We start from the raw sequence: 44,709 nt of genomic DNA on the forward strand, positions 1-44,709 counted from the left end.
GAACCGGTGATGTCCCGGTAGCTGCCGTTGTAGAGGTACACGTTGCCCGGCTGCGTGGTGGTCTGGTTGCTGTACCGGACGATGCCGTAGTCGTTGCCCGGGAAGCTGGTGCCGGACCGGGCGCCGAGGTAGGCGGTCTGGGCGGAGTTCGAGTACCAACTGGACGAGATGTTCGTGCAGTGCCCGGCGGTGATGAAGTACTTCACGCCACTACTGCTGCGGACGTTGAAGCCGAGCGAGCAGCGACCGCCACCGCCGGCGTAGATGGCCTGACCGCCGGAGATGCGGGTGCTCAGCACACCGGCCTCGGCCTCGATGCGCACCGCGCCGCCGGTACGGGCGGCGGCGGCCTTGACCCGCTCCAGCTTCGCGCCGGTGACGGTGCTGTCGACGGAGACGACGACCTGGTTGGTGGCCGGGTCGGTCCACCACGCGGTGCCGGGGATCTTCGCCGTGCTCTCCAGCTCGGCGGTGGCGCGGTTCAGCTCGGCGGCGCCGCGCTCGACGATCTTCGGGGTGGCGCCGGCGGCGGCGACCTGGCGGGCGGCGAGGGCGTCGGTGACCGCGACGACCATCTTGCCGTTGGCACCGGCGTACGTGCCGGCGGCGCGGTCGCCGAGGCGCTCGGCGAGGGTGGCGGCGGCGTCCGGCGAGGCGGCGGGGGCGGCCTGGGCCGGGGCGCCGATGAGTCCACCGGCGACCAGGGTTCCGGCCGCCACGATCGTGGCGGCACGGCGGAACGTTGACCTCGTGGGTCGCATGTAACAACCTCCGGGAGAGGGGGCTACGGCCCGCGTCGGGGGTGACGGGGGCCAAGGGAACCCGGCCGAGCTGGGGGAACCCCGCCAGGTGAACTGAAGTATTCACATACTTAAGATCGTAGGCAAGCCCCTGTTTGCCCGAATTCACCCGACGGCCACGTGTAACCGGTAAGCAACATTGTGGACACAGAACGTGGTCTATACGCTCCGGTCACCGCGTATTCCGGTACCCGCGATCCGGAGGCAACCATGATCCTCGTCCGTCGCGCGCTGGCCACCCTCGCCGGCACCCTCGCCCTCGTCCTGCTCGCCGCCACCCCCGCCGTCGCCGACTCCGGCCCGCCACCGAACTCGATGGCGAGCCTCGGTGACTCCATCACCCGCGGCTTCAACGCCTGCGGGTGGTACGTCGACTGCACGTCGCGCTCGTTCAGCACCGGGGACTACTCCACGGTGAACAGTCACTACCTGCGCATCCGCACGGTCAACCCGACCATCAACGGCCGCAACTACAACGACGCCCGGTCCGGGGCGAAGTCCGCCGACATGTACGGCCAGGCCGGCACCGCGGTCAGCCAGGGCGTCGGCTACGTCACGATGCTGATCGGCGCGAACGACGCCTGCACCAGCTCGGAGTCGACGATGACCTCGGTGACCACCTTCCGGGCGAACATCGACTCCGCGCTCAACCGGCTCAGGGCCGGCGTGCCCAACGCGAAGGTCTTCGTCATCAGCATCCCGGACATCCAACGCCTCTGGTACGTAGGCCGGACCAGCTTCAGCGCCCGCTCCGCCTGGTCGACCTTCGGCATCTGCCAGTCCATGCTGGCCAACCCGACCTCCACCGCCCAGGTGGACGTCGATCGGCGCAACCGGGTCCGGCAGCGCGTGATCGACTTCAACACCCAGCTCGCGGCGGCCTGCGCGGCGTACGGCGCGAACTGCCTGTTCGACAACAACGCCGTCTTCGGCTATCCGTTCGCCCTGAACCAGCTCTCCGGCTGGGACTACTTCCACCCGAACACCGGCGGGCAGCAGGTGCTGGCGAGCGTGTCGTACGCCGCCGGCTTCCGCTGGTAGGCGATCCGGTGACCGGCGCGCGGAGCTCCGGCATCCGCGCGCCGCGTCCTCCGCGCCGGTTCGGCCGCGTCAGGCGGACCGACGGCGGGCGCCGGGACCGGGCCGGGGCACCACGTCGCGCGGGCCGGTGACCTCGTGCCCACGCTCGCAGCACAACTCGACGCGGACCGCACCGCCGCACTCGCGGTGGGCGACGGTGAGCGGGGAGCCCTCCGGGTCGGCAAGGTAGCGGTCGCCCCAGCCGAGCACGGCGACGAACACCGGCCACAGGTCGAGGCCCTTGCCGGTCAGCCGGTACTCGTGCCGGACCCGGCTGCCCGGCTCGCGGTACGGCTCGCGGCGCAGCACCCCCTGCTCGACGAGGGTGGCCAGCCGGTTGGTGAGCACCTGCCGGGGGATGCCGGTGCGCACCCGCATGTCGTCGAAGCGGCGTACGCCGTTGAAGACCTCGCGTAGCACCACCATGGTCCACTTCTCGCCGAGGACCTCCATCGCGCGGGCGATGGTGCAGTTCTCGATCGACCAGTCCAGTGCCGTGGGTCTCATACCCGCCAAGGCTAGGTCTGATTGACAGACTCAGCAACGCGGTGCAGGCTGAGTCCATGACGCAGACGCAGGACCCGGCGCGCAGCCGTACGTTCTCCTGGTCCGATCCGGGCATCAACGCGGCCCACCTCGGGCGACGCAGCGGCCTGGAGCTGCTGCGGGCGATGATCGCCGGCGAGCTGGCCGCACCGCCGATCATGCACCTGGTCGACATCGCCCGGATGGAGGCCGACGAGGGCCGGGTCGCGGTCGAGCTGATGCCGCAGGAGTTCCACTACAACCCGCTCGGCACCGTCCACGGTGGGGTCATCTCCACGCTGCTGGACACCGCCGCGGCCTGCGCGGTGCACACCACGCTGCCGGTCGGCGTCGGCTACACCTCGCTGGACCTGAACGTGAAGTTCCTCCGCCCGGTCACCGTGAACTCGGGCATCCTGCGCTGCGAGGGCACCGTGCTCCAGCGCGGTCGCCGCACCGCCCTGGCCGAGGCCCGCCTGACCGACACGAAGGACCGCCTGGTAGCCCACGCCACCTCGAGCTGCCTCCTCTTCCCCCTCGACTCCCCCGCCTAGCCCCGCCTCTCCCCGCCCCTCACCCTCTCCCGCGATCTTGCAATTTCGGTCGCTGGTTCGCACCTTGTGCGGCTTTCGCCGAGGCCGAAAGTGCAAGATCGCGGGACCGGGACCGGGACCGGGACCGGGACCGGGACCGGGACCGGGACCGGGACCGGGACCGGGACCGGGACCGGGACCGGGACCGGGGCGCGGGGATGAGCTGCCCCGGGTGCGGTTGTTGTCAGAGAGAGCCAGCGGCGGTCGCGCCCGGGGTACCCCGGTCAGCTTCGGGTGGCCAGGCGGGCGGCGCGGGCGTCGCGCTTCTCCTCGAAGCGCGCGGCGTGGCGCTCCAGGGCGTCGAGGTGCTCGGCGATCTCGTCCCGGGCGGCCTCGCCGTCGGCGTCGAGCCCGGTCACGCTGAACACGTCCCACTGTCGCAGCACCGGGACGACCACCTCGTCGCGGTGCTGCCGCAGGTCGTAGATGCCGGCCAGGGCGATCGCCACGGACTTGCGGGCGAAACCGTCGATGCCGGTGCCGGGCATCTGGAAGTCGGCGAGCACGTCGGCCACCGCGCGCATCGCCTGGCCGGGCGCCAGCTCGAACGCCGCACCAAGCAGGTTGCGGTAGAAGACCATGTGCAGGTTCTCGTCGGCCGCGACCCGCGCCAGCAGCGCCTCGCAGGCCGGATCGCCGGTCACCCGCCCGGTGTTGCGGTGCGAGATCCGGGTGGCCAGCTCCTGGAACGAGACGTACGCCAGGGAGTGCAGCACCTCGTCGCCGTGGACGTTGTGGTAGCCGGCCGACATGTGCGTCATCCGGGCCCGTTCCAGGGCGACCGGGTCCACCGCCCGGGTGACGGTCAGGTAGTCGCGGATGGCGGTGCCGTGCCGCCCCTCCTCGGCGGTCCACCGGTGCACCCAGGTCCCCCAGGCGCCGTCCCGGCCGAAGAGCGTCGCGATCTCGTGGTGGTACGAGGGCAGATTGTCCTCCGTGAGGAGGTTGACGATCAGGGCGGTGCGGGCCACCTCGGGGACCGTGCTGTCCTCCGGGGACCACGCCTGCCCGCCGAGCGGCCCGTCGAAGGTGCGTCCCTCGCTCCACGGCACGTACTCGTGCGGGAACCACTCCCTCGCCAGGGACAGGTGCCGGTCGAGGTTCTTCTCCACGACCGGCTCCAGCTCGGTCAGCAGGGCGGTCTGGCTCAGTGTGGTCACGACGATCTCCCTACGGTGGCGTAACTTACGCCACCGTAGGTCCGATCGGCCGTACGCGCCAGTAATGTCTCAGCTGACCAGAGGCTTCAGGTCCACCGCGGGCGGCATCCAGGTTCCGGCCGCCGCGGCCACCTGCTCGCCGGAGCGGATGTCCTTCACCTGGTCCCCCTCGGCAGCGGGGAACCAGACGTACGGGATCCCGCGCCGCTCGGCGTACCGGATCTGCTTGCCGAACTTGGCGGCGCTCGGCGACACCTCGGTCGGGACGCCCCGGGACCGCAGGGCCTCGGCGACGGCGTTGCTGGCCGCCCGCTCCTCCTCGTTGGTGACCGCGACCAGGACACAGGTCGGCACGTCCCGGGACACCGACAGCGCACCGGCGCCGAAGAGCAGCCCGAGCAGCCGGGTGACCCCGATCGAGATGCCCACACCCGGGAAGCGGACATTGCCGGAGCTGGCCAGGTTGTCGTACCGGCCGCCGGAACACACCGAGCCGAACCGCTCGTACCCGGCGAGCTGCGTCTCGTACACGGTGCCCGTGTAGTAGTCGAGGCCGCGGGCGATGCGCAGGTCGGCCACGCAGAGCCCCGGGGAGTGCGCCGCGGCGGTGTCGACCACCCGGACCAGCTCCTCGACGCCCTCGTCGAGCATCGGGTCGGTCACGCCGAGCGCCCGGACCGCGTCGGCGAAGGAGGCGTCCGGCGCGGAGATCTCGGCCAGGGCCAGGCACGCCTTCGCCTGCGCCTCGCTCGCCCCGGCCGTCTCGGCCAGCAGCTCGGCGACCTTCGCCGGGCCGACCCGGTCCAGCCGGTCCACCGCGCGCAGCGCCGCCGCCGGGTCGGTCAGGCCGATCCCCCGGTAGAAGCCCTCGCAGATCTTGCGGTTGTTGACCTGGATCGTCACCGGCGGGACCGGGAGCGAGCGCAGGGCGTCGCCGATCACCAGCGGCATCTCCGCCTCGTAGTGCGCCGGCAGGGTGTCCCGGTCGACGATGTCGATGTCGGCCTGGACGAACTCCCGGTAGCGGCCCTCCTGCGGCCGCTCACCCCGCCACACCTTCTGGATCTGGTAGCGGCGGAACGGGAACTGGAGCTTGCCGGCGTTCTCCAGCACGTACCGGGCGAACGGCACGGTCAGGTCGAAGTGCAGGCCGAGCGCGTCGTCACCGGCCGGGCCGTCCTCGTCGGCCTGCAACCGGCGGATCAGGTAGACCTCCTTGGAGGTCTCCCCCTTGCGCAGCAGCTGGTCCAGCGGCTCCACCGCGCGGGTCTCCAGCGGCGCGAAGCCGTACAGCTCGAAGGTGGCGCGGATCCGGTCGAGGACGTACTGCTCGATCATCCGCTGGGCGGGCGTCCACTCCGGGAAGCCGGAGATGGGCGTGGGCTTGCTCATGATGCTCCTTCGGCACCCGCGCGGACGGCGCGCGGGGAGGTCGTGGTGCGGCCGGTCCTACAGGCCGCGGGTGGGTGCCGCCGGTCGCGCGCCGCGGTCCGCCGCCACCTCGCGGAGGTACGGGTTGGTCGCGCGCTCGCGGCCGATGGTGGTCGCGGGGCCGTGGCCGGGCAGGACGACGGTGTCGTCGGCGAGCGGGAGGATCTTGTCCCGCAGGCTGGTCATCATCGTCGGGAGGCTGCCGCCCGGCAGGTCGGTGCGCCCGATGGAGCCGGCGAACAGGACGTCACCGGAGAGGCAGAGCTGGTCCGCCTCCCACGACGAGCCCGTGGCCGGCAGCCGGAACAGCACCGACCCGCCGGTATGGCCGGGGGCGTGGTCGACGGTGATCTCCAACCCGGCGAGGCTCAGGGTGGCGCCGTCGGCCAGCTCCGCCACGTCCTCGGGCTCGGTGTAGGGCAGCCGGCCGCCGAACAGCGCGGTGAGATCGGCGGACAGCCCCTTGGTCGGGTCGGCGAGCATCTCCCGGTCTCCCGGGTGCACGTACGCGGTGATGCCACGGGCGCCGCAGACCGGAGCGACCGAGAAGGTGTGGTCGAGGTGGCCGTGCGTCAGCAGCACGGCGGCGGGGTGCAGCCGGTGCTCGGCCAGGAGCGCGTCGAGCCGGTCGAGCACCCCGATGCCGGGGTCGACCACCACGCACTGCTCCCCCGGCGCAGCGGCGACCACGTAGCAGTTGGTGCCGAAGGCGTCCGCGGGAAAGCCGGCCACGAGCACGTCCGCTCCCCTTCCGTCGAGATGTCCGGTCCCGATCCGAGCCTATCGGGCGGCACGAACGGATTCGCCGGGCCCGCCGCACCCGGTGGCCGAGCCGACAGTGACACGTTCCGATAGCCGCAGCCCCGACCTCGTACACCACATCCACAGGCCGTGGCCGTACACTCTGGCGGGCGTGTGGCGTGGCGCACCTGCCACCGGCGCGGGCGCGCGGCGCCCGACCGCCACGGACCAGGGTAGAGGAAGGGGAGCACGGGTGGCTTCCAGCAGGGACCGGCAGCGCAAACTCGCGCGGGCCAAGCTCGACCGGCAGCTCGTCCGGCGAGCGGCCGCGGCCAGGCGCCGGCGGCAGATCCAGGCCGGGGTCGGCACGGCCGTCGTCCTGGCGCTCGTCGTGGCCGGTTCGGCGTGGGCGCTGGGCGCCTTCGACTCCGATCCGAAGGAGAACACCGCCGCCGAGGACGTCTGCCTCTGGACCCCGCAGGACGCCACGGCGAACACCAACCTCCGCGACGTCGGCACGCCGGCCACCAAGGGCCTGCCCACCGAGGGCACCCGGACGATGACCGTCGTCACCAACCAGGGCGCCCCGGTCACCGCCGAGCTGGACCTGGCGTCCGCGCCCTGCGCGGCGGCCAGCATCACGCACCTGGCCAGCAAGTCGTTCTACGACAACACCAAGTGCCACGAGATCACCACCGAGGGCGCCGTCCGCTGCGGCGACCCCAGCGGCACCGGTCTCGGCGGCCCGACCTACTCGCTCTACGACGAGAACGTGCCCGACCCGGCACCGTCGGCGAGTCCGGCGCCCGGCGCGCCCGCGACCTACCCGAAGGGCACGGTCGCCATGGTCTCCACGCCGCCGGGCGTCACCGGCAGCCAGTTCCTGATCTTCTTCAAGGACTTCACCACCGCCGACCCGAAGTACTCGATCATCGGACGGGTCACCGGCGGTCTGGCCACGGTCGAGAAGATCGGCGCCCTGCCGACCGTGGACAATGGGGCTGGAGCCAAGGTCAAGCCCAAGGACGACGACGTGGTCGTGCAGAGCCTGACCGTCACCGAGCCGGCCCTCGCCGAGGTGACTCCGACCCCGGCCCCGTCGGCGTCGGGCACCCCGGCGGCCAGCCCGAGCGCCGGCTGACCGGCCACCCACCGTGAGCGGCACCGACCGCGCCCGAAAGCCCAGGAGGATCCAGGCGTGACGTCCACCAGAGAGCGTCAGCGCGCGGCGGCCCGCGCCCGGCTCGAGAAGGAGATGGCCGAGCGGGCCGCCCGTGCCCAGCGGCGGCGGCGGACCCAGGCGGTCGTCGGGGCCGGTGCGGTCCTGCTGCTCGTGGTCGCCGGAACGGTCTGGCTGGTGTCCGCCCTCGGCGACGACGATCAGACCGACACCACGGCGACACCGCAGGGCGCCGCCCAGTGCGCGTTCACCGAGATCCCGGCCGACCAGCGGACCCCGCAGATCAAGGACGTCGGGCTGCCGGCGAACCAGCAGCCGAACACCGGCACCCAGACGCTGACGCTCGAGACCAACCTCGGGCCGATCACCGCCAAGGTCGACCGGTCCAAGGTGCCCTGCACCGCGGCCAGCTTCAACCACCTGGCGGAGAAGAACTTCTTCGACAACAGCAAGTGCCACCGGCTCGTCACCGAGGGCATCAAGGTGCTCCAGTGCGGTGACCCGAGCGCGACCGGCAAGGGCTGGCGGGAGACCGACGGCACCGGCGGCCCGAGCTACCGGCTCACCGAGGAGAACCTCCCCACCGACCAGCGTCCCCCGTACCCGGAGGGCGTGATCGCGATGGCCAACTCGGGCCAGCCGGGCAGCACCGGCAGCCAGTTCTTCATCGTCTACGGGGACTCGCCGCTCGACCCCAACTACACCGTCCTCGGCACGATCACCGGCGGCATGGACATCGTGAAGCAGGTGGCGGCGGCCGGTGACGACAAGGCGTTCGCCCAGCAGGCCGGTGGTGGTCACCCGAAGAAGGAGATCACCATCAACAAGCTCACCATGAGCGCCCCGCAGGGCTGACCCTGCCGTACGCGACAGCGCCCGCCGGCATCCGCCGGCGGGCGCTTTGTCGTGCGGTGGCCGGCGGCGTCAGCACTCCAGGTCGCGCCGCTCGTACCGCGCCACCCCCACCACGCCGAGGAGCAGGGCCAGCACGGCCATGACCACGGTGGCCGGGACGTTCGGGGCGTCGTCCGGGACGGCGGCGAGGTGGCGGAACGGTGACATGCCGGCGGCCCACCCTGGCGCGCCGACGCTGTCCGCGACGACCTGCCAGAGGAAGCCGCCGGCGCCGGGCAGGACCCCCACCGCCAGCACCGCACGAGGCCTCCACCCGAGGGCCAGGACTGCCGCGCCCAGGCAGAGCAGCACGATCGGAGCGACGTTCGCGGTGCCGGCGAGGGCGGCGGCCAGCGGGAGGTCCGCGCCGACGGTGGCGGCACCGGACCAGGTGGCCACCCCGGCGACCGTGAGGAGCACCGCGACGCCCGCGAGCGTGGCGAGGACCTCCGCGCCGAGTAACCGGCCCCGGGTGACCGGCTGGGCGTGGAGCGCGGTGAGCCGACGGTCGGTCTCCGCCGCCGCGAACGCCGCCACGCGCACCGCGGCAAAGGCACCGACCGGGACGGCGAGCAGCGCGAACAACGCCGCCGCGTAGCCCCGGACGCTGCCGAGACCCCCGAAGCCGGCATCGGCGGCGAGCGTGGCGAAGCGGGGGTTGTCGGTCAGGAAGGCGGTCATCTCGGCGGCGAGCACGCCGATCAGCAGGAAGTACGCGGCGATCCCGGCCGCCCAGCCGGCGAGGGGGCGCAGCAGCCGTCGTACCGCGAAGGCGTCGACCGAGCCGAGCAGCCACCGCCGGGGCCGCCGCCCGGCGGACGCCGGCAGCAGTCCGCCGCGCACGTCCCGCCGGCCGGCCAGGACCAGCGCGGCGACGGTCACCGCGACCACGGCCGTGGCCAGCACCACCAGCGGGACCCGCCGGTCGTCGTGGTAGGGCTGCGTCAGGGCGAGCAGGCCGTACGGGGACAGCCACCGGAGCCACCCCAGCGCGGCCACCCCGTCACCGACCATGCGGGCCAGCAGGCCGAGGCCGAGCACCGCCACGGTGGCGCCGCTGGCACCGGCCCGGGTGGGGAACACCTGGGCGGCCAGGGTCGCCACCGCGACGGCGAACATGCCGACCAGGGCGAGGCCACCGCCGTGCAGGACCGCCCCGACCAGCGGCGTGCCGACGGCGAGGAGCGCCCCGGTCACCCCGGCCGCGATGGCCGCCATGGCCACCACCAGGACGATCAGGTGCCGGCGTACCACGGCCGGGAGCCCGAGTGGCCCCGAGAGCACCAGGTCCCACCGGCCCGCGTCCTCCTCGCCGCGGGTGATCCGGGTGGCCGCGAGCAACCCCCACACCGACACCAGGACCGCGAGAGCGGCACCGGTCCGCCAGACGGTGAAGCCTCCCGGGGTGTCGAGGGCGACCGGCTCGCCGAACAGGGTGCGGACGGCCGGGTTCTCGGCCAGGGCTGCCAGCGCGGCGGCGTCGAGGGCGTCACCGACGGTGCGCTCGTACGTGACCGCGACCAGGGCGGACATGCCGGCGGCCACGGCGAACACGATCAGCGCGCCGCGGCGGACCTGCCGGAGGGCGAGCCGGCTCACCGCGTACGCGGCGCTCACCGGTCTGTCTCCCCGTAGTAGTCGAGGAAGATCTCCTCCAGCGTGGGTTCCCGCACGGTCAGGGCGGTGACGTCGGCCGCCGCGAGGGCCCGCAGGGCCGGCGCGGGCGACCCGGTGAACGTGAACCGCAGCGTGGACCCACCCTCGCGCGCCACGTCCTCGACTCCCGCGACGCCGTCCAGGTCGGGCCCGTCTCCGGTGTGCCGGACCAGCACCTCGGCGCGGTGCAGCCGACGCAGGTCGGGCACGGTGGCGACGTCGACCAGCCGGCCGGCGCGCAGGATGCCCACCCGGTCGCACACGGCCTCCACCTCGGCCAGTTGGTGCGAGGAGAGGAACACCGTGCGTCCGTCGTCCCGTGCCTCGGCGACCGCGCGACGGAACTCTCTCTCCATCAGCGGGTCCAGCCCACTGGTGGGCTCGTCGAACACCAGCAGCGGGGCGCGGGTGGCGAAGGCCGCGACGAGCGCCACCTTCTGCCGGTTGCCGGTCGAATACGTCCGGGCCGGCTTGGACAGGTCGAGGTCGAACCGCCGCACGAGCTCGTCGCGGTAGGCGCGGTCGACACCCGGGCCGGTGGCGGCGAGCAGGTCGAGGGTTTCGGCGCCGGTGAGTTGGGGCCAGAGCGCCACGTCGGCCGGCACGTACGCCAGCAGCCGGTGCGCCCGGGCCACGTCGCCGGCGTCCACGTCGAAGATCCGGGCCCGGCCCGTGGTCGGGCGGGACAGCCCGAGCAGCAACCGGATGGTGGTGGACTTGCCGGCCCCGTTGGGCCCGAGGAAACCGAAGACCTCACCGCCGGCGACGGTGAGGTTCAGGTCGTCGAGCGCGACGAGCCGCCCGTAGCGCTTGGTGAGGTGGTCGGTGTGGATGGCGGGTGGCTGCACGGCGGCCTCCGGTAGGCAGGGGTCGAGGACCGCCGACCAGACTTCCCGGCACACCGTGGACACCGTAGCGGGCGGCGTCAAGCCCACCGGCAGCCGTGCGACTCCCTACTCCGTCGCGGCGAACCGCTCGACGTTGTCGACCGGCCCGACGACCAGAATGAGGTCCCCGTAGCCGAGCACGGTCTCCGGGGTGGCGTGCGTGAAACCCGGCCGCCGACCGCCGATCCCCGCCTCGGGTTTCACCGCGACCACGGTGACCCCCCATGTGCTGCGCAGCTTGGACTCGCGCAGCGGCATCCCGACGACGTCGCGCGGCGGCTTGGTCTTGATGACGGCGAAGTCCGCGTCGACCTCGACGTAGTCGAGAATCCGACCGGAAAGCAGATGGGCGATGCGTTCACCCATGTCGTGCTCGGGCGCGACGACGTGGTGGGCGCCCACCCGGGCGAGGATCTTGCCGTGCTGGGCGTCGATGGCCTTGGCCCAGATGTCGGGAATTCCCAGCTCGGACAGGAGGGATGTGGTGAGGATGCTCGCCTGGATGTCCGTACCGATGGCCACCACCGCCCGATGGAACTCCGCCACGCCGAGCTGTCGGAGCGCCTCGACGTCCGTGGAGTCCGCGGTGACCACATGGGGAAGTTGCCCGACCAGCGCCTGGACGATCTTCGGACGGTTGTCGACACCGAGGACCTCGGTGCCCCGTCGGACCAGTTCCATGGCGAGGGCCGTGCCGAAACGACCGAGCCCGACCACGACCACCGGTTCGGTGCGTACCTCAGCCAACGATCGTCCTCTCCTCGGGGAGTTCGTACCGGCGGTCCCGGTCCCGCAGCGCCAGCGCCGACGCGAGGGTCAACGGGCCGATTCGGCCAGCGAACATCAACACGACCAGCAGGAGGTCCGCCTCCGGAGGAAGGCTACCCGTGATGCCGGTGGAGAGGCCCACCGTGGCGAACGCGGAGACCACCTCGAACAGGACCACGTCGAGCCGGTAGGGCGTGATGGCCAGCAGCAGGAAGGTGCCGACGATCACCGCCCCGACACTGAGCAGGGCGACGGCCAGGGCCTGGCGTTGGTTGGTGGCCGGGATCCGACGGCGGCCCACGTTGACGTGCGTCTCACCGCGCATCTCGGACCAGAGCACGAAGGCGAGCAGACCGAACGTCGTGACCTTGATGCCCCCGGCGGTGCCGGCGCTACCACCACCGATGAACATCAGCACGTCGCTGGCGAGCAGGCTCTCCGGCCGCAGCGAGCCGATGTCGACACTGTTGAAACCGGCGGTACGGGTCATCGTCGCGGCGAAGAAGCCAGCGAGCAGCTTCTCCGCCCCGGTGAGCGGCCCGAACGTCCGGGGGTTGGAGAACTCGGCGAGGGTGAGCACGGCCGTGCCCAGCACCAGCAGGGCGACGGTCAGAGCAAGGGTGATCCGGGTCAGCACCGACCACGTCGACGGACGTCGCCAGTTGCGGGCCAGCTCGAACACCACCGGGAAGCCGAGCCCGCCGAGGATCACCGCCGCGGCAAGGGTCAGAGTGATCCACGGATCGGTGACGTACCCGACGAGGCTGTCGGCTCGAGTGGAGAAGCCCGCGTTGTTGAAAGCCGAGACCGCGTGGAACACCCCGTCGTACAGGGCGGAACCGAACGGCTTGTCGTAGGCGGTGCTGAACCGGACAGTGAGCACGACCGCGACGACGGCCTCGCTGACGAGACTGAACAGGACGATCCGACGCAGGACGCCGCGGAGATCACCGAGACCGACGCTCTTGGTCTCCGCCTGGGCGAGGAACCGGGCCCGCAGCCCGATCCGGCGGAACAGCAACACCGTGAACAGGGTCGCCAGCGTCATGATCCCGAGCCCGCCGGCCTGGATCAGCAGCAGGATCACCGCCTGGCCGAAGCCCGACCAGTAGCTGCCGGTGTCCACCGTCACCAGGCCCGTCACGCACACCGCCGACGTCGCGGTGAAGAGCGCGTCCATCAGCACCGCACGCTCGCCGGTCCGGGTTGCCAGGGGCAGCGAGAGCAGACCAGTTCCCACCGTCACCGCCAGGGCGAACCCGATGGCGATCACCTGCGCCGGGTGACGGAACCGGTCCGTACGCCGCCGCCACGTGGGACGGCGGGTCAGTGACGGCACGGCCGGGCTCTGGCCGCAGTCGGACCCGACCGGTCAGGGTCCCGGCGGCCGGCCGGTTGCCTCGGAGGGCTCACGATCGACACGCAGTGCATGATCGCACGGCACCCCTGGCGTCGAGCATCGCCGCCCCGGCCCGGCGCTCGCCGAGCCCGGAGGTGCATGGTCAGGCGCCGGAGGTGACCCGGTAGGCGTCGAAGACGCCGTCGACCTTGCGGACCGTGGCCAGCAGGTGACCAAGGTGCTTCGGGTCGGCCATCTCGAAGCTGAACCGGCTCACCGCCACCCGGTCCCGGGTGGTGGTGACGGTGGCGGAGAGGATGTTGACCCGCTCGTCGGAGAGCACCCGGGTGACGTCGGCCAGCAGCTTGTGCCGGTCCAGCGCCTCCACCTGGATGGCGACCAGGAACGTCGAGGCGGAGGTCAGCTTCCAGCTCACCTCGACGACCCGCTCGTTCTGGGCGCGCAGGTCCTCGGCGTTGGCGCAGTCGTCCCGGTGCACGCTCACCCCGCCGGAGCGGGTGACGAACCCGAACACCGAGTCCGGTGGGACCGGCGTGCAGCACCGGGCCAGCTTGATCCAGACGTCGCTGACACCCCGCACGACCACACCCGGGTCGGCACTGCTCTGGCGGCTGCGCGGTGGCCGGGTGGCGACGGCGGTCTCGGCGATGTCCTCCGCCGCGCCCTCCTCGCCGCCGTACGTGGCCATCAGCTTCTGCACCACGGACTGCGCGGAGACCTGGCTGTCGCCGACCGCCGCGTACAGCGACGCCACGTCGGCCAGGTGCAGGTCCCGGGCGATCGCCATCAGGTTGTCGGAGGTCAGCATCCGCTGCAGGGGCATGCCCTGCTTGCGCATCGCCTTGACGATCGCGTCCTTGCCGGCCTCGATCGCCTCCTCGCGCCGCTCCTTGTTGAAGTACTGACGGATCTTGGTGCGGGCGCGCGGGCTCTTGACGAAGCCCAGCCAGTCCTGCGTGGGACCGGCCGTGTCCGACTTCGACGTGAAGATCTCGATCACGTCGCCGTTGGACAGCGTCGACTCCAGCGGCACCAGCTTGCCGTTGACCCGCGCCCCGATGCACTTGTGCCCCACCTCGGTGTGCACCGCGTACGCGAAGTCCACCGGCGTCGACCCGGTCGGCAGCGGGATGACGTCACCCTTCGGGGTGAAGACGTACACCTCCTGGCTGGACAGGTCGAAGCGCAGCGCGTCGAGGAACTCGCTCGGGTCCGCCGCCTCCCGCTGCCAGTCCAGCAACTGCCGCAGCCACGTCATCTCGTCGATGTGCGCCGGCGGGCCGACGATCTGCGTGCCCTTGTGCTCCTTGTACTTCCAGTGCGCCGCGATGCCGAACTCCGCGGTGCGGTGCATCGCGTACGTGCGGATCTGCATCTCCACCGGCTTGCCGGTGGGCCCGATGACCGTCGTGTGCAGCGACTGGTACATGTTGAACTTGGGCATCGCGATGTAGTCCTTGAACCGGCCCGGCACCGGCTGCCAGTTGGCGTGGATGACACCCAGCGCCGCGTAGCAGTCCCGCACCGTGTCGACCAGGATCCGCACCCCGACCAGGTCGTAGATGTCGTTGAAGTCGCGACCCCGCACGATCATCTTCTGGTAGATCGAGTAGAGGTGCTTCGGCCGGCCGGTCGTCTCCGCCTTGATCTTGGCGGCCTTCAGGTCGGTCGACACCTTCTGCGTCACCTGGCGCAGCAGCGCCTCGCGCTGCGGCTGGTGCTCCCCGATCAGCCGGTTGATCTCCTCGTAGCGCTTCGGGAACAGCGTCCCGAAGGCGAGGTCCTCCAACTCCCACTTGATCGTGTTCATACCCAGCCGGTGGGCCAGCGGAGCCAGGATCTCCAGCGTCTCCTTCGCCTTCTGCTCCTGCTTCGGGCGGGGCAGGAAGGTCAGGGTGCGCATGTTGTGCAGCCGGTCGGCGAGCTTGATCACCAGGACCCGGGGGTCCTTCGCCATCGCCACGACCATCTTGCGGATGGTCTCGGCCTTGGCCGCGTCGCCCAGCTTGACCTTGTCCAGCTTCGTGACGCCGTCGACCAGCAGGGCCACCTCGCCGCCGAAGTCGGCACGCATCTGGTCGAGCGTGTACTCGGTGTCCTCGATCGTGTCGTGCAGCAGCGCCGCGACCAGCGTGGTCGTGTCCATCCCCAGGTTGCCCAGGATGGTGGCCACCGCGAGGGGGTGGGTGATGTACGGGTCGCCGGACTTGCGGTACTGCCCGGAGTGCCAGCGGGCGGCCGTGTCGAAGGCACGCTGGAGCAGCCGCGCGTCGGCCTTGGGATGGGCGTCGCGGTGGGTCGCGATCAGCGGTTCGAGCACCTCGCTGACCTGGGAGGTCTGCCAGGGCGCGTTGAAGCGTGCCAGCCGCGCCCGAACCCGACGGCCGGTGGGCGCGTTGGACAGGGCGAAACCACCGCTCGGCGAGGGGTCGACGGACAGGTCGGCGGGGACCCCGGTCGCGACCGGGGTGCCGTCGGGAACACCGACGGTGCGGGTGACGCCGGCGGCGACGCCACCGGGCTCGGCAGAGCCGTTTCCGGCCACCGGCCCCCGGATCGTCGCGTCAGGGGTCCGACCGGTCACCGAGCCGTCCGTGTCGCCTGTCGGGTGCACCGTGCCCTCCACCGGAGGGACGACATCGTGGGACACCGGCCTCCTCACCGCTCGCCGGGTTGCGCCGGCCGTCCGGCCGACGTTGCTGTCAACCGGCCGCCGGGCCGGCGTGTTCCGCGCCGGTCCCCGCACCGGTCCTCGCCCACCGTCGGGATCCCCCGGCGGTCAGCAATGGGCAATGCTACCCGCACGCATGGTGCCCTGCCGCTCCGCCGGACGGACCGCGCCGGGTCCGACCGGACGGCCGTGGGGCTCAAACGGTCAACAGGGCATGCACCGGACGCGGCGCCAGTCGCTTCCGGCCGCCGAGGAAGCCCAACTCCATCAGCACGGTGAAACCGGCGACCGTGCCGCCCGCCCGCTCCACGAGGTCCAGGGTGGCCTCGGCGGTGCCGCCGGTGGCCAGCACGTCGTCGACCACCAGCACGCGGTGCCCGGCGGTGAACGCGTCCTGGTGCACCTCCAGGGTCGCCTCGCCGTACTCCAGGGCGTAGGAGGCCGAGTACGCGGGGCGCGGCAGCTTGCCGGCCTTGCGCACCGGCACCACGCCGACGCCGGTCGCGTACGCGATCGCGGCGGCGATCACGAAGCCGCGCGCCTCGATGCCGACCACGGCGTCGAAGGAGTCCCGCCCGTGGTGGTCCACGATCCCGTCGATCACCTCACGGAACACCGCACCGTCGGCGAACAGCGGCATCAGGTCCTTGAACAGGACGCCGGGCTTCGGGAAGTCCGGTACGTCCAGCACCCGGCTGGACACCAGGCGCGCCACCTCGGGGCCGCTGTCTCCGCGCACTCCGGTGCTGTGGGTCTCCGTCACGGCAGTTCCGTTTCCCTTCCACGACGACGGCGTCCTGCATGCTGCTCGCACAGCATGAAGGACGCCGTCTGGTCGATTCCTAGCGGGTCGCCCCGGGTGGGTCAGCGCCGCTTGGCGCCGCCCGGGCGGTTGCCGCTCCCACCGGCGGGACGGCCGCCCCGGGCCCCGGTGGACCGCTTCCCGGCCGGGCGCGCACCCACCTTCGGCGCGGCGCCGGCCAGGGCGGCGGACTCGCCGTCCACCGGCTCCGCCACGTCCTCGCCCGCGCGGGGCGCCGGCTTGCCGGTCGTCTCGCCCCGGGCGATCGAGGACCGCCGGGCCGCCACCCGCTTGTTGTGCGCCTGGATCCGCGGGTCGCGGTTCTTCAGCAGCACCAGCAGCGGGGTGGCCAGCAGGATCGAGGTCAGGAAGGCCACCGCCATACCGACGAAGAGCACCAGACCGAGGTCCTTGAGGGTGCCCGCACCGAGCAGGAAGGCGCCGATGAACAGGATCGAGCCGACCGGGAGCAGCGCGACGACGGAGGTGTTGATCGAGCGCATGAGGCTCTGGTTCAACGCCAGGTTCGCCGCCTCGCCGTACGTCTGGTTGCTGTTGGCGGTGATCCCCCGCGTGTTCTCCTGCACCTTGTCGAAGACCACCACCACGTCGTAGAGCGCGAAGCCCAGGATGGTGAGGAACCCGATGACGGTGGACGGGGTGACCTCCAGTCCGACCAGCGAGTAGATGCCGGCGGTGAGGACCAGGTTCATCACCAGGGACGCGATGGCCGCCACGGCCATCTGCCACTCGAAGCGCAGGACCAGGTAGATGGACACGACCGCGAGGAAGATGAGCAGACCGAGCAGGGCCCGGTCGGTCACCTGGTCACCCCAGGCCTTGCTGACCCGGTCGCCGGAGATCTGGTCGACGTTGATCCCGTACGCCTGGGCCAGCGCCGCCCGGGCGGCGTTGTCCTGCTCCGGGTCGAGCTGAGTGGTCTTCAGCTCGTACACCGCGCCGCCGGTGCCGCCACCGACCTCCTGGGCGGTGACAACCTTGGCCTCCCCGGCCTGCTCGGCGAGGATGGTGTTGGTCCGCTGCTCGACGTCTTCCAGCGTGCCGACGCTCGTCGGCACCCGCAGGACGTTGCCGCCGGCGAACTCGATGCCGGGGTTGAACCCGCGGATCAGGAAGCTCGCCAGCGCCAGGAGGACCAGCACACCGGCGACGGTGAACCACACCTTGCGCCGACCGACGACGTTGAGACCGGCCTCGCCCCGGTAGAGGCGGTTAGCCAGACCACTTCCAGCCATCTCAGGCCTCCTTGACGCGCGGGTTGCGGGGCTTCGCCTGCTCAGTGCGGGACGGAAGGACGCGGCCGAGCCCACTGACCCGTGGGGACAGGAACGCCCGGGTGCGGGCGAACATGGTCATGATCGGGTGTCGGAACAGGAAGACCACGACCAGGTCGAGCACGGTCGCCAGGCCGAGCGCGAACGCGAAGCCCTTCACGGTGCCGACCGAGACGATGTAGAGCACGACCGCCGACATGATGGTGATGGCGTTCGCCGAGATGATCGTCCGGCGGGCCCGGATCCAGGCGCGGGAGACCGCGCTGCGGGGGCTGCGCCCCTCCTGGATCTCGTCCTTCAGTCGCTCGAAGTAGATGACGAACGAGTCCGCCGCCACACCGAGTGAGACGATCATGCCAGCGATGCCGGCGAGGGTCAGGGTGAAGCCGATCTGCCGGCCGAGCACCACCAGCGCGCCGAACACCAGCAGCGCCGACAGCACCAGGCTCAGGAAGATCACCGAGCCGAGCAGGCGGTAGTAGAAGAACGAGTAGATGATGACCAGCAGCATGCCGATGCCGGCCGCGATCAGACCCGCGCGCAGGTGGCTGGCGCCCAGCGTGGCGGTGACGTTCTGCTGCTGGGCCTGCTCGAAGGTCAGCGGCAGCGCGCCGAAGCGCAGCTGGCCGGCCAATTTGCTGGCGTCGGCGTTGGTGAAGTTGCCGGTGATCTGCGAGTTGCCGGTCAGCACGCCCTGGATCTCGGGCGCGGAGACGATCTCGTTGTCCAGCACGACGGCCACGAGGCACTTGCCGCTGTCGCCGAGCGCGGCCGGGTCGCACGCCTGGCCCTCGTTGTTGAACGCCTCGCGGGTCAGGCCGGTCCACTTCTCCTGACCGTCGCCGGTGAAGTCGAGGCTGACGACCCACTGGTTGGTCTGGTCGAGCACCGCGCTGGCGTCGTCGACGTCGGTGCCGAGCACCTTGGCCTGGTCGAGCAGGTACTTCGCGGCGCCACCCTGGCAGGCGACGACCTGCTGGTCCGGGGGCGAAATCGACGCCGGCGGGCGGTCGTCGAGCTGCGCGCAGGTGATCTGCGGGACGTTGAACTGCATCTGCGCCGGCAGCACCGCGACCTCGCGACCGCTGAGGCCGGCGAAGGGCTTCAGCTTCTCGGCCAGCGACGGGTCGGTCGCCAGGTCGGCGGGGGCCTGGAGGGCGCTGGCGGCGGACCACGCGGCGGCGCCGACCTTGGCCTGGACCGCCTTGCGCTGCTCCTCGACACCGGCCGGCACCGGCTCGGCGCTGGCGGACGGCGCCGCGGCGCTCGGGGAGGCCGACGGGGAGGCGCTGGCGCTCGGCGCGGGAGCACCGCCGCCCTGGCCGCCGGACGGCGACGCGGTGGCCTTGACGCTCGCCGACGGCGACGGCTTCGCGCTGCCGGACGGAGCCGGGGTGGCGCTGCCGGACGGAGCCGGGGTGGCGCTGCCCGACGGGGCCGGGGCGGCCGTCGGCGGGGTCGCGGACGCACCACTGCCGTCGGCGATCTTGAGGACCTTCCGGAAACGCAGCTCGGCGGCCTCGCCGACCTCGCTCAGGTCGCGGTTCTCGCCGGGCAGGGAGACCACGATGTTCCGGTCGCCCTCGGTGACCACCTCGGCCTCGGCCACGCCGAACGCGTTGACCCGGCTCTCGATGATCCGGCGGGCCTCCTCCAGGCTCTCGGAGTTGGGGGCCCGGCCGTCGACGCTGTTGGTCGCCTCCAGCGTGAGCCGCGTCCCGCCGACCAGGTCGAGGCCCAGTCGTGGCTCCAACCGGTCCTTCCAGCCACCGCTGGCGTTGCCCGCGAAGAACACCAAAAGGTAGAGGACGACGAAGATGAGCCCGAGCACGGCCAACTGCCGTCCGGGGCGCATCTGTCCCTGAGGTGGTGCCACGGCTGTCCTGTCTCCCTGTACGGTCGCGCCGCTGCCACAGCGGCGAGGTCGGGCCGGTCACCCGGCCGACGGTTTACCGGAACCGACGTCGCGAGCGGCACCGCCGGCGGGCCGACGCCCAGGCGTCGACGGTCGTGCCGGCGTGCCGACGCCCGGCGTCGGCCCTACTATCCAGTTTTGTCGCCGCGCCCGCTGCCCGGTGGGCGGACCGGCCGGATCCCCGGACGGCCCTCCGCACCCCGGCCGGATGCGCGGTCACTCCTTGACGGTGTCCGCGTCCTCGGTGACGGGCTCCTCGACGCGCTCGACCTGGCTGACCACCCGGGCAATGGCCGGACGGGCGTAGCGGGTCTGCACGCCGGGGGCGACCTCGAGCAGGACGGTGTCGTCGTCGACGCCGGTCACCGTGCCGTAGAGCCCGCCGATGGTGACGACCTCGTCGCCCGGGGAGAGCGCGGACTGCATGGCCTCCGCCTCACGGCGACGCTTCTGCTGGGGGCGGATCATCATGAAGTACATGACGCCGAAGAGCAGGGCGATCATGAGGATCGGCGTGAAACCGCCGGCTCCCCCGCCGCCCGCTGCTGCGTAAAGCACGGTGTGTGACCTTCCCATTGGCCTCCGGGCCGGCACGAGGGGCGCCGGAGCGGAGGCGGATTCTCACGTCCTGTACAGACCGGCGCGAGTCTAGTCCCTGCGCCTGGGAACACACCCATGAGGTGCAGATCACGTTCGGATCACGGCTGATCGGGCGCGCTGGAGAACAGATCAGGCACGGAAGGGGCATCCGTGCCAAATGTACCATTAGGGGGCGTACGGCCCAGGTGCCGCCAGGCCGCCTCGGTGGCCACCCGACCCCGGGGCGTACGGGCCAGCAGGCCGGCGCGCACCAGGAAGGGCTCGCAGACCTCCTCCACCGTGTCCGGCTGCTCCCCCACCGCCACCGCCAGGGTGGACAGGCCCACCGGCCCACCCCGGAACGAGTCCACCAGCGCGGTGAGCACCGCCCGGTCCAGCCGGTCCAGGCCGAGCGCGTCCACGTCGTACACGGTCAGGGCCGCCCGTGCGGTCTCCAGGGTGACCACCCCCTCGGCCCGGACCTCGGCGAAGTCCCGCACCCGGCGCAGCAGCCGGTTGGCGATGCGGGGGGTCCCCCGCGAGCGGCCGGCGATCTCCGTGGCGCCCTCGTCGGTGATCGGCACACCGAGGATGCGGGCCGAGCGGTGCAGCAGCGTCTCCAGGTCGGCCGGCGAGTAGAAGTCCAGGTGCGCGACGAACCCGAACCGGTCGCGCATCGGGCCGGTCAGCAGGCCCGAGCGGGTGGTCGCGCCGACCAGCGTGAACGGCTCCACGTCCAGCGGGATCGCGGTCGCGCCCGGACCCTTGCCGACGACCACGTCGACCCGGAAGTCCTCCATCGCGCTGTAGAGCAGTTCCTCGGCCGGCTTGGCGATGCGGTGGATCTCGTCGATGAACAGCACGTCGCCCTCGGCGAGGCTGGTGAGGATCGCGGCCAGGTCGCCGGAGCGCTCGATCGCCGGGCCACTGGTCACCCGGATCCCCGCGCCCAGCTCGGCCGCGACGATGTTGGCCAGGGTGGTCTTACCCAAGCCAGGCGGGCCGGACAGGAGGATGTGGTCCGGCGGGGAGCCGCGCCGCATCGCGCCCTGCAACAGCAGGTCGAGCTGGTCCCGGACCCGGTGCTGCGCGATGAACTCGTCCAGCCGCTTCGGACGGACGCTGACCTCCGCGTCCCGGTCGGCGTCGTTGACGTACGCCGAGACCAGACCGCCGTCCGGACCGGTCATCGGGTGCGGCCCAGCAGTCGGATGGCCTGCTTGAGCAGGACCGGCACCGGCGGTACCGGACCGTCGACGGACTCCGCCACCGCGGCCACCGCCTGGTCGGCCTGCCCGGCCGTCCACCCGAGCCCGACCAGCGCCTGGCGGACCTGCTCCGGCCAGGCGCCCCCGGTCACCCCGGCCGCGCCGTCGGCGCCCACCGGGACCGGACCGATCCGGTCCCGCAGCTCCAGCACCAGACGCTCGGCGCCCTTCTTGCCGATCCCCGGCACCCGGGTCAGCGCCGCGGTGTCGGCGTTGGCGATCGCCTTGCGGACCGCGTCCGGGGTGTGCACGGCGAGCACCGCCTGGGCCAGCCGCGGGCCGACCCCGCTGGCGGTCTGCAACAGCTCGAAGAGCTGCTTGGCGTCGTCGTCGGCGAAGCCGTAGAGGGTGAGCGAGTCCTCCCGGACGACCAGGCTGGTGGCGAGCCGGGCCGGCTGACCCACCCGCAGGTCGGCGAGCGTCCCCGGGGCGCACTGCACCGCCAGGCCCACCCCGCCGACCTCGACCACGGCGTGGTCGGGACCGGTCGCGGTCACCACGCCGCGCACACTGGCGATCATCTTGCTCCTCCTCGTCGCACCCGGTCCGCCGCGGCGGCCAACTTCGTCCGCGTCCCGCCGCGCCACACGTGGCAGATGGCCAGGGCCAGGGCATCGGCGGCGTCGGCCGGGCGGGGCGGCTCCGCCAGGCGCAGCAGCCGGGTGACCATCGCCGTCATCTGCTTCTTGTCCGCCTGACCCGAACCGGTCACCGCCGCCTTCACCTCGCTCGGCGTGTACGTCTGCACGGGCAGCCCGGCGCGGGCCCCGGCGAGCACCGCGATCCCGCTCGCCTGGGCGGTGCCCATCACCGTGCGGACGTTGTGCTGGCTGAACACCCGCTCGACGGCGACGCTGTCCGGACGGTGCTCGGCCACCAGCTCGGCGAGGGTGCGGTCCAGATGCAGCAGGCGCACCGGCAGGTCGTCGCCGGGGTCGGTGTAGACGACGTAGTAGGCGACCAGCGTGCAGGGGCGGCCTGGCACGCCCTCGACCACGCCGACCCCGCACCGGGTCAGCCCCGGGTCGACGCCCAGCACGCGCACGCCGCCTCCTCCCCACCCGTCGGCAGTACGTGTGTTCGACACCCTACCGATGCCCCGGAACGCTCGTCGCCCGGGACACGCCGTCACACCTGTGGTCAGGGGCGGGACGGGTCAGGCTCGATCGCGACGAGGACCGTGTCGCCGTCGTCCTTGCCAGCCCGGATCCGGGCCGGCACCGGGAGCAGCCAGCCGGCGCGCCGGTCCCGCCAGACGCTGGTGGACCAGGTGCGACCGTCCACCGTGGCGGTGACCGGCACCCGCCCGAAACGCCCGGCGACGGCGGGCGCATGGTCGGGCGGTACCGGGGCGAAGACCCAGCCGCCCGCGCCCGACCAGCGGACCAGTGTCGCCTCGAAGGTCTCCTGCCCGATCCACTCCCCGTCGGCCATCCGTGCCCCCTCGACCTCGCGCCGATCGTCGACGGCGAGGATGCCACCCGGATCCGACACGAAGCCGGCCCGTTACCGCCGCCGCTATCCGTCCACACACCTTGACGGTCGAGTATGTGTCGCCGCCCCATGTGCGCCCGGCCACACAGCTCGTAACTTCTTGCGCCATGACGGCAGAACCCGTGGCGGTCCCCCACGTCGTACACGTCGACCTCGCAGGTCGTACCGCCCTGGTGACCGGGGGCGGCAGTGGCATCGGTCGGGCGTGCGCCCTACGGCTGGCTGCCGCCGGGGCCAAGGTCCTCGTGGTGGACCGCAACACCGAGGCCGCCAAGGCGGTGGCGGCCGAGGCCGGCGGCCGGGCCGAGGGTGTCGACCTCGCCGACGCGGCGGCGGTGGACCGGCTCGACGCCGACATCGACATCGTGGTGAACAACGCCGGGCTCCAGCACGTGGCACCGGTGCAGGACTTCTCCCCCGAGCGGTTCGCCTACATCCACCGGGTCATGGTGGAGGCACCGTTCCTGATCGTCCGCCGGGCGCTTCCGCACATGTACGCGCGGGGCTGGGGCCGCATCGTCAACATCTCCTCCGTGCACGGGCTGCGTGCCTCGCCGTACAAGGCCGCGTACGTGTCGGCGAAGCACGCCCTGGAGGGCCTGTCCAAGGTGATCGCGCTTGAGGGCGCCGCGCACGGGGTGACGGCCAACTGCATCAACCCGGCGTACGTGCGCACCGCGCTGGTGGAGAGCCAGATCGCCGACCAGGCGGCCACCCACGGCATCCCGGAGGCCGAGGTGATCGAGAAGATCATGCTGGCCCGGGCCGCGATCAAGCGCCTGATCGAGCCGGAGGAGGTGGCGGAGCTGCTGGCGTACCTCTGCTCCCCGCCGGCGGCGTTCATCACCGGCGCCTCGATCGCCCTCGACGGGGGCTGGACGGCGAACTAGTGGCACCCCGCACAATGTCGGTCATGTCGTCGCCGGTGGAGTTCCTGGAACTGCTCGCCCGCGAGGCGGCCGCGGTGGAGTTCGAGGGCCCCCTGGTGGCCGCCCGCGCCGCCGGCCTGCCCGCGGACCGACTGGCGGAGCTGGAGCAGGCGAAGACGGTGGCGCTGCGGGTCCGCGCGCTGCTGGAACGCCGCCGCCGCCGGGAGACCGAGCTGTCCGGCCTGTACGACACGGTCAGCGACCTGGCCGGGCTGCGTGACGTGGACGACGTGCTGCGCGCGATCGTCCACCGGGCGCGCACCCTGCTCGGCGCCGACGTCGCCTACATGACCCTCAACGACGACGAGCGCGGCGACACGTACATGCGGGTGACCGACGGCTCGGTCTCGGCCCGGTTCCAGCGGCTGCGGCTGCCGATGGGCGCCGGCCTCGGCGGTCTGGTGGCCCAGTCCGGCGCCCCGTACGTCACCGCGAACTACCCGGAGGACGACCGGTTCCACCACACCGGGGAGATCGACGCCGGGGTCGGCGAGGAGGGGCTGGTGGCGATCCTCGGGGTGCCGCTGCGGCTGGGCTCCACGTCGATCGGCGTGCTGTACGCGGCGAACCGCTCGGCCCGGCCGTTCGCCCGCGAGGAGGTCGCCCTGCTGGTCTCCCTCGCCGCGCACGCCGCGGTCGCCATCGACACCGCCCGGCTGCTGGCCGAGACCCGCGCGGCGCTGGAGGAGCTGTCCGCCGCCAACACCACCATCCGGGCGCACAGCACGTCGGTGGAGCGGGCGGCGGCGGCGCACGACCGGATGACCGCGCTGGTGCTGCGCGGCGGCGGCGTGGAGGACGTGGCCGCCGCGGTGACCGAGGTCCTCGGTGGCGCGCTGCTGGCGCTGGACGCGGAGGGGCGGCTGCTGGCCCGGGTCGGGGAGATCGACGAACCGGACCGGGCGGACATCGTGGAGGCGGTGGCCGCGTCGCGTACCGAGGGGCGCAGCGTCCGCCGGGGTCACCTCTGGTACGCGGCGGTGGTGGCCGGCGCCGAGAACCTGGGCGCGCTGGTGCTGCGCCCCGACGACGAGCTGGTCGACGCGGACCAGCGGATCCTGGAGCGCGCGTCGTTCGTGACCGCGCTGCTGCTGCTGTTCCGTCGTACCGTCGCCGAGGCGGAGGGGCGGGTCCGCGGCGAGCTGCTCGACGACCTGATCGCCCGTCCGCTGCGGGACACCGACGCGCTGCGCAGCCGCGCCCGTCGCCTCGGCGTGGACCTGGACGCCCCGCACGTTCTCGTGGCGGTGGGCGACGACGCGATCGCCGCGACCGGCTCCGCCCGGCTGCGGGTCCTGTCGTGGGCCACGACGTACGCCTCGACCCGGGGTGGCCTGGCCGCGGCGCGCGACGGCCGCGTGGTGCTGATGCTGCCGGGCCGGGACGCGGGCGGCAGCGCCCGCGCGGTGGCCCGGGACCTCTCGCGGATCACCGGGCGGCCGGTGACCGCCGGCGCGAGCGGGCCGTCGACCGGACCGGCGTCGCTGGCCGCGACGTTCCAGGAGGCGGACCGGTGCCTCACGGCGCTGGGCGCGCTGGGCCGGGCCGGGCAGGGCGCGAGCACCGCCGAGCTGGGCTTCGTCGGCCTGCTGCTCGGGGCGGTGGGCGACGGCGGGGACCGGGACGTGGCCCGGTTCCTGACCGCGACCGTCGGTCCGGTGGTGGACTACGACGCCCGGCGGGGCACCGCGCTGGTCAAGACGCTGGAGGCGTACTTCGGGGTGGGTGGCAGCCTGGCCCGGGCGGCGGAGCAGCTGCACGTGCACGTCAACACGGTCACCCAGCGGCTGGAGCGGGTCGGGCAGTTGCTCGGCGCGGACTGGCAGAAGCCGGAGCGGGCGCTGGAGGTGCAGCTGGCGCTGCGCCTGCACCGCCTGCGGACGCCGCAGGGCTGACTGTCCGCCGGTCCGCGCCTCAGTCGGGTGCCCGGATCCCGGCGAGGACGGTGTCGACGACCCTCTCGGGCATGGTGGCCTCGTCCAGGTCGGGGTGCCAGCGCAGCATGCGCTGCAGGAGCATCGGGCCGGTCAGCAGCGCCATGACGAGCTCGACGTCGAGGTCCCCGCGCAGCTCGCCGCTGTGCATCCCACGCCGGAGCACGTCACGCATCAACTGTCGCCGCGGCTCGACGATGTTCTGGTAGAGCTCGTACTGCTCCGGGCTCCGGTTCACCTCCGGCACCAGGCAGGGCATGATGCGGGCCGCGCGGGGGTCGATGTGGTGCCCGACCGCGCCGACCAGCATCACCAGGTCGTCGCGGACCGACCGGCCGACCGGCGTCGGCGGGGTGCCCTTGAGCGTACGCAGGGCGTCGCGCAGCAGCGCGTCCTTGCCGGGCCAGCGGCGGTAGATGGTGGCCTTGCCGACCCCCGCCCGGCCGGCGATGGCCTCGATGGAGATCGCCTCCACCGTGCTGCCCTCGGCGAGCAGGTCGAGCGTGGCGTCGATGATGGCCTCGTCCGCGCGGACGCTCCGCGGCCGGCCGGGCGGCCGAGGAGCGTCGGCGGTGGGGGTCATGTCGGCTATTCTCCCCGACCCTGGGCCGTGCGGGTCAACTCGGGTTCGGCCACCGGGGGGACGGCCGCCGGGGTGGCGGGACGACCGGGCATCCACCGCAGCACGACGAGGATGCCGAGTCCGGCGACCACCGCCGCGACGACCGCCGCCGTGTGCATCGCCGAGACGAACGCGTCGTTGGCCACCGCGATCAGCTGCGGGCCCGCCGGGCCGAGCTGTCCGGCCGCGGCGTACGCCCCGGAGACCGACTCGCCCGCCGCCTCACGCGCCCCGGCGGGCAGGTCGCGCAGCGCGCCGTCGACGTCGGCGCGGTACACCGCGGACAGCACCGAACCGAGCACCGCCACACCGAGCGCGCCGGCCACCTGCCGGACGGTGTTGCTGACCGCCGAACCGACCCCGGCCTTCTCCCGGGGCACCGCCGACATGATCGACTCCATGGCCGGGGGCATGATGTTGGCCATGCCCGCGCCCTGGAGGAAGAAGAACACCAGCACCACCCAGATCGGGGTGGTCTCGTCGACGACGGCGAACGCCGCGAGCGCCACCGTGGTCAGCACCAGCCCGACCGCCGAGACGGCCTTGCCGCCGTACCGCTGGACCATGGCCGCGCTGCGCGGCGCGAAGACCAGGTGCGCGGCGGCGAACGGCAGGAAGAGCAGGCCGGTCTCCAGCGGGCTGTAGCCGCGTACCAGTTGCAGGTAGAACGAGCTGAAGAACATCACGCCCATGGCGGCGAAGAACACCAGGCCGACCACGGCCACCGGGGCGGCGAAGCGCGGCACCCGGAACAGCCGTACGTCCAGCGACGGGTGGTCGCTGCGCCGCTCCAGGGCGACGAACCAGGCCAGCACCGCCAGGCCGCCACCGATCGCGCCCCACACCACCGGCCGGTCGAAGCCGTGCTCGCCGCCGTCGATGATGCCGTACGACAGGGCGACCAGGCCGACCACGGAGAGCACCACGCCCGGCACGTCGACGCGCCCCGGATTCGGGTCACGCGACTCGGGCACCAGCAGGGTCACCAGGATCAGGCCGGCCAGAACCACCGGCACGTTGATCAGGAAGACCGACCCCCACCAGTAGTTCTCCAGCAGTGCGCCGCCGAGCACCGGACCGATCGCCACCGCCAGGCCGACCGCGCCGGCCCACACGCCGATGGCGCGGCCCCGCTCCCGCGGGTCGAAGACGTTGGAGATGATCGACAGGGTCACCGGCATGATGGCCGCGCCACCCACACCCATCAGCGCGCGGGCGGCGATGAGCTGCGCGGGGCTCTGCGCGTACGCCGAGAGCAGCGACGCCAGACCGAACAGCGCCAGGCCGATCAGCAGGAACCGCTTGCGCCCGGCCCGGTCGCCGAGCACACCGAAGGTGAAGAGCAACCCGGCGAACACCAGCGTGTAGGAGTTGATCGACCATTCCAGCTCGGCCTGGGTGGCGCCGAGCCCGTGCACCGGGTCGGCGAGGGTCCGCAGGGCGACGTTGAGGATCGTGTTGTCGAGGACGACCACGAGGAGGCTGATCACCAGCACTCCCAGGATCGCCCACCTCCTCGGGTGTCCGGTGTTCTCGGTCGGTTGCATGTCGGTGCCCCCCGGCTGCCATTTTCGATACGGCTCAGACTCGTTATCTCGCGCTGAGCGTAGACCGGCGATTAACGATACGGAACCGGTCCGTATCTTATGTGACCGCCCTCACGCCCGGTCTCGCGCCCCGGGGGTCGTCGTTGGTCGACTCGGGTTCTGTGAAGTCGGGCTGTCCGGGTGAGCCGATGGCCCGGTTTCAGTGATGCCGAGTGGATCTCCGCCCGGCCCCCTTGGTCGCGGCATCCGTTATCGGGTTGGCTGTCCGGTTTCGGGGTGTGACCGGGGGCATCCTGGCGGTGGAATCGTGGCCGGCCGGGGGTCGTTACACATGGCGGACGATCGAGCAGGACGCGCAGCCCCCAGGCGCGGATTTCGTGGCCCCGGAATGACGGCGGGCAGCCGGTCGTTACATCCCCTGGCACCGCGGACGAGCAACCCCCTGCTCGACGAGCGTGTGCCGATCCCCCGAAATCTTTGAGCGCCGGATGGTGCCTCGCACCCCGCACGGCCGATCCCCCTCGGCCCAGGGTGCTGACCCCCGAAGGAGCTTTCCCCATGAACACGATCATGCGTAAGAGCGTTCTCGGTATCGCTGGTATCGCCTTCGCCGGTGGCATCTTCGCCGGCCCCGCTGTTCACGCCGCTCCGGCCGTGGAGTCGACCCCGGTCGCCGTGGTGCAGGCCGACAAGACCGACACCGGCAAGCTGATCCCGCACGGTGTGCAGGGCAAGCAGTCCCGCATCGACCTCACCGACGAGCAGACCAAGAATGTCAAGGCGATCATCGCCGCGACGAAGAAGGCCGACATGGACGAGCGCGCCGCCGTGGTGTCGATCGCGACCGCGCTGCAGGAGTCGAAGCTGGAGAACCTGGGTCACCTGGGTGAGCGCAACGACCACGACTCGCAGGGCCTGTTCCAGCAGCGTCCGTCCTCGGGTTGGGGCACCGTCGAGCAGATCACCGACCCCGAGTACAGCACCCTCGCCTTCCTGAAGGGCCTCAAGCAGGTCGACGGCTGGAAGGACATGCCGCTGACCAAGGCCGCCCAGACCGTCCAGGTGTCGGCCTACCCCGACCACTACGCCCAGTGGGAGCAGCAGGCCGCCGACCTCGTCGCCGAACACTGGAACAGCTGACCGCTGACCACCACAGACCTTCCTCCCAGGGGGAAACAAGCCGCTGGCCGGCACCCGAACACGGGTGCCGGCCAGCGGCGTCTCAGCGGCGGGCTGAGGCCAGGCAGGCGGTGACGGCCTCGGTGAGGCTGGTCAGGTGGGTCGCCGGGACGGTCAGCGGCTCGATCCAGCCGGGCCCGGCGCCGTACACCCGCACTGACGGGAAGTCCCGCGCGAACCGCACCAGCCGGTACGCGCGGGCGGTGACCGGCGTCTGGGACCAGACCACGACGGTGTGCGGGCGCGCGCGGCGTACGGCGCCGGCCAGCGCCACCCACGGCAGCGCGGGCCCGAGCAGCAGGCTGCCCCGGCCGCGTTCCCGCAGCGCGGCGGCGAGAGCGTGCAGACCGAGGCAGTGCGTCTCCTGCTCGGCACCGGCGAGCAGGACACCGTCGGCGGGCAGCGGCCGGACCGGCTCACGCTGGTGCACGTCGAGGCCCACCCGTACGCCCTCGGAGAGCGCGTGTTCGACGGCGATCTCGGTGGCGGTGTGGCCCGGCAGGGCGGCGAGCATCGGGATGCAGACCCTTTCCCACAGCGCGGGTGCGCCCCACTGGCCGGCGAAGTCGACGATCAGCGCGGCGACCCGGTTGCCGTCCAGGTCCTCCGCGGCGAGCGAGAGGCGCTTGCGCGCGACCTCGACGGCGTCGGCCGAAACCCCTTCTGTCAACACCAGACGTACCCCCGGGTAGACAATCACTACCAGGGGGTTCGCCGGAAGGGCGCGCTACGGATGCGCCCCGCTTGGGATTACCTGCGGCGGGATGTCCACCAGCGCAGCGCGAGGGCGGACGCGGTGCCCCAGATGCCGCGCCGGAAGAGCAACACGACGAGGACGAAGATGCTGCCGGTGACCAGGCCGATCGTCTCGAAGCCGGAGAACGACAGCCAGTCCTCCAGCCGGACCACGATGCCGGCGCCGAGCACTCCGCCCCAGAGCGTGCCGATGCCGCCGAGGACCACCACGATGACCGCCTTGCCGGAGGTGGTCCAGTGCAGGACCTCCAGCGAGACGAAGCGGTGGCCGACCGCGAACAGGCCGCCGCCGAGCCCGGCGATGAAGCCGGAGAGCACGAACACGGTCAGCTTGTAGCGGTGCACCGGGTAGCCCAGCGCCCGCGCCCGGGCCGGGTTGTCCCGGATGCCGACCAGCACCCGCCCGAAGGGTGAGTGCACGACCCGCCACGCCCCGGCGAGGCCGAGCAGCACGATCGGCAGGATCGCGTAGTAGAAGTAGTAGTCGTCGGTCAGGTCCATGCCGAAGAACGACCGGGGTACGCCCTGCAGGCCGTTCTCGCCCTGCGTGACCGACCGCCACTCGTTGGCGATGTAGTAGACCATCTGCGCGAAGGCCAGCGTGACCATCGCGAAGTAGATGCCGGTCCGCTTCACCGCGAGGTACCCGATCGGTACCGCGAGCACGGCCGCCGCGAGGGCGCCGGCCAGTACGGCAAGCGGGAAGGGCAGGCCGACGTGGATGGCCACCAGCCCGGTGACGTACGCCGACGCGCCCCAGAACGCCGCGTGCCCGAAGGACATCAGCCCGGTGAAGCCGAGCAGCAGGTCCACCGCGACGGCGAACAGCGCCCAGCAGAGGATGTCCACGGCGACCGCCGGGTACAACCCGTTGGGCAGCCAGAGCGCCACCACCAGCCCGAGGGCCAGCAGCGCGTACCGGACCCAACCGGGCGCCCGCGCCACGGTGACCAGCCCGGAGCGCGCCGGGCGGGCCGCCTCGGCCTGGGTGTCCACGGTGCTCGTCATGCCGGTGCCTCCTCACGGCCGAACAGCCCGGCCGGCCGCCAGAGCAGCACGACGGCCATCACGATGAAGACGATCGTCTGGGAGATGATCGGGAAGTCCGAGAGGTACGCCTCTCCCCACGCCTGCACCAGGCCGATGCCGAAGCCGGCGGCGACCGAGCCGAAGATCGAACCCAGCCCGCCGATCACGACGACGGCGAAGACCACGATGATCAGGTCGGCGCCCATCAGCGGGTTCACCGCCCGCATCGGCGCGGCCAGCACGCCGGCCAGCCCGGCCAGGCCGATGCCGAAGCCGAACACCGGGGTGACCCAACGGCCGACGTTGATGCCGAAGGCCCGGGTCAGCTCGGGCCGCTCGGTGGACGCGCGGACCACCATGCCGACCCTCGTGCGGGTGAGCACCCACCACACGCCGACGCAGACGGCCACCGCGAAGCCGAGGATGAACACCCGGTACGTCGGGAAGTCGAAGAGCCCGAAGTCCACCGACCCGCTGAGCGCGGACGGGGTCTCGTACGGGCTGGACTGCACGCCGTACCGGAGCTTCACCAGGTCCTGGAGGATCAGCGTGAGGCCGAAGGTGAGCAGGAAGTTGTAGAGCGGGTCGAGCCGGGTGAGCCGGTGGATGAAGGCCCGCTCCAGCGCCATGCCGAGCAGGGCCAGCCCGACCGGCATGATCACCAGGGCCGCCCAGAACGGCACCCCCGCCTCGCTGAGCAGGACGTACGCGCCGAACGCGCCGAGCATGTAGAACGCGCCGTGGGCGAAGTTGACCACCCGCAGCATGCCGAAGATGACCGCGAGCCCGAGGGCGAGCAGGGCGTAGAACGCCCCGCTCACCAACCCGTTGAACGTGTTCTGGAGAAAACCGGTCACAGCTTGCAGTCCGGGGACGGGGTGCGGAACGCCTCCGCGGCCGGGATGGTCTTCAGGACCTTCACGTAGTCCCACGGCTCGGTGACCTCGGACTGCGGCTTCACCTGGGCCAGGTACGCGTCGTGGATCACCCGGTGGTCCTCGGCGCGGATCTTGCCGTTGCGCAGGAAGACGTCGTTGACCTCCTTGCCCTCCAGTCCCTTGACCACCGTGTCGGCGTCGTCGGTGCCGGCGGCCTGCACGGCCTCCAGGTACTGGGTGGCGGCGGAGTAGTTGGCCGCGTGCGCGAACGACGGCCGGGTGCCCGTCTCCTTCTGGAACCGGTCGGCGAACGCGCGGTTCTCCTGGTCGAAGTTCCAGTACCAGGCGTCGGTGTACGTCGTGCCGGCGAGCGCGGCCGGGGTGAGCGAGTGGATGTCGGTGATGAACATCAGCCCGACCGCCAGGCCGACGCCCTTGTCCCGCAGCTTGAACTCGTTGTACTGCTTGACCACGTTGACCAGCTCCGCGCCGGCCTGCATGGTGCCGAGCACGTCCGGCTTCGGGTTCAGCGTCGGCGCCTTGAGCAGGAAGGTGGAGAAGTCGCCGCTGGTGTTCGGGAACGGCGCCCCGTCCTTGCCGACGACCGTGCCGCCGGCGGCGGTGATGGCGGTGGAGAAGCTCTTCTCCATGTCCTGGCCGAAGGCGTAGTTCGGGTAGAGGATGTACCAGTTCTTGCCGACCTGCTCGGTCGTGGTCTTGCCGGTGCCGTTGGCCAGCATGTACGTGTCGTACGCGTAGTGGAACGTGTACTTGTTGCAGCTCTTGCCGGTCAGCTCGGTGGTGGCCGCGCCGATGTTGAAGTAGAGCTTCTTCTTCTCCTTGGCCACGTCGGCCACCTTCAGCGCCGCCGAGGACGTCGGCACGTCCAGGATGATGTCGACGTTCTTGCGGTCGTACATCTCCTGGGCCTTGCTGTTGGCCACGTCCGGCTTGTTCTGGTGGTCGGCGGTCTCCACCGTGATCTTGCTGGTCACCGCGTTGTCGCCGTGCTTGGCCTTGAAGTCGGCGATGGCCATCTCGACGGCCTTGACCGAGTTCTTCCCCGACAGCTCGGAGTAGGCGCCGGACTGGTCGTTGAGGACGCCCAGCACGATCGAGTCGCCGGTCAGCTTCCCGTCGCCGCCCGCCTGGGGACCACCGCCGCCGCAGCCGGCGACCAGAACCATCGCGGCCGCCGACGCGGCTGCCACACCCACCGTCCTACGCATGCTCATCCCTTTCGTCCGCGCGCCGCGCGGGGTTCAGTCGTCAGAAAAATTCAGATGCCGAGGTACGACAGCAGCTCGCGCTCCCGCGACCGCACCTCGGAGTTGTCCATCGCCTCCGCGATGCGTCCCTCGGCCAGCAGGTAGTGCCGGTCGGCGACGCCGGTGGCGAAGTGCAGGTTCTGCTCGACCAGCAGCACGGTCACGCCGTGCCGCTTGGCCTCGCGCAGGAGTTCGCCGACCTGCTGGACGAGCAGCGGCGAGAGCCCCTCGGTCGGTTCGTCGCAGAGCAGCAGACGGGCACCCATCCGGAGCACCCGGGCCAGTGCGAGCATCTGCTGCTCGCCGCCGGAGAGCATGGTGGCGGCCGAGTCGCGCCGCTCGTAGAGGGCGGGGAACGCCTCGTACACCCGCTCCAGCGACCACGGGTCCGGCCCGACGGCCGGCGGGAGGGTGAGGTTCTCGGTCACGCTGAGCGTGGCGTAGCTGCCCCGGTCGTCGGGCACCCAGCCGAGCCCGAGGCGGGCCCGCCGGTGCGCGGGCAGCCTCCCGATGTCCCGCCCGTCCAGCTCGACCGTGCCGCGCTGTCCGGCGTGCAGCCCCATCACGCAGCGCAGCAGGGTGGACTTGCCGGCGCCGTTGCGGCCGACGAGGGTCACCACCTCCCCCGCGCCGACGTCGAGGCTGACCTCCCGCAGCACCTGCGCCTCGCCGTACCAGGCGGACAGGTTCTCAATGCGCAGCATCAGCGGCTCCCAGGTAGGCGGTGATCACGCGCTCGTCGGCGCGAACCTGCTCGTACGGGCCCTCGACGAGGACCTTGCCGGCCTGCAGGACGGTGACGGTGTCGGCGAGGCGGCCGACCACGCTCATGTTGTGCTCCACCATGACCACGGTTCGGCCCTCTCGGACGCGGGCGACCAGCTCGACGGTTCGGTCGACGTCCTCCAGGCCCATGCCCGCGGTGGGCTCGTCGAGCAGCAGCACCTTCGGGTCCAGGGCGAGGGCGATGGCCAGCTCCAGGGCGCGCTTACGCCCGTACGCGAGCGCCTCGGACGGCGCCTCGGCCAGCTCGCCGAGCCCCACCATGTCGAGCAGTTCGCCCGCCCGGTCGGTGTAGCGGCGCATGAGCTTCGCCGAGCGCCAGAACTGCCAGCCCAGGCCGCTCGGGCTGGCCAGCGCCAGTTCCACATGCTCCCGGGCGCTCAGCTGGGGGAAGAGGCTGGTGATCTGGAAGGAGCGGGCCACACCCAGTCGGGCGATCTGCTCCGGCGGCAGCCCGGTGATGTCCCGCCCGTCCAACTCGATGCGCCCGCCGCTGGGCGGCAGGAACCCGGTGAGAAGGTTGAACAGGGTCGTCTTGCCGGCACCGTTGGGGCCGACCAGCGCGTGCACGCTGTCCGGTGCGACGTCGAGGTCGACACCGTCGACCGCCCGGAAGCCCCGGAAGTCGCGGGTCAGCCCGCGAGCCGACAGGAGCGCTTGCCCGGCCATGGCCACATCCTCCGCAGGTCCTGGTGCGACGTCCGGTCGGTGACTGCGGTCACAGGGCCGTCGCGTGCAGGAAACCTACGGCTGGACTTCACAGGCGAGCTATGTCGATGGCACCCATATTCAGGGGGTCCGGACCGTGCGGGACGGCTATCCACGGACAGGGAGTGGTCACCAGGGGCATCGACGGAGTTGACTACCGGCGGACCCCGTGGGGCGACCATGTGGCCGCCCCACGGCCGACGGCCGAAGAGGTGCGCGGCTCAGGAGGTCAGCGCGTCGAGGGCCAGGTCGACGTCGGCCTCGGTGGAGTAGAGGTGGAACGAGGCCCGGACCCGGCCCGCCCGCACGGCGGCGCGAACTCCGGCCCGTTCCAGCCGCTCCTGCGCGCCGGGCACCTCCACCGTGACGATGGCGCTGTCACCCGGTGGCCGGCCCAGGCCGGCCAGGAACCGGTTGGCCAGCGCCACGTCGTGGGCGTGGACGGCGGGCACCCCGATGTCGGCGAGCAGTTCCAGGGCGGGGGCCGCGCCCACGTAGCTGAACCAGGCCGGCGAGATGTCGAACCGCCGGGCGTCGTCGGCCAGCCGCAGCGGTGGGCCGTAGTAGGAGGCGTGCGGGTCGACGCCCGCGTACCAGTTGGCGGCGTCCGGGCGCAGCCGGTCGCGCAGCGCCGGGGCCAGATAGGCGAACGAGGCGCCGCGCGGCGCCATCAACCACTTGTACGCCCCGACCACGACCACGTCCGCCCGCGTCCCGTCGAAGGGCAGCCAGCCGCAGGCCTGGGTGGCATCCACCGCCACGAGGGCGCCGTGGGCCCGGGCCGCCGCGACGATCTCGTCGTACGCGGCCACCGTCCCGTCGGCGGACTGCACCAGACTGAACGCGACCAGGTCGGTGTCGCCGTCGACCGCGTCCGCCAGCTTCTCCAGCGGCACGGTGCGCACCCGCACGCCGCGCGGCTCCTGCACCAGCCAGGGGAAGAGGTTGGAGGTGAACTCGACGTCGGGGACCACCACCGTGGCGCCGGCCGGGAGGGAGGCGGCGACCGGGGCGAGCAGTTGCGAGGCGGTGGCACCGATCGTCACGTCGGCGACCGGAACCCCGGCCAGCCGGGCGAACGCCTCCCGGGACCGTCGGGTCGCCCCGTCCCAGCTCTCCCAGGACGTCCGCCCGACCCGCCAGTCGGCCAGTGCGCTCTGTAGGGCGTTCCACGCCGGCTCGGGCGGCAGCCCGTAGGAGGCGGTGTTCAACCAGCCCGGCTGGGGCTGCCACAGCTTCTGCGCCTGTTCCAGGTCCATGCCGCCGACGCTAACCCCGCCTGCCCGACGGCCGGCACAGCCAATCTCGCACTCGCGGACCGGCGGCCTCGGGTGCCACCCGGGACCTGTCGAGCTGATGTCGTGAACGCATCAACCGGCAGAGGTCGCGCACGCGTCCGGCGGTCAGCTGACGTTGGCGGGGCCGAGGACGCTCTTCAGGTCGCCCATGAGGGCCGTGGTGGCGGCCACCCGGAACGGGCCGAGCCGCAGCGTGGTCACCTTGCCGCCGTTGAGCAGCTTGACGTGCACCTCGGTGTCACCGGGGTGCAGCACCAGAGTTTCCTTGAGGCGTTCCACCAGCGGTGGCGTGCAGCGGTGCACCGGGATGGTCAAGGTGATCGGTTTGGTGCCCGGGTTGCTGCTGACGTCGGGCATCGACATGTCCATCGCCATGATGCGCGGTGTGTCGTCGCGCCGGTCGACCCGGCCCTTGACCACCACGATGGCGTCCTCGGCGATGTACTGCCCGATCACCTCGTACGTGTTGGGGAAGAACAGGGTCTCCACCCCGCCGGCCAGGTCCTCCAGGGTCGCCGACGCCCAGGCCCGGCCCTGCTTGGTGACCCGGCGCTGCACGCCGGAGAGGATGCCGGCGAGGGTGACAACCGCCCCGTCCGGGACGGTGCCCTCCTCGGAGAGCGCGGCGATGGTGCAGTCGGCGGCCGCCCCGAGCACGTGCTCCAGGCCGAACAACGGGTGGTCGGAGACGTAGAGGCCGAGCATCTCGCGTTCGAAGGCGAGCTTGTCGCGCTTGTCCCACTCCCCCTCGCCGATGACCGGCATGACCGTGGTGCTGCCGCCGGTCTCCGCCTCGCCGAAGCCGGCGCCGAAGAGGTCGTACTGGCCGACGGCCTCCTTGCGCTTGACGTCGGCGTACGCGTCGATGGCGTCGGCGTGCACGGTGAGCAGGCCCTTGCGGCTGTGCTGGAGCGAGTCGAACGCCCCGGCCTTGATGAGCGATTCGATGGTCTTCTTGTTGCAGACCACCGCGTCCACCTTGGACAGAAAGTCGTAGAAGTCGGTGTAGTCGCCCTTCTCCTCGCGGCACCGCATGATCGCGGTGACCACGTTGGCGCCGACGTTGCGGATGGCGCCCAGCCCGAAGCGGATCTCCCGGCCGACCGGGGTGAACGGCCCGGCGGAGGTGTTCACGTCGGGCGGCAGGACCTGGATGCCCATCCGCCGGCACTCCGACAGGTAGAGCGCCATCTTGTCCTTGTCGTCGCCGACGGAGGTGAGCAGCGCCGCCATGTACTCGGCCGGGTAGTGCGCCTTCAGGTACGCCGTCCAGTAGGACACGAGGCCGTACGCGGCCGAGTGCGCCTTGTTGAAGGCGTACCCGGCGAAGGGCACCAGGACGTCCCACACCGCCTGGATCGCCGCGTCGGAGTAGCCGCGCTCGCGGCAGCCGTCCCGGAACGGGATGAACTCCTTGTCGAGGATCTCCTTCTTCTTCTTGCCCATCGCCCGGCGCAGCAGGTCCGCCTGGCCGAGGGTGTAGCCGGCGAGGATCTGCGCGGCGCGCTGCACCTGCTCCTGGTAGACGATCAGGCCGTGGGTGGGGGCCAGGATCTCCCGCAGCGGCTCCTCCAGCTCCGGATGGATCGGGGTGACCTCCTGGAGGCCGTTCTTGCGCAGCGCGTAGTTGGTGTGCGAGTCGGCACCCATCGGGCCGGGCCGGTAGAGTGCGATGACCGCGGAGATGTCCTCGAAGTTGTCCGGTTTCATCATCCGCAGGAGCGACCGCAGCGGCCCGCCGTCGAGCTGGAACACGCCGAGGGTGTCGCCCCGGGCCAACAGGTCGTAGGCCACCTTGTCGTCCAACGGCAACGCCAGCAGATCGAGCTTGCGACCATGGTTGAACTCGATGTTCTTGACCGCGTCGTCGATGATCGTCAGGTTGCGCAGGCCGAGGAAGTCCATCTTCAACAGCCCGAGCGACTCGCACGTCGGGTAGTCGAACTGGGTGATGATCACCCCGTCGGAGTCGCGGCGCATCAGCGGGATGTGCTCGATGATCGGCTCGGCGGACATGATGACGCCGGCGGCGTGCACGCCGGTCTGCCGGATCAGGCCCTCGATGCCCTTGGCGGTGTCGATCACCTTGCGCACGTCGGGGTCGGACTCGTACAGGCCACGGATCTCGCCGGCCTCGGCGTACCGGGGGTGCTTGGGGTCGAAGATGCCGGTGAGCGGGATGTCCTTGCCCATCACCGCCGGGGGCATCGCCTTGGTGATCCGGTCGCCGACCGCGTACGGGTAGCCGAGGACCCGGGCCGAGTCCTTGATCGCGGCCTTCGCCTTGATCGTGCCGAAGGTGGCGATCTGAGCGACCTTGTCCTCGCCCCACTTGTCGGTGACGTACTTGATGACCTCGCCGCGCCGCCGCTCGTCGAAGTCGATGTCGACGTCGGGCATGGAGACACGCTCGGGGTTGAGGAACCGCTCGAAGATCAGCCCGTGCGGGATCGGGTCCAGGTCGGTGATGCCCAGGGCGTACGCGACGAGGGAGCCGGCGGCCGAGCCACGGCCCGGACCCACCGCGATGCCCTGGTTCTTCGCCCACTGGATGAAGTCGGCGACCACGAGGAAGTACGACGGGAAGCCCATCTGGATGATGACACCCAGCTCGTACTCGGCCTGGACGACGTGGCCCTCGGGGACGCCGCCGGGGAACCGGCGGGCCAGGCCCTTGAAGGTCTCCTTGCGGAACCAGGACTCCTCGGTCTCCCCGTCGGGCACCGGGAAGCGCGGCATCAGGTTGTGGAACTCGAACATCCCGGCCGGGTCGACCCGCTCGGCGACCAGCAGGGTGTTGCGGCAGCCCTCCAGCCAGACGTCGGAGCCGTCCACGGCGCGCATCTCGTCGGCGGACTTGATGTAGTAGCCGCTGCCGCCGAACTTGAACCGGTTCGGGTCGGCGACGTTGCTGCCGGTCTGCACGCACAGCAGCACGTCGTGCGCCTCGGACTGCGCCTCGTGCGTGTAGTGCGAGTCGTTGGTGACCACCGGCGGGATGCCGAGCTTGCGGCCGATCTCCAGCAGCCCGTCGCGGACCCGCTTCTCGATGTCGAGGCCGTGGTCCATCAGCTCCAGGAAGTAGTTCTCCCGGCCGAAGATCTCCTGGTACTTCGCCGCGGCCTCCAGCGCCTGCGCGTCCTGGCCCAGCCGCAACCGGGTCTGCACCTCACCGGAGGGGCAGCCGGTGGTGGCCATCAGGCCGTCGGAGTACTCCGCGAGCAGCTCGGTGTCCATCCGTGGCCACTTGACGAAGTAGCCGTCGGTGTACGCCTTCGAGGTGAGGGTGAACAGGTTGTGCAGGCCGGTCTTGTTGCGCGCCCAGATCGTCTTGTGGGTGTAGCCGCCACTGCCGGAGACGTCGTCGCTCTTCTGCTCCGGCCGGCCCCAGCGCACCCGAGACTTGTGGAACCGCGACTCCGGCGCCACGTACGCCTCGATGCCGAGGATCGGGGTGACCCCGGCGGCCATGGCCTGCTTGTAGAAGTCGTTCGCGCCGTGCATGTTGCCGTGGTCGGTCATCGCCACCGCCGGCATCCCCTGCCGCTCGACCTCGGCGAAGAGGTCCTTGAGGCGGGCCGCGCCGTCGAGCATCGAGTACTCCGTGTGCACGTGCAGATGCGCGAACGAATCGCCCATGCGTGGCCCCCCCGGGTCTGATCATGGGATGGTCGAGGTCGGTCGGCCTACCCTATCCCCGCCCTCGGCGGCGCCTCCAGCAGCCGCGCGGAGGACCCGCGACGGGTGGTGTGGATCTCCTCCGGCCGGCGCCCGGTGCCGACGGTCGGCAGTCGGCTGCCGGACTCGCCCGCCGCATCGGGGCGTCGGCGACCGTAGCCTGGAGCCAGGGAGAACCGGCGAGCATGGGACGACCCTGATGCCCCTTCCGGACGGTACCGACGAGCTGGCCCGCTCCGCCTCCGGCGGCGACGCCGCCGCGCTCGACGCACTGCTGGTCGCGGTGCGGCCGGAGGTGCTGCGGCTCTGCGCCCGCCTGCTGCCGCACCGCGAGGACGCCGAGGAGGCGTGCCAGGACGCGCTGCTCGCGCTGTCGGTGGGGATCAGCCGGTTCGAGGGCCGGTCGTCGTTCCACACCTGGCTCTACCGGCTCACCGCGAACCGCGCCCGGTCGACCTACCGGGTACTGCGCCGGCGCTGGCTGGTGGAGGCCCACGGCGTGCCGCTGCCCGAGGTGCCCGATCCGCGGCGCACCAGCGTCATCGCCGGCACCCGGCTCGACCTGCTCGACGCGCTCGACGCGGTCCGGCCCGACCTCGCCGAGGTGGTCACCCTGCGTGATGTGCTCGGGCTGGACTACCGCGAGATCGCCGCCCTGGTCGGCGTGCCCGAGGGGACCGTGAAGTCCCGGATCCACCAGGCCCGCCAGCAGGTCCGGCAGCGGATGTCCGATGGCTGAGCCCGGGCGGGCGACCATGTGGTCGGCTGCCGCCCTCGTCGCCCTGCTGACCGGAGCCGCGGCCTGCGGCGAGACCCCCGTCGCGCCGCTGCCGGTCCAGCCGCCGGCGCTGTCCACCGCCACGCCCGACCGTTCCGGGACACCCGCCACGGCCGCCGCGCCGACCCGGCCCTCGCCGTCGACGACCAGGTCCACGGCGGCGGCGACGGTCCGGCCATCCCCGCCGCGCGGTCCCACCCCGACCCGAAGCAGGAGTACGCCACCACCGGCGCCGACCACGCTGCCGGACGCCTGCCTCGGCGCGGTCCGCTACGACCTGGTTCTCGCCGAGACGGAACTGGCGCTGGTGCGCTCGCTGTGTTTCGCCACCGGTGGGGTGCTGCGCATCAGGGGCATCGGGCCGGGCGAGGTCACCGTGGACCGCGAGGACCTGGTGTCCCGCAGCTACGAGGCCGGGGTGGTGGACATCCGTTTCGTCCGCGTAGGCACCGTGGTCGTGACGATCCCGCAGAACGGCACGGCGTACCCGATCACGGTGGTGGTGGTGTGACCACCTGACCTAGCGGGCCCGCACCCCCGCGAGCAGCCCGTCGACGAAGTCGGCGTCGCCGCCCGGCGGGGGCACCACCTGCACGTAGAGCAGGCCGGCGGGGTCGGCCACGCGCCCGACCGCCTCGACGATCACCGGTCGCCCGTCCGGGCAGGAGAACCGGGCCACCACCCAGTCGACGTCGCCCCGCCGGGTACGCCGCACCGGCGCGGCGACGCAGTCGGCGTGCGGGCGCTCGGCGAGGAACGCCTCCGGGGTGGCACGCCGGGCCGTACGGGCGGAGAGGCCGACGAAAGCGCCCGGCACGCGCGGGTCGGCCGCCCAGCGGTCCGGGTCCGGGGAGATGACCAGCGCCGGTTCCAGCCGCCCGTCGTCGCCGTACTGCCCGGCCCAGCCGGTGCCGACGGCCCGCCACCCCGACGGCAGGGTCACGGTGACCGGCCCGCTGCTCGCGGTACGTACCGTGCGGTTGCCGGTGGCGGCGTCACCAGCCGTGGCGGCCAGCGCGACGAGCGCCACCAGGCCCGCCCCGACGGTGGCGGACCACCGTCGGCGCACCGGCCGTATCGGACCCGCCCGGTCGGCGGATCCGCCCGGCACCGCGGCCCGCAGCAATGCCGCCCGGAACACCGCCGCGTCCCGGTGGCGGTCGGCCGGGCGCGCGGCGGTGGCCCGCCGGAGGACCTCGCCCACCGGCGCCGGTACGCCGGCACGCAACCGGACCGCGGGACCGCGCGGGTGAGCGGTGTCGCCGAGCAGCCGAAGGCCGAGCCGGCCCAGCCCGAACACGTCCGCCCGGGTGTCCACGACCGCCAGCGGATCGTCCTGCTCGGGGGCCATGTAGCCGGGTGTCCCCGCCCGTGCGGTCAGCCCGGACGCGGCGGCGAGCGCCTTGGCCAGCCCGAGATCGGCGACGAGCACCTGCTCCCCCTCCGGGCCGGACCGGAAGAGGATGTTGCCGGGGGTGAGGTCGCGGTGCACCACGCCGTGCCGGTGCAGCACCGCGACCCCGGCGGCGATCTCGTCGAGCAGCGCCACGGCGGACGCCACCGGCAGCGGACCGTGCGCCAGCCGGTCCCGCAGGCTGCCGCCGTCCGCCCAGGCCAGCACGGAGTACGGACGGCCGTCGGCCAACTCGCCCACCGCGTGCACCCGGATCAGCCGCTCGTGCTCCAGCCGCCGCAGCAGCCGGGCCTCGTCGAGGAACCGTTCCCGGACCCGCAGGTCGTGACTCCAGTTCTCGGCCAGCACCTTGATCGCCACCCGGGCGTCGAGGACCGGGTCGTACGCGAGCCAGACGGTGGCGAACGAGCCCGCCCCGAGCAGCCGCTCCACCCGGTAGGAGCCGATCAGCGCCGGTGCGGTCATCGCATCACCTCCGGATCGGCGGCGTCCCGGCCGGCGTCCCCGCTCGACGGTAACCGTCCCGCCGCGTGGCGGCACTCCCCCGGTCCGGGTCGTCGGCCCGGATCGGTCGGGAACCCGACGAACCGGAACCGCCGCGCCGGAGACCAACAGGACAGGAGAACCACACACCAGAGGAGACCCGTCATGAACCGTCTCTCGTCCACCGTCCTCACCGGCGTCCTGGCCCTCACCGCCGCCCTTCCGATGACCGTCGCCTCCCCGGCCGTCGCCGGGGTCAGGGCCGCCGCCGTCACGGTCACCCCGTCGGAGTTCCCCGCCACCCGGATCACCGCGCCGGTCACCGGCCGGGCCGCCGACCAGCACGCCCACCCGGAGGTCCTGAGCGTCCGTGGCGCCGGCCCGTTCCGGATCGGCGCCCGGCTGGACCGGCTCTCGGCGGCCGGCCTGATCGGCTGGGTCGCGCCCGGGTGCACCGGCGTGGTCCACGCCGGTGTCACCGGGGACTGGGCCGGGGTGATTCTGCTGGCCTTCCGGGACGGCCGGCTGGTGGAGGTCGGCACGGCCACCGTACCGCCCCGCTCCCGCGCCGGGGCGTCCGTCGGCATGTCCTTCGACCAGCTGGAGGAGATCTACGGTCCGCGCGGCTCACTGATCTGGAACGACGCCGGCGACGAGTCGGCGTACCTGGTCCGGTTCGGCAGCCGGGTGGAGCTGTTCACCGGTCACCCGATCCGGTCCGGTGTCGGCTACTTCCAGGTCGGGCCGGCGTCCTTCGTGGAGCGCACCTTCCGGCAGGGCCGCTCCTGCTGAGGTGCGGGCGGGAGGTGCGCGCGGCACCTCCCGCCACATTGTTGGCCCCAGCACGATGATGTAGCGCTAGACGATAGTGTGTGGCGCACAGTATCGTGTGGCGCATGGTCAGCGACGACATCCTTCGGACACACCTCCAGGAGCTGCGTCGGGGCACGGTCGTGGTGGCGAGCCTCGTCGCCCTCCGCCGCCCCGACTACGGCTACGCCCTGCTGCAACGCCTGACCGACCACGGCTTCCCGGTGGACGCCAACACCCTCTACCCGCTGCTGCGCCGCCTGGAGGACCAGGGGCTGCTGACCAGCGAGTGGAACACCGGGGAGAGCCGACCGCGCAAGTTCTACCGGACCAGCGCGGAGGGCGAGTCGCTGCTCGACCGGCTCCTCGCCGAGCTGTCCGCCGTGCAGACCTCCGTGACCGGCCTCATCGAAGGAGTGGACCGATGACCTCCCTGACCGACCGCTACGTCGCCGCGACCCTGCGCTCCGTGCCGGCGCAGCGCCGCGACGAGATCGCCACCGAGCTGCGCGCCTCGATCGAGGACATGGTCGAGGGCCGCTCCACCGACGGCCGGGACACCATTACCGTCGAGCGTGCGGTGCTCACCGAGCTGGGCGACCCGGCGCAGCTCGCCGCCCGGTACACCGACCGCCGGTTACAGCTCATCGGCCCCACCTACTACCTGGTGTGGGAGCGGCTGCTCAAGCTGCTGCTCTCCTTCGTCCCCGGCACCGTCGGCACGGTCGTCGGGGTGGTCGAGGCCACCGCCGGCGGCAACCCCGGCGGGGCGATCGGCGTCGGCATCTCGACCGCGTTGACCGTCGCCGTCCACATCGCGTTCTGGGTCACCCTGGTCTTCGCCGTCGCCGAACGGGTCAACCCCGCGCTGCGACTGCCGACCTGGAACGTGGACCAGTTGCCGGACGAGCCGGTCGAGCGGGACGTCACCCTGGCCGACACCTGCGCCTCGATCGTCGCGCTCGCGCTGACCCTCGGGTTCCTGGTCTGGCAGCACTTCCAGACGCTGATCCCGGCCGGCGGGGACCGGCTGCCGATCCTCGACCCGGCACTGTGGACGTCCTGGCTGCCGGTCCTGCTCGCGGTCCTCGCCGCCAGCATGGGGCTGGAGTTCGCGAAGTACCGGGCCCGCCGCTGGACCTGGCGCCTGGTCGTCGTCAACGCCGTGCTGGATCTGGCCTTCGCGCTGCCGGTCATCGGGCTGCTGCTCACCGACCGGCTGCTCAACCCGGAATTCGTCCAGCGCTTCGAGTGGCTGCGCGACGGCGGCAACCTGGACACCGTCGCCGGCGGCATCGTGGTCGGAGTCGCGGCCGTGACGATCTGGGACCTGGTCGACAGCGTGGTCAAGGCCCGTCGCGCCGCACGCTGACCGCGTACCGCCGCGGGCCCGCCCCCCCGGGGGGGGGGGGGCCGGCCCCCCCGGGGGGGGGGGCCCCCCCCCGGGGGGGGGGGCGGGCGCGCGCCCCCCCCCCCCCCGGGGGCCGGGGGGGGGGGGGGCCCCCCCCCCCCGCAC

General features: G+C 72.1%; 41 protein-coding genes (1 of these 41 cut by a window edge). 12 read left to right on the top strand and 29 right to left on the bottom strand.

From position 1 onward, the window contains the following. Window positions 1–761: the 5' portion of a S1 family peptidase gene (locus tag ACIBR0_RS19990; RefSeq protein ID WP_396717600.1), read on the bottom strand. 292 nt of this gene lie to the left of the window's left edge; the window shows 761 of its 1,053 coding nt (coding positions 1–761); its start codon is at window positions 759–761; the stop codon falls past the left edge of the window. Window positions 762–1,010: 249 nt separating this feature from the next. On the opposite strand from ACIBR0_RS19990, the gene ACIBR0_RS19995 reads away from it, so the two are divergent. Beyond that, window positions 1,011–1,841, top strand: coding sequence for an SGNH/GDSL hydrolase family protein (locus tag ACIBR0_RS19995; RefSeq protein WP_396717603.1), 831 nt, complete (start codon window positions 1,011–1,013; stop codon window positions 1,839–1,841). Between the two features lie 69 nt (window positions 1,842–1,910). On the opposite strand, the gene ACIBR0_RS20000 is transcribed toward ACIBR0_RS19995, so the two are convergent. After that, window positions 1,911–2,387 (bottom strand): winged helix-turn-helix transcriptional regulator, encoded by a 477-nt coding sequence (locus tag ACIBR0_RS20000; protein ID WP_396717606.1) that lies wholly within the window; start codon window positions 2,385–2,387, stop codon window positions 1,911–1,913. Between the two features lie 56 nt (window positions 2,388–2,443). On the opposite strand from ACIBR0_RS20000, the gene ACIBR0_RS20005 reads away from it, so the two are divergent. Continuing rightward, a complete protein-coding gene (locus ACIBR0_RS20005) occupies window positions 2,444–2,959 on the top strand; it encodes a PaaI family thioesterase (RefSeq protein WP_396717608.1) in 516 nt (171 codons plus the stop codon). A gap of 263 nt (window positions 2,960–3,222) precedes the next feature. Here ACIBR0_RS20005 and ACIBR0_RS20010 read toward each other — a convergent pair whose 3' ends face one another. The 3 genes from ACIBR0_RS20010 to ACIBR0_RS20020 all read right to left on the bottom strand — a co-directional run bounded on the left by ACIBR0_RS20010 (window position 3,223) and on the right by ACIBR0_RS20020 (window position 6,327). Further along, window positions 3,223–4,158 carry an acyl-ACP desaturase gene (locus ACIBR0_RS20010; RefSeq protein WP_396717610.1) on the bottom strand — a complete coding sequence of 312 codons (936 nt, stop codon included), beginning with the start codon at window positions 4,156–4,158 and terminating at the stop codon, window positions 3,223–3,225. A gap of 69 nt (window positions 4,159–4,227) precedes the next feature. Continuing rightward, the gene (gene hisS / locus ACIBR0_RS20015; RefSeq protein ID WP_396717612.1) at window positions 4,228–5,550 is read right to left on the bottom strand and encodes a histidine--tRNA ligase; all 1,323 of its coding nucleotides are present in this window, start codon (window positions 5,548–5,550) and stop codon (window positions 4,228–4,230) included. A gap of 57 nt (window positions 5,551–5,607) precedes the next feature. After that, window positions 5,608–6,327, bottom strand: a complete 720-nt coding sequence (locus ACIBR0_RS20020; protein WP_396717614.1) for an MBL fold metallo-hydrolase — start codon at window positions 6,325–6,327, stop codon at window positions 5,608–5,610. 256 nt (window positions 6,328–6,583) lie between these two features. Here ACIBR0_RS20020 and ACIBR0_RS20025 point away from each other — a divergent pair, with 256 nt between their 5' ends. Together ACIBR0_RS20025 and ACIBR0_RS20030 are read left to right on the top strand one after the other, a co-directional pair. Then, window positions 6,584–7,471: a peptidylprolyl isomerase gene (locus tag ACIBR0_RS20025; RefSeq protein ID WP_396717616.1), complete on the top strand. Its 888-nt coding sequence runs from the start codon at window positions 6,584–6,586 to the stop codon at window positions 7,469–7,471. A gap of 57 nt (window positions 7,472–7,528) precedes the next feature. Continuing rightward, window positions 7,529–8,365 (top strand): peptidylprolyl isomerase, encoded by an 837-nt coding sequence (locus ACIBR0_RS20030; protein WP_396717618.1) that lies wholly within the window; start codon window positions 7,529–7,531, stop codon window positions 8,363–8,365. Between the two features lie 69 nt (window positions 8,366–8,434). On the opposite strand, the gene ACIBR0_RS20035 is transcribed toward ACIBR0_RS20030, so the two are convergent. The 13 genes from ACIBR0_RS20035 to ACIBR0_RS20095 form a co-directional block, all read right to left on the bottom strand. Beyond that, window positions 8,435–10,021, bottom strand: coding sequence for an ABC transporter permease (locus ACIBR0_RS20035; protein ID WP_396717620.1), 1,587 nt, complete (start codon window positions 10,019–10,021; stop codon window positions 8,435–8,437). Further along, a complete protein-coding gene (locus ACIBR0_RS20040) occupies window positions 10,018–10,908 on the bottom strand; it encodes an ATP-binding cassette domain-containing protein (RefSeq protein ID WP_396717743.1) in 891 nt (296 codons plus the stop codon). The genes ACIBR0_RS20035 and ACIBR0_RS20040 overlap by 4 nt, the downstream gene beginning before the upstream one ends. Before the next feature lie 105 nt (window positions 10,909–11,013). Next, window positions 11,014–11,694 carry a potassium channel family protein gene (locus tag ACIBR0_RS20045; RefSeq protein ID WP_396717622.1) on the bottom strand — a complete coding sequence of 227 codons (681 nt, stop codon included), beginning with the start codon at window positions 11,692–11,694 and terminating at the stop codon, window positions 11,014–11,016. After that, window positions 11,687–13,045 (bottom strand): TrkH family potassium uptake protein, encoded by a 1,359-nt coding sequence (locus ACIBR0_RS20050; protein WP_396717746.1) that lies wholly within the window; start codon window positions 13,043–13,045, stop codon window positions 11,687–11,689. Before ACIBR0_RS20050 ends, ACIBR0_RS20045 begins: the two co-directional genes overlap by 8 nt. A 172-nt stretch (window positions 13,046–13,217) precedes the next feature. Then, window positions 13,218–15,725 carry a RelA/SpoT family protein gene (locus ACIBR0_RS20055; RefSeq protein ID WP_396717624.1) on the bottom strand — a complete coding sequence of 836 codons (2,508 nt, stop codon included), beginning with the start codon at window positions 15,723–15,725 and terminating at the stop codon, window positions 13,218–13,220. Window positions 15,726–15,942: 217 nt separating this feature from the next. After that, window positions 15,943–16,509 carry an adenine phosphoribosyltransferase gene (locus tag ACIBR0_RS20060; RefSeq protein WP_357034783.1) on the bottom strand — a complete coding sequence of 189 codons (567 nt, stop codon included), beginning with the start codon at window positions 16,507–16,509 and terminating at the stop codon, window positions 15,943–15,945. Between the two features lie 101 nt (window positions 16,510–16,610). Then, window positions 16,611–17,804, bottom strand: a complete 1,194-nt coding sequence (gene secF / locus ACIBR0_RS20065; protein WP_396717626.1) for a protein translocase subunit SecF — start codon at window positions 17,802–17,804, stop codon at window positions 16,611–16,613. Window position 17,805: 1 nt separating this feature from the next. After that, window positions 17,806–19,719 (bottom strand): protein translocase subunit SecD, encoded by a 1,914-nt coding sequence (gene secD, locus ACIBR0_RS20070; RefSeq protein WP_396717628.1) that lies wholly within the window; start codon window positions 19,717–19,719, stop codon window positions 17,806–17,808. A 255-nt stretch (window positions 19,720–19,974) separates the two neighbouring features. After that, entirely contained in the window at window positions 19,975–20,316 is a 342-nt protein-coding gene (gene yajC, locus ACIBR0_RS20075) for a preprotein translocase subunit YajC (protein WP_357037530.1), read from the bottom strand. 140 nt (window positions 20,317–20,456) lie between these two features. Then, a complete protein-coding gene (ruvB, locus tag ACIBR0_RS20080) occupies window positions 20,457–21,527 on the bottom strand; it encodes a Holliday junction branch migration DNA helicase RuvB (protein ID WP_357037527.1) in 1,071 nt (356 codons plus the stop codon). After that, window positions 21,524–22,126, bottom strand: coding sequence for a Holliday junction branch migration protein RuvA (gene ruvA / locus ACIBR0_RS20085; RefSeq protein WP_396717631.1), 603 nt, complete (start codon window positions 22,124–22,126; stop codon window positions 21,524–21,526). Before ruvA ends, ruvB begins: the two co-directional genes overlap by 4 nt. Continuing rightward, entirely contained in the window at window positions 22,123–22,650 is a 528-nt protein-coding gene (gene ruvC, locus ACIBR0_RS20090; protein ID WP_396717633.1) for a crossover junction endodeoxyribonuclease RuvC, read from the bottom strand. The genes ruvA and ruvC overlap by 4 nt, the downstream gene beginning before the upstream one ends. Window positions 22,651–22,745: 95 nt before the next feature. After that, window positions 22,746–23,099 carry a DUF1905 domain-containing protein gene (locus tag ACIBR0_RS20095; RefSeq protein WP_396717635.1) on the bottom strand — a complete coding sequence of 118 codons (354 nt, stop codon included), beginning with the start codon at window positions 23,097–23,099 and terminating at the stop codon, window positions 22,746–22,748. Between the two features lie 107 nt (window positions 23,100–23,206). Between ACIBR0_RS20095 and ACIBR0_RS20100 the strand changes: the two genes are divergently transcribed. Both ACIBR0_RS20100 and ACIBR0_RS20105 read left to right on the top strand, forming a co-directional pair. Continuing rightward, complete coding sequence (locus tag ACIBR0_RS20100; RefSeq protein WP_396717637.1) at window positions 23,207–23,989, top strand: 3-hydroxybutyrate dehydrogenase; 783 nt, start codon at window positions 23,207–23,209, stop codon at window positions 23,987–23,989. Window positions 23,990–24,003: 14 nt separating this feature from the next. After that, entirely contained in the window at window positions 24,004–25,923 is a 1,920-nt protein-coding gene (locus ACIBR0_RS20105; protein WP_396717749.1) for a helix-turn-helix domain-containing protein, read from the top strand. Between the two features lie 19 nt (window positions 25,924–25,942). Here ACIBR0_RS20105 and ACIBR0_RS20110 read toward each other — a convergent pair whose 3' ends face one another. Both ACIBR0_RS20110 and ACIBR0_RS20115 read right to left on the bottom strand, forming a co-directional pair. Next, window positions 25,943–26,554: a TetR/AcrR family transcriptional regulator gene (locus ACIBR0_RS20110; RefSeq protein WP_396717751.1), complete on the bottom strand. Its 612-nt coding sequence runs from the start codon at window positions 26,552–26,554 to the stop codon at window positions 25,943–25,945. Continuing rightward, window positions 26,551–28,131: an MFS transporter gene (locus ACIBR0_RS20115; protein ID WP_396717639.1), complete on the bottom strand. Its 1,581-nt coding sequence runs from the start codon at window positions 28,129–28,131 to the stop codon at window positions 26,551–26,553. The genes ACIBR0_RS20110 and ACIBR0_RS20115 overlap by 4 nt, the downstream gene beginning before the upstream one ends. Before the next feature lie 558 nt (window positions 28,132–28,689). Here ACIBR0_RS20115 and ACIBR0_RS20120 point away from each other — a divergent pair. Then, window positions 28,690–29,271 carry a hypothetical protein gene (locus tag ACIBR0_RS20120; protein ID WP_396717641.1) on the top strand — a complete coding sequence of 194 codons (582 nt, stop codon included), beginning with the start codon at window positions 28,690–28,692 and terminating at the stop codon, window positions 29,269–29,271. 82 nt (window positions 29,272–29,353) lie between these two features. Here ACIBR0_RS20120 and ACIBR0_RS20125 read toward each other — a convergent pair whose 3' ends face one another. From ACIBR0_RS20125 to dnaE, 8 genes are all read right to left on the bottom strand, one after another. Next, entirely contained in the window at window positions 29,354–29,983 is a 630-nt protein-coding gene (locus tag ACIBR0_RS20125; RefSeq protein WP_396717643.1) for a transcriptional regulator, read from the bottom strand. A gap of 77 nt (window positions 29,984–30,060) precedes the next feature. Continuing rightward, window positions 30,061–31,074, bottom strand: a complete 1,014-nt coding sequence (locus tag ACIBR0_RS20130) for a branched-chain amino acid ABC transporter permease (RefSeq protein ID WP_396717645.1) — start codon at window positions 31,072–31,074, stop codon at window positions 30,061–30,063. After that, window positions 31,071–31,952, bottom strand: coding sequence for a branched-chain amino acid ABC transporter permease (locus tag ACIBR0_RS20135; RefSeq protein ID WP_396717647.1), 882 nt, complete (start codon window positions 31,950–31,952; stop codon window positions 31,071–31,073). Before ACIBR0_RS20135 ends, ACIBR0_RS20130 begins: the two co-directional genes overlap by 4 nt. Beyond that, on the bottom strand, window positions 31,949–33,208 hold the full coding sequence (locus tag ACIBR0_RS20140) for an ABC transporter substrate-binding protein (protein WP_396717649.1): 1,260 nt from the start codon (window positions 33,206–33,208) through the stop codon (window positions 31,949–31,951). The genes ACIBR0_RS20135 and ACIBR0_RS20140 overlap by 4 nt, the downstream gene beginning before the upstream one ends. Window positions 33,209–33,252: 44 nt before the next feature. Continuing rightward, entirely contained in the window at window positions 33,253–33,945 is a 693-nt protein-coding gene (locus ACIBR0_RS20145; RefSeq protein ID WP_396717651.1) for an ABC transporter ATP-binding protein, read from the bottom strand. Further along, on the bottom strand, window positions 33,932–34,693 hold the full coding sequence (locus tag ACIBR0_RS20150; protein ID WP_396717654.1) for an ABC transporter ATP-binding protein: 762 nt from the start codon (window positions 34,691–34,693) through the stop codon (window positions 33,932–33,934). Before ACIBR0_RS20150 ends, ACIBR0_RS20145 begins: the two co-directional genes overlap by 14 nt. 260 nt (window positions 34,694–34,953) lie before the next feature. Continuing rightward, window positions 34,954–35,991: an aminotransferase class V-fold PLP-dependent enzyme gene (locus tag ACIBR0_RS20155; RefSeq protein WP_396717656.1), complete on the bottom strand. Its 1,038-nt coding sequence runs from the start codon at window positions 35,989–35,991 to the stop codon at window positions 34,954–34,956. 144 nt (window positions 35,992–36,135) lie between these two features. Next, a complete protein-coding gene (gene dnaE, locus ACIBR0_RS20160) occupies window positions 36,136–39,669 on the bottom strand; it encodes a DNA polymerase III subunit alpha (RefSeq protein WP_396717658.1) in 3,534 nt (1,177 codons plus the stop codon). A 238-nt stretch (window positions 39,670–39,907) separates the two neighbouring features. Between dnaE and ACIBR0_RS20165 the strand changes: the two genes are divergently transcribed. Both ACIBR0_RS20165 and ACIBR0_RS20170 read left to right on the top strand, forming a co-directional pair. Beyond that, window positions 39,908–40,447 carry an RNA polymerase sigma factor gene (locus tag ACIBR0_RS20165; protein ID WP_396717660.1) on the top strand — a complete coding sequence of 180 codons (540 nt, stop codon included), beginning with the start codon at window positions 39,908–39,910 and terminating at the stop codon, window positions 40,445–40,447. Next, on the top strand, window positions 40,440–40,997 hold the full coding sequence (locus tag ACIBR0_RS20170; protein ID WP_396717662.1) for a hypothetical protein: 558 nt from the start codon (window positions 40,440–40,442) through the stop codon (window positions 40,995–40,997). Before ACIBR0_RS20165 ends, ACIBR0_RS20170 begins: the two co-directional genes overlap by 8 nt. A gap of 9 nt (window positions 40,998–41,006) precedes the next feature. On the opposite strand, the gene ACIBR0_RS20175 is transcribed toward ACIBR0_RS20170, so the two are convergent. Next, on the bottom strand, window positions 41,007–42,365 hold the full coding sequence (locus tag ACIBR0_RS20175) for a serine/threonine-protein kinase (RefSeq protein ID WP_396717665.1): 1,359 nt from the start codon (window positions 42,363–42,365) through the stop codon (window positions 41,007–41,009). A 183-nt stretch (window positions 42,366–42,548) separates the two neighbouring features. Here ACIBR0_RS20175 and ACIBR0_RS20180 point away from each other — a divergent pair, with 183 nt between their 5' ends. The 3 genes from ACIBR0_RS20180 (at window position 42,549) to ACIBR0_RS20190 (ending at window position 44,565) form a co-directional block, all read left to right on the top strand. After that, the gene (locus ACIBR0_RS20180) at window positions 42,549–43,175 is read left to right on the top strand and encodes a hypothetical protein (protein WP_396717668.1); all 627 of its coding nucleotides are present in this window, start codon (window positions 42,549–42,551) and stop codon (window positions 43,173–43,175) included. 104 nt (window positions 43,176–43,279) lie between these two features. Beyond that, window positions 43,280–43,621 carry a PadR family transcriptional regulator gene (locus ACIBR0_RS20185; protein WP_396717670.1) on the top strand — a complete coding sequence of 114 codons (342 nt, stop codon included), beginning with the start codon at window positions 43,280–43,282 and terminating at the stop codon, window positions 43,619–43,621. Continuing rightward, on the top strand, window positions 43,618–44,565 hold the full coding sequence (locus tag ACIBR0_RS20190) for an HAAS signaling domain-containing protein (protein WP_396717672.1): 948 nt from the start codon (window positions 43,618–43,620) through the stop codon (window positions 44,563–44,565). Before ACIBR0_RS20185 ends, ACIBR0_RS20190 begins: the two co-directional genes overlap by 4 nt. The last annotated feature ends 144 nt before the right edge of the window (window positions 44,566–44,709 follow it).

Origin of the sequence: Micromonospora sp. NPDC049497 (assembly GCF_044465805.1) — a bacterium.
Taxonomy (GTDB): domain Bacteria; phylum Actinomycetota; class Actinomycetes; order Mycobacteriales; family Micromonosporaceae; genus Micromonospora.

Excerpts from the sequence above, each read along its gene's own strand:
- ACIBR0_RS19995 (WP_396717603.1), top strand. The coding sequence starts at position 1,011 with ATGATCCTCGTCCGTCGCGCGCTGGCCACCCTCGCCGGCACCCTCGCC.
- ACIBR0_RS20000 (WP_396717606.1), bottom strand. The coding sequence starts at position 2,387 with ATGAGACCCACGGCACTGGACTGGTCGATCGAGAACTGCACCATCGCC.
- ACIBR0_RS20005 (WP_396717608.1), top strand. The coding sequence starts at position 2,444 with ATGACGCAGACGCAGGACCCGGCGCGCAGCCGTACGTTCTCCTGGTCC.
- hisS (WP_396717612.1), bottom strand. The coding sequence starts at position 5,550 with ATGAGCAAGCCCACGCCCATCTCCGGCTTCCCGGAGTGGACGCCCGCC.
- secF (WP_396717626.1), bottom strand. The coding sequence starts at position 17,804 with ATGGCTGGAAGTGGTCTGGCTAACCGCCTCTACCGGGGCGAGGCCGGT.
- ruvB (WP_357037527.1), bottom strand. The coding sequence starts at position 21,527 with ATGACCGGTCCGGACGGCGGTCTGGTCTCGGCGTACGTCAACGACGCC.
- ruvA (WP_396717631.1), bottom strand. The coding sequence starts at position 22,126 with ATGATCGCCAGTGTGCGCGGCGTGGTGACCGCGACCGGTCCCGACCAC.
- ACIBR0_RS20100 (WP_396717637.1), top strand. The coding sequence starts at position 23,207 with ATGACGGCAGAACCCGTGGCGGTCCCCCACGTCGTACACGTCGACCTC.
- ACIBR0_RS20105 (WP_396717749.1), top strand. The coding sequence starts at position 24,004 with ATGTCGGTCATGTCGTCGCCGGTGGAGTTCCTGGAACTGCTCGCCCGC.
- ACIBR0_RS20115 (WP_396717639.1), bottom strand. The coding sequence starts at position 28,131 with ATGCAACCGACCGAGAACACCGGACACCCGAGGAGGTGGGCGATCCTG.
- ACIBR0_RS20120 (WP_396717641.1), top strand. The coding sequence starts at position 28,690 with ATGAACACGATCATGCGTAAGAGCGTTCTCGGTATCGCTGGTATCGCC.
- ACIBR0_RS20130 (WP_396717645.1), bottom strand. The coding sequence starts at position 31,074 with ATGACGAGCACCGTGGACACCCAGGCCGAGGCGGCCCGCCCGGCGCGC.
- ACIBR0_RS20140 (WP_396717649.1), bottom strand. The coding sequence starts at position 33,208 with ATGAGCATGCGTAGGACGGTGGGTGTGGCAGCCGCGTCGGCGGCCGCG.
- ACIBR0_RS20145 (WP_396717651.1), bottom strand. The coding sequence starts at position 33,945 with ATGCTGCGCATTGAGAACCTGTCCGCCTGGTACGGCGAGGCGCAGGTG.
- ACIBR0_RS20150 (WP_396717654.1), bottom strand. The coding sequence starts at position 34,693 with ATGGCCGGGCAAGCGCTCCTGTCGGCTCGCGGGCTGACCCGCGACTTC.
- ACIBR0_RS20155 (WP_396717656.1), bottom strand. The coding sequence starts at position 35,991 with ATGGACCTGGAACAGGCGCAGAAGCTGTGGCAGCCCCAGCCGGGCTGG.
- dnaE (WP_396717658.1), bottom strand. The coding sequence starts at position 39,669 with ATGGGCGATTCGTTCGCGCATCTGCACGTGCACACGGAGTACTCGATG.
- ACIBR0_RS20165 (WP_396717660.1), top strand. The coding sequence starts at position 39,908 with ATGCCCCTTCCGGACGGTACCGACGAGCTGGCCCGCTCCGCCTCCGGC.
- ACIBR0_RS20170 (WP_396717662.1), top strand. The coding sequence starts at position 40,440 with ATGGCTGAGCCCGGGCGGGCGACCATGTGGTCGGCTGCCGCCCTCGTC.
- ACIBR0_RS20175 (WP_396717665.1), bottom strand. The coding sequence starts at position 42,365 with ATGACCGCACCGGCGCTGATCGGCTCCTACCGGGTGGAGCGGCTGCTC.
- ACIBR0_RS20180 (WP_396717668.1), top strand. The coding sequence starts at position 42,549 with ATGAACCGTCTCTCGTCCACCGTCCTCACCGGCGTCCTGGCCCTCACC.
- ACIBR0_RS20185 (WP_396717670.1), top strand. The coding sequence starts at position 43,280 with ATGGTCAGCGACGACATCCTTCGGACACACCTCCAGGAGCTGCGTCGG.
- ACIBR0_RS20190 (WP_396717672.1), top strand. The coding sequence starts at position 43,618 with ATGACCTCCCTGACCGACCGCTACGTCGCCGCGACCCTGCGCTCCGTG.